The 57,671-nt window shown below is 37.0% G+C and carries 51 protein-coding genes, 11 tRNA genes and 2 pseudogenes (1 of these 64 running past the window's edge); 28 read left to right on the top strand and 36 right to left on the bottom strand.

The annotated features are described in order from the left end of the window. The 6 genes and pseudogenes from clpP to CVS84_RS07680 form a co-directional block, all read left to right on the top strand. Positions 1–198: the end of an ATP-dependent Clp endopeptidase proteolytic subunit ClpP gene (gene clpP / locus CVS84_RS07705; protein ID WP_054196008.1), read on the top strand. Its footprint begins 393 nt before the window's first position; the window shows 198 of its 591 coding nt (coding positions 394–591); the start codon falls outside the window, past its left edge; it ends in the stop codon at positions 196–198. 8 nt (positions 199–206) lie between these two features. Continuing rightward, the gene (locus CVS84_RS07700; protein ID WP_107691791.1) at positions 207–1,229 is read left to right on the top strand and encodes a GGDEF domain-containing protein; all 1,023 of its coding nucleotides are present in this window, start codon (positions 207–209) and stop codon (positions 1,227–1,229) included. Positions 1,230–1,243: 14 nt separating this feature from the next. Continuing rightward, positions 1,244–1,762 carry a peptide deformylase gene (gene def / locus CVS84_RS07695; RefSeq protein WP_107691790.1) on the top strand — a complete coding sequence of 173 codons (519 nt, stop codon included), beginning with the start codon at positions 1,244–1,246 and terminating at the stop codon, positions 1,760–1,762. Then, positions 1,759–2,631: pseudogene (locus CVS84_RS07690) on the top strand (magnesium chelatase domain-containing protein); the annotation flags it as partial. The gene def and the pseudogene CVS84_RS07690, both read left to right, overlap by 4 nt. 178 nt (positions 2,632–2,809) lie before the next feature. Next, positions 2,810–4,531 carry a hypothetical protein gene (locus tag CVS84_RS07685; RefSeq protein ID WP_107691789.1) on the top strand — a complete coding sequence of 574 codons (1,722 nt, stop codon included), beginning with the start codon at positions 2,810–2,812 and terminating at the stop codon, positions 4,529–4,531. 53 nt (positions 4,532–4,584) lie between these two features. Next, on the top strand, positions 4,585–5,280 hold the full coding sequence (locus tag CVS84_RS07680) for a pentapeptide repeat-containing protein (protein WP_107691788.1): 696 nt from the start codon (positions 4,585–4,587) through the stop codon (positions 5,278–5,280). Positions 5,281–5,601: 321 nt separating this feature from the next. On the opposite strand, the gene CVS84_RS07675 is transcribed toward CVS84_RS07680, so the two are convergent. From CVS84_RS07675 to CVS84_RS07630, 10 genes are all read right to left on the bottom strand, one after another. Continuing rightward, positions 5,602–6,396, bottom strand: a complete 795-nt coding sequence (locus CVS84_RS07675) for a class I SAM-dependent methyltransferase (RefSeq protein ID WP_107691787.1) — start codon at positions 6,394–6,396, stop codon at positions 5,602–5,604. After that, entirely contained in the window at positions 6,393–7,127 is a 735-nt protein-coding gene (locus CVS84_RS07670) for an ABC transporter ATP-binding protein (protein WP_103593415.1), read from the bottom strand. Before CVS84_RS07670 ends, CVS84_RS07675 begins: the two co-directional genes overlap by 4 nt. Further along, a complete protein-coding gene (locus CVS84_RS07665; protein ID WP_107691786.1) occupies positions 7,127–8,128 on the bottom strand; it encodes a FecCD family ABC transporter permease in 1,002 nt (333 codons plus the stop codon). Before CVS84_RS07665 ends, CVS84_RS07670 begins: the two co-directional genes overlap by 1 nt. Continuing rightward, positions 8,121–9,170, bottom strand: a complete 1,050-nt coding sequence (locus tag CVS84_RS07660) for an ABC transporter substrate-binding protein (protein ID WP_107691785.1) — start codon at positions 9,168–9,170, stop codon at positions 8,121–8,123. Before CVS84_RS07660 ends, CVS84_RS07665 begins: the two co-directional genes overlap by 8 nt. A 32-nt stretch (positions 9,171–9,202) precedes the next feature. Continuing rightward, entirely contained in the window at positions 9,203–10,165 is a 963-nt protein-coding gene (locus CVS84_RS07655; protein ID WP_103559946.1) for an ABC transporter substrate-binding protein, read from the bottom strand. Positions 10,166–10,197: 32 nt separating this feature from the next. Continuing rightward, positions 10,198–12,054 carry a TonB-dependent receptor domain-containing protein gene (locus CVS84_RS07650; RefSeq protein ID WP_107691784.1) on the bottom strand — a complete coding sequence of 619 codons (1,857 nt, stop codon included), beginning with the start codon at positions 12,052–12,054 and terminating at the stop codon, positions 10,198–10,200. 202 nt (positions 12,055–12,256) lie between these two features. Beyond that, positions 12,257–13,174 (bottom strand): TniQ family protein, encoded by a 918-nt coding sequence (locus tag CVS84_RS07645; RefSeq protein ID WP_159070075.1) that lies wholly within the window; start codon positions 13,172–13,174, stop codon positions 12,257–12,259. A gap of 44 nt (positions 13,175–13,218) precedes the next feature. Next, on the bottom strand, positions 13,219–14,112 hold the full coding sequence (locus CVS84_RS07640; protein WP_103559943.1) for a TniB family NTP-binding protein: 894 nt from the start codon (positions 14,110–14,112) through the stop codon (positions 13,219–13,221). 12 nt (positions 14,113–14,124) lie between these two features. Then, positions 14,125–16,023: a Mu transposase C-terminal domain-containing protein gene (locus CVS84_RS07635; protein ID WP_107691782.1), complete on the bottom strand. Its 1,899-nt coding sequence runs from the start codon at positions 16,021–16,023 to the stop codon at positions 14,125–14,127. Beyond that, positions 16,016–16,660 carry a TnsA endonuclease N-terminal domain-containing protein gene (locus CVS84_RS07630; RefSeq protein ID WP_107691781.1) on the bottom strand — a complete coding sequence of 215 codons (645 nt, stop codon included), beginning with the start codon at positions 16,658–16,660 and terminating at the stop codon, positions 16,016–16,018. The genes CVS84_RS07635 and CVS84_RS07630 overlap by 8 nt, the downstream gene beginning before the upstream one ends. Before the next feature lie 312 nt (positions 16,661–16,972). On the opposite strand from CVS84_RS07630, the pseudogene CVS84_RS07625 reads away from it, so the two are divergent. From CVS84_RS07625 to CVS84_RS07555, 15 genes and pseudogenes are all read left to right on the top strand, one after another. Beyond that, a pseudogene (locus CVS84_RS07625) lies at positions 16,973–17,608 on the top strand (ATP-binding protein); the annotation flags it as partial. A 1-nt stretch (position 17,609) separates the two neighbouring features. Then, a complete protein-coding gene (locus CVS84_RS07620) occupies positions 17,610–19,013 on the top strand; it encodes an NAD(P)H-hydrate dehydratase (protein ID WP_107691780.1) in 1,404 nt (467 codons plus the stop codon). After that, positions 18,995–19,582 (top strand): phosphoribosylglycinamide formyltransferase, encoded by a 588-nt coding sequence (gene purN, locus CVS84_RS07615; RefSeq protein WP_107691779.1) that lies wholly within the window; start codon positions 18,995–18,997, stop codon positions 19,580–19,582. The genes CVS84_RS07620 and purN overlap by 19 nt, the downstream gene beginning before the upstream one ends. Next, the gene (locus tag CVS84_RS07610) at positions 19,575–20,297 is read left to right on the top strand and encodes a TerC family protein (RefSeq protein ID WP_107691778.1); all 723 of its coding nucleotides are present in this window, start codon (positions 19,575–19,577) and stop codon (positions 20,295–20,297) included. The genes purN and CVS84_RS07610 overlap by 8 nt, the downstream gene beginning before the upstream one ends. 478 nt (positions 20,298–20,775) lie before the next feature. Further along, positions 20,776–20,853 (top strand) — tRNA-Pro (locus CVS84_RS07605). Between the two features lie 9 nt (positions 20,854–20,862). Next, positions 20,863–20,939 (top strand) — tRNA-His (locus tag CVS84_RS07600). Between the two features lie 6 nt (positions 20,940–20,945). Next, positions 20,946–21,022 (top strand) — tRNA-Arg (locus CVS84_RS07595). 15 nt (positions 21,023–21,037) lie between these two features. Beyond that, positions 21,038–21,114: transfer RNA gene (locus tag CVS84_RS07590), tRNA-Arg, on the top strand. Between the two features lie 15 nt (positions 21,115–21,129). Beyond that, positions 21,130–21,214, top strand: a tRNA-Leu gene (locus tag CVS84_RS07585). 129 nt (positions 21,215–21,343) lie between these two features. After that, positions 21,344–21,419: transfer RNA gene (locus CVS84_RS07580), tRNA-Lys, on the top strand. 13 nt (positions 21,420–21,432) lie between these two features. Next, positions 21,433–21,508 (top strand) — tRNA-Glu (locus tag CVS84_RS07575). 18 nt (positions 21,509–21,526) lie between these two features. After that, positions 21,527–21,602: transfer RNA gene (locus CVS84_RS07570), tRNA-Val, on the top strand. Between the two features lie 8 nt (positions 21,603–21,610). Beyond that, positions 21,611–21,687 (top strand) — tRNA-Asp (locus tag CVS84_RS07565). 114 nt (positions 21,688–21,801) lie between these two features. Continuing rightward, positions 21,802–21,877: transfer RNA gene (locus CVS84_RS07560), tRNA-Lys, on the top strand. An 8-nt stretch (positions 21,878–21,885) separates the two neighbouring features. After that, positions 21,886–21,960, top strand: a tRNA-Glu gene (locus CVS84_RS07555). Positions 21,961–22,510: 550 nt separating this feature from the next. On the opposite strand, the gene CVS84_RS07550 is transcribed toward CVS84_RS07555, so the two are convergent. The 26 genes from CVS84_RS07550 to rpsU form a co-directional block, all read right to left on the bottom strand. Beyond that, positions 22,511–24,886 (bottom strand): tetratricopeptide repeat protein, encoded by a 2,376-nt coding sequence (locus CVS84_RS07550; protein ID WP_107691851.1) that lies wholly within the window; start codon positions 24,884–24,886, stop codon positions 22,511–22,513. Positions 24,887–24,908: 22 nt separating this feature from the next. Next, positions 24,909–26,399, bottom strand: coding sequence for an NADH-quinone oxidoreductase subunit NuoN (nuoN, locus tag CVS84_RS07545; protein ID WP_107691777.1), 1,491 nt, complete (start codon positions 26,397–26,399; stop codon positions 24,909–24,911). Then, complete coding sequence (locus tag CVS84_RS07540; RefSeq protein WP_107691776.1) at positions 26,396–27,907, bottom strand: NADH-quinone oxidoreductase subunit M; 1,512 nt, start codon at positions 27,905–27,907, stop codon at positions 26,396–26,398. The genes nuoN and CVS84_RS07540 overlap by 4 nt, the downstream gene beginning before the upstream one ends. Then, positions 27,907–29,745 (bottom strand): NADH-quinone oxidoreductase subunit L, encoded by a 1,839-nt coding sequence (gene nuoL / locus CVS84_RS07535; RefSeq protein WP_107691775.1) that lies wholly within the window; start codon positions 29,743–29,745, stop codon positions 27,907–27,909. The genes CVS84_RS07540 and nuoL overlap by 1 nt, the downstream gene beginning before the upstream one ends. A 3-nt stretch (positions 29,746–29,748) precedes the next feature. Beyond that, a complete protein-coding gene (nuoK, locus tag CVS84_RS07530; protein WP_107691774.1) occupies positions 29,749–30,051 on the bottom strand; it encodes an NADH-quinone oxidoreductase subunit NuoK in 303 nt (100 codons plus the stop codon). After that, positions 30,048–30,584 carry an NADH-quinone oxidoreductase subunit J gene (locus CVS84_RS07525; RefSeq protein WP_107691773.1) on the bottom strand — a complete coding sequence of 179 codons (537 nt, stop codon included), beginning with the start codon at positions 30,582–30,584 and terminating at the stop codon, positions 30,048–30,050. The genes nuoK and CVS84_RS07525 overlap by 4 nt, the downstream gene beginning before the upstream one ends. 23 nt (positions 30,585–30,607) lie before the next feature. Then, positions 30,608–31,225 carry an NADH-quinone oxidoreductase subunit NuoI gene (gene nuoI, locus CVS84_RS07520; protein WP_107691772.1) on the bottom strand — a complete coding sequence of 206 codons (618 nt, stop codon included), beginning with the start codon at positions 31,223–31,225 and terminating at the stop codon, positions 30,608–30,610. A gap of 8 nt (positions 31,226–31,233) precedes the next feature. Then, positions 31,234–32,229: an NADH-quinone oxidoreductase subunit NuoH gene (gene nuoH, locus CVS84_RS07515; RefSeq protein WP_107691771.1), complete on the bottom strand. Its 996-nt coding sequence runs from the start codon at positions 32,227–32,229 to the stop codon at positions 31,234–31,236. Further along, positions 32,222–34,522, bottom strand: coding sequence for an NADH-quinone oxidoreductase subunit G (locus tag CVS84_RS07510; RefSeq protein ID WP_107691770.1), 2,301 nt, complete (start codon positions 34,520–34,522; stop codon positions 32,222–32,224). Before CVS84_RS07510 ends, nuoH begins: the two co-directional genes overlap by 8 nt. Further along, positions 34,519–35,229, bottom strand: coding sequence for a hypothetical protein (locus CVS84_RS07505; protein ID WP_107691769.1), 711 nt, complete (start codon positions 35,227–35,229; stop codon positions 34,519–34,521). Before CVS84_RS07505 ends, CVS84_RS07510 begins: the two co-directional genes overlap by 4 nt. Further along, positions 35,226–35,456: an NADH-ubiquinone oxidoreductase subunit E family protein gene (locus CVS84_RS07500; RefSeq protein WP_087578224.1), complete on the bottom strand. Its 231-nt coding sequence runs from the start codon at positions 35,454–35,456 to the stop codon at positions 35,226–35,228. Before CVS84_RS07500 ends, CVS84_RS07505 begins: the two co-directional genes overlap by 4 nt. Continuing rightward, complete coding sequence (gene nuoD / locus CVS84_RS07495; RefSeq protein WP_087578225.1) at positions 35,453–36,682, bottom strand: NADH dehydrogenase (quinone) subunit D; 1,230 nt, start codon at positions 36,680–36,682, stop codon at positions 35,453–35,455. The genes CVS84_RS07500 and nuoD overlap by 4 nt, the downstream gene beginning before the upstream one ends. Further along, on the bottom strand, positions 36,679–37,437 hold the full coding sequence (locus CVS84_RS07490) for an NADH-quinone oxidoreductase subunit C (protein WP_087578226.1): 759 nt from the start codon (positions 37,435–37,437) through the stop codon (positions 36,679–36,681). The genes nuoD and CVS84_RS07490 overlap by 4 nt, the downstream gene beginning before the upstream one ends. Next, the gene (locus tag CVS84_RS07485; protein ID WP_087578227.1) at positions 37,434–37,946 is read right to left on the bottom strand and encodes a NuoB/complex I 20 kDa subunit family protein; all 513 of its coding nucleotides are present in this window, start codon (positions 37,944–37,946) and stop codon (positions 37,434–37,436) included. Before CVS84_RS07485 ends, CVS84_RS07490 begins: the two co-directional genes overlap by 4 nt. Continuing rightward, entirely contained in the window at positions 37,928–38,317 is a 390-nt protein-coding gene (locus tag CVS84_RS07480; protein ID WP_087579455.1) for an NAD(P)H-quinone oxidoreductase subunit 3, read from the bottom strand. Before CVS84_RS07480 ends, CVS84_RS07485 begins: the two co-directional genes overlap by 19 nt. 105 nt (positions 38,318–38,422) lie before the next feature. After that, a complete protein-coding gene (locus CVS84_RS07475) occupies positions 38,423–40,057 on the bottom strand; it encodes a multidrug ABC transporter permease/ATP-binding protein (RefSeq protein ID WP_107691768.1) in 1,635 nt (544 codons plus the stop codon). Next, positions 40,057–41,421 carry a coproporphyrinogen III oxidase family protein gene (locus tag CVS84_RS07470; protein ID WP_107691767.1) on the bottom strand — a complete coding sequence of 455 codons (1,365 nt, stop codon included), beginning with the start codon at positions 41,419–41,421 and terminating at the stop codon, positions 40,057–40,059. The genes CVS84_RS07475 and CVS84_RS07470 overlap by 1 nt, the downstream gene beginning before the upstream one ends. Before the next feature lie 184 nt (positions 41,422–41,605). Next, positions 41,606–43,297 (bottom strand): hypothetical protein, encoded by a 1,692-nt coding sequence (locus CVS84_RS07465; protein ID WP_107691766.1) that lies wholly within the window; start codon positions 43,295–43,297, stop codon positions 41,606–41,608. 23 nt (positions 43,298–43,320) lie between these two features. Continuing rightward, positions 43,321–44,112, bottom strand: a complete 792-nt coding sequence (locus CVS84_RS07460; RefSeq protein ID WP_107691765.1) for a DUF2314 domain-containing protein — start codon at positions 44,110–44,112, stop codon at positions 43,321–43,323. Between the two features lie 271 nt (positions 44,113–44,383). Then, complete coding sequence (locus CVS84_RS07455) at positions 44,384–44,881, bottom strand: YajQ family cyclic di-GMP-binding protein (RefSeq protein WP_021090433.1); 498 nt, start codon at positions 44,879–44,881, stop codon at positions 44,384–44,386. Positions 44,882–44,897: 16 nt separating this feature from the next. After that, positions 44,898–45,656, bottom strand: coding sequence for a hypothetical protein (locus CVS84_RS07450; RefSeq protein WP_107691764.1), 759 nt, complete (start codon positions 45,654–45,656; stop codon positions 44,898–44,900). Continuing rightward, complete coding sequence (locus CVS84_RS07445) at positions 45,656–46,591, bottom strand: D-2-hydroxyacid dehydrogenase (protein ID WP_107691763.1); 936 nt, start codon at positions 46,589–46,591, stop codon at positions 45,656–45,658. The genes CVS84_RS07450 and CVS84_RS07445 overlap by 1 nt, the downstream gene beginning before the upstream one ends. A gap of 2 nt (positions 46,592–46,593) precedes the next feature. Then, positions 46,594–47,775, bottom strand: coding sequence for a glutathionylspermidine synthase family protein (locus CVS84_RS07440; RefSeq protein ID WP_107691762.1), 1,182 nt, complete (start codon positions 47,773–47,775; stop codon positions 46,594–46,596). Positions 47,776–47,777: 2 nt separating this feature from the next. Beyond that, positions 47,778–48,398, bottom strand: coding sequence for a UPF0323 family lipoprotein (locus CVS84_RS07435; RefSeq protein WP_107691761.1), 621 nt, complete (start codon positions 48,396–48,398; stop codon positions 47,778–47,780). Next, on the bottom strand, positions 48,395–49,027 hold the full coding sequence (locus CVS84_RS07430) for a DNA-binding protein (protein WP_107691760.1): 633 nt from the start codon (positions 49,025–49,027) through the stop codon (positions 48,395–48,397). Before CVS84_RS07430 ends, CVS84_RS07435 begins: the two co-directional genes overlap by 4 nt. A 103-nt stretch (positions 49,028–49,130) precedes the next feature. Further along, a complete protein-coding gene (rpsU, locus tag CVS84_RS07425) occupies positions 49,131–49,343 on the bottom strand; it encodes a 30S ribosomal protein S21 (protein WP_009294994.1) in 213 nt (70 codons plus the stop codon). A 138-nt stretch (positions 49,344–49,481) separates the two neighbouring features. On the opposite strand from rpsU, the gene ccoG reads away from it, so the two are divergent. The 7 genes from ccoG to CVS84_RS07395 all read left to right on the top strand — a co-directional run bounded on the left by ccoG (position 49,482) and on the right by CVS84_RS07395 (position 57,486). Further along, complete coding sequence (gene ccoG, locus CVS84_RS07420) at positions 49,482–50,807, top strand: cytochrome c oxidase accessory protein CcoG (protein ID WP_107691759.1); 1,326 nt, start codon at positions 49,482–49,484, stop codon at positions 50,805–50,807. 30 nt (positions 50,808–50,837) lie between these two features. Then, positions 50,838–51,038, top strand: coding sequence for a TetR/AcrR family transcriptional regulator (locus tag CVS84_RS09665; protein ID WP_234411922.1), 201 nt, complete (start codon positions 50,838–50,840; stop codon positions 51,036–51,038). Beyond that, a complete protein-coding gene (locus tag CVS84_RS07415) occupies positions 51,019–51,465 on the top strand; it encodes a TetR/AcrR family transcriptional regulator C-terminal domain-containing protein (protein WP_234411921.1) in 447 nt (148 codons plus the stop codon). The genes CVS84_RS09665 and CVS84_RS07415 overlap by 20 nt, the downstream gene beginning before the upstream one ends. Before the next feature lie 108 nt (positions 51,466–51,573). Further along, a complete protein-coding gene (locus tag CVS84_RS07410; protein WP_107691758.1) occupies positions 51,574–52,734 on the top strand; it encodes an efflux RND transporter periplasmic adaptor subunit in 1,161 nt (386 codons plus the stop codon). A gap of 10 nt (positions 52,735–52,744) precedes the next feature. Beyond that, entirely contained in the window at positions 52,745–55,870 is a 3,126-nt protein-coding gene (locus CVS84_RS07405) for an efflux RND transporter permease subunit (RefSeq protein WP_107691757.1), read from the top strand. Continuing rightward, positions 55,860–57,242 carry an efflux transporter outer membrane subunit gene (locus CVS84_RS07400; protein ID WP_107691756.1) on the top strand — a complete coding sequence of 461 codons (1,383 nt, stop codon included), beginning with the start codon at positions 55,860–55,862 and terminating at the stop codon, positions 57,240–57,242. The genes CVS84_RS07405 and CVS84_RS07400 overlap by 11 nt, the downstream gene beginning before the upstream one ends. Before the next feature lie 16 nt (positions 57,243–57,258). Next, positions 57,259–57,486, top strand: a complete 228-nt coding sequence (locus tag CVS84_RS07395; RefSeq protein ID WP_107691755.1) for an ATP-binding protein — start codon at positions 57,259–57,261, stop codon at positions 57,484–57,486. The last annotated feature ends 185 nt before the right edge of the window (positions 57,487–57,671 follow it).

Below are 57,671 nucleotides of genomic sequence, written 5' to 3'. Positions count from 1 at the left end.
GGACAAGCGACTGATATCGAGATACAAGCTCGTGAAATTTTGCGTATGAAAGAGATTTTGAATGGAATTTTGGCCAAAAATACAGGTCAAAAGCTAAGTAAGATCGTAAAAGATACTGAGCGTGACTTCTTTATGAGCTCAGCTGAAGCCAAAGAGTACGGACTTGTTGATAAAATTTTGGAGAAAAGTTTTAAATAAGGCCCAAAGTGATAAAGATAGATAATGCACCAGACCCTAAGAAAAAAGCGGTTGAGTTAAAACATATTCTAGAAAAAGAAAAGGTAGATATATACAAATTTTCAGAAAATGTTTTGCATGAATTAAGTGACGATAATGTTCCATCTACGCCAAACAATTACTCTATTTATTTTGAGAAAATGCTTGATGGACAGCCTGATGAATTTAGAAAAGAGATCGGTGATATGATAGTTATAAATTCCGAGATCTCAGTACCATCAGGCAGTAATATCTCTATTGAAAAAGAGATAAAGCAAGGATTTATCCAGATAAAAAGTATGCTTCAAGCCGTGGTGCTAATCTATAAAAATTTAGGCATCATGAGAGGCCTAGTGCAAAAGCGTATGGATGCACTCAAAAACAATACAAATATCCTAGCTCTTCAAAATGTTTTAAGCGCATTTAATCATGACCTAATAAAATTAAACAGCCTTATGGATAAACATCTTGATGTCATTAAAGTAAGCTATGACGAAGTAGCCAAGATGCTTAAATCTATTGAAGAGCAGTCGATTTATGATACGACATATGACGTTTATAATAAAAAATTTCTAGTAGCCACAGTGCAAAGTGAAGTAGAAGCCGTTAAAAGATATGGCTATAACGCATCGTTTTTACTAGTAAGAGCAAAAGATAGATTTACAAATCGTGTTAAAAATTTAAAAGAGCGAAACAATATGTATAAAGCTATATCACAGCTTCTTTTAAGAACTTCTAGAAGAAGTGATATAGTAGCTCATTACGGTGATGGCTGTTTTGCTATGGTTATGAAATATACTGATGAAAATGGCACAAAACAAGCCGGTAGCAGAATTTTAAATATGCTTTCATCTATACCTTGGAAGATAGATGGTGAAGAGTGCAAGCTTGATATCCAAGTGGTTTCAAGCATGATAACAAAAACAAGAAGTGCTGAAGAATTAATCTCTTACTCGTTAGATCAACTAATACTAACACAAGATGATGAGCAGCCTATATTTTTGGGTGAATAAGTAGGAGTTTGGGCTTGATCTTAGAGGTTTTATCTTATCCAAATAAAAAACTTTATGAAGTCTCAAAAGAGGTTAAAATTTTTGATGAGGAACTTCACAAACTACTTGATGATATGTATGATACGATGATTGCAAAAGAGGGCATTGGCCTTGCAGCTATTCAGATAGGTGTTGCAAAAAGAATTTTTATTATAAATCTAGCCAATGATGAGGGCGTACAAGATAAAGAAAATTTAATCGAGATCATAAATCCAAAGTTTGAACTACGTGAAGGAGAATGCGTATATCAAGAGGGTTGCCTTAGTGTGCCCGGATATTATGAAGATGTAAAAAGAAATGAGATTGTGGCTATCAAATATCAAGACCGCTTTGGCAAAGAGCAAAGCTTAAAGGCTGATGGGCTTTTAGCTATCGCTATCCAGCATGAAAATGATCATTTAGATGGACATCTTTTTATAGAAAAGATCGGCTTTAATAAACGCAAAAAATTTGATAAGGAATACAAAAAGCAAAAAAAAGAAAAAGCTTCATGAAGTCTTTAAGATGTGCTACTTACGGCGATGGGCTAAAGATAATTGACGTTGAGTCTATCTTCTCTCGCGGGCTTCCTGGTTTTAGCATCGTTGGGCTTGCAAGCACAAGTATCAAAGAGAGTACAGAGCGCGTAAAAGCAGCACTTCTAGCACTTGATTTTTCTTTTCCAGCACAAAAGATTACCATAAATTTATCCCCTTCAGATTTGCCAAAGAGCGGCTCACATTTTGACTTAGCTATCGCTCTTCTTATAGCTCTTCAAAAGGCAAAAAGTTTAGAGAAAATTTTTGTCTTTGGCGAGCTTGGACTTGATGGAAGCGTAAAAAGCACAGCAAATTTATTTTCTATCTTACTTTTTTTAAGCACACAGGTCAAAAATACAAAAATTCTAGTACCAAAAGAGATAGCTCAAAAAGCCTCCATGATCCCAAATTTAGAGATTTATGCTGTTAGTACTTTGGAAGAGGCGATCAGATTTTTTAGCGATGAAGAATTTGCAAAAAGCATACGTTTTAACGCTACGCATGAGCTATTTTCAAACGTGATAGAAATTTCTGGCAAAAGATATGTTCCAAATTTAAGCTTCGAGCTTGATTTTAAGGACGTTTTGGGCCAAGAAAGAGCCAAAAGAGCCTGTGTCATCGCAGCCGTTGGCATGCACAATATCTTATTTGAAGGTAGCCCAGGCAGTGGCAAGAGCATGTGCGCAAAACGCCTAGTTTATATCATGGCACCACAAAGCCTAGAAGAGGTGCTAAAGTCCGCCGCCTACCGCTCGCTAAACCTGCAAGATAGTGAATTTACAAGCACTAGAGCCTTTCGCTCACCACACCACACTTCAACAAAAAGCTCGATCTTTGGCGGAGGTTGTGAAATTCAATAAAAGTTGCGAATAGTTCAATAAAAGTTGCGAACATATGTTGTTTTTTATAATTTATAAAAATACTTTATTTTAAAAGGATTATTTAATGATCTTTTATATATAAATTTTTAAGCTTAGAATAGAACAAAATAGATTCTAAGGAGTGCTCAGAGGGCTTTGGGTAATGAATGAAAGTGTGATTTTACAAGATTTGATATTGACAAAATTACCAAAAAATAAAAAGTTGATTGTCTTTTCATATGGAGATATTTATCAAAACGAAACGAATTTTAGTATCCCAATCATTTTAAAAGAGATATTCAAAGAAAAACCCGAATATTTTCTATCTTTTTTCAATTTAAAAGAAATTTGTGCTTTTCCGCTTGGTACCGTTGTTGAAAACCAGCAAAAAATTGGAACTAGCGCAGGAGATATTCGCAATTTTCAAATAAGTGTCGGCGATGGATTGCTGGTGACCAAAAATCTTAAGAACATACCTATTTTAGATGAGTTTATGAGTGAGCTGCCTGAAAAAATAGGTAAATATAATGTTGGCTGGCATAAAAATCAGCAAAAATATTCAACCTTTAAAGATAATTTATCTGGAAGAATGGTTATTTTTCCACATTATGAAATCGCAAGATATTTTTACTTTACATCAGCATCGATGACTAGACAAATTATGTCGGAGACTCAGGGGCAAAATAGTTCATTGGATGGTCTTTATAAAAGAGCAACATTAGATAATGGGATTGGTGAGATATACTTAAAATTCAATGCGAATAATATTGATGCAGAAAATATATATAGATTTGTTATAGACAAAAGAGCTAATAATATGTGGCTGCAAATAAGAAGAGATATGGTTGCTAGCAAAATATTATCTGAGCATAGGAAACAAAGTGCTAACTTTGTAGGCTCGCCAAATACGATGACTATTCAAGCAAATTTTCCAGTACCTGGAAAAATAAATTTTAAGGCAAGAGCTAAGGTATTAAGTGATGGATCATTGCTTGTTTTAAAAATCTTGCAAGAAAATTCGTTTTATCCATTTGAACAGCTTAAAGTTATTAGAGAGCTTCCTGGAGGAAAAAAAGATATAATAGGTGTGATAAAAAGCACAAAGCTGTCCAAGAAAGATTTAACGAATCAACTCAATGAAAAAACCCCCAATATTTTACATAGTTCAGTAAGTATAGTAGATAAAGATGAGGATGCTAATTTAGAGGCAAAGTTAGATCTGCTCAATAAAACTATTGAATTTGAAACGATTACAGAAGAAGACCAAAGTAGAGAAATAGTGCGAGGAAGTGATAAATTGCAGGAGGACAAATTAGATCTAAGCTCAAACGACGCGGAAGTGCAGGGCGATCTAAATACTACAGAGGGGCACTTGAAAAAAGAAGACGAGGATAGTGAGCAAGAAACCGGAAGTTATATAACTATTGAAGACATAAAAGCCATGTTGATGTATTGCTCTGATATTTATTGCGATTTTTCATACAAAATTTTACAATGCGAGGACTTGCCTCAAAAACCAAAAAATTATCGAGGAAGGCATGCGTGGAAGAGGGCTACAATGTTGGATGGAGTGACTCCTAGAAAGTATATAGTGGTTGAGATATGCTACAAAAATTGTAGGTACATTATTCTTGAGATACAAAAAGACAAATTGTTAGAAACGCTTAGTACGCTTTTAATTAGGGATTATTATAATAGTATAGATGAGGCTATCGTGCAAGAAATAGTCACAAACATTGCAAAAACGAGTAATAGTTGGTTGCAGGATTTAAAATTTAAAATGACCAAATATTATTTATACCATCCATATGATGCACACGAGAAAAAGATACAAGATTGGGGCAAGAGGTTAAAATGCGTACTGGAGAGATATCAAGAAAAATGACTCATTATAATATAATCTATAAATACGAATAAAAATTAATAGATAGAGGTTGCATGCCCGTAAACGACAAAAATAAAAAAGCTTTTAGTTATAGTTGCGTGGATAGGAGTGGTAGGAAATTTATATATAAAAATTTTAATAAATCATGCAGCTATAAAACCAATTTTTCCGGCACTATATTTGACGGAACCTCTTTTGTTGGAACAAAATTTAAATTTTGCAGTTTTTATGAAGCCCAAATAAGATCTTGTTTATTAAATGGAGCGCTTTTTAGAAAATGTAATTTAACGGATGCACTTTTTGAAGATTCAATTATTTCATCTTCGGTTTTCAAGGAGTGTAAAATTAAAAATTGCAAATTTTATAATTGTAAAATAGTATGCACAAGCGGCTTATCAAAAATTATTAGTAAAAGAAATTTAAAAAATACCGAAATATTAACAGCTTTTCCTAGTAGCAATAATTATAGCAAAGAGCTATTAAAGGCTTTTGATAAACTTCGCAATAACCGCTTTATAAAAAATTCTAGCGTATTATTTCAAAAAAGAGATGCAATAAATACACTATCGGTCGATATATTGGTATCAGAATTTGGCGAAAATTTTCTAGTAAATAATTTATCAAGCCTTAATCATATATCTTGTGATTTTCATACATTGAGCTATATTAAAAAAATATTGTATAAAAAACAAAAAAATGATACAATAAATGAACTCGGTTCTATTGCCACACAGGGCTCTATAAGCTAATCAAACACTCGTCTACGGACTGATGCGAGTTAAAGGTGTTTGTAATACAAAAATTAGCGGAGGTGCTACCTATGGTATCAGATGTTTTGACGGTTGCTTCTTTTTTTATATTAATGTGCTATAAAACCTTGCATTACATTGGCTCTGTGTTTAGCAATAGGATGTATTTTTTAATAATGCGTAAAAATCTAGCATTAATATATCAGGCATCTTAAAGAATTGCCATCGTATCCCGTATGCTCAAATATCACTAACTATAAATATATGATATTTTTAAGACCAATCCAAATTTATTGACCATAACAGTTAATTATAAAATTATCATTTATCTACTCTTATGAAAGCCCAGTTCATATGTTCTTGTTTTCGCTCAAAGCGGTTGCTGTTAAAGTACTTATTGAGATTATAAACTTCCGGCTCCGTAAGCTCTCTCGAAAGTCCCCATTGTATTTTTTTAACAAGATCGTCGATAGTTTCAGGTATTCCATCACCGCATGAAGTTTGTATATACTCTAGCTTTGGAAGATATCCCATTTGGAATAAAATATTTATTAAATATATAAAGTCTGGTCTTTTTTCAATATTGCTTCCAAGAGCATTTAAAACGTCTTCGTTAATGAAACTACCGACTTTAAAAGTAATATAAAGGGCTTTTTTCGTCTTTGAAAGTAATTTCTCTAGGGCTTGTTTTAAGTCATCTACGTCAAGGCAACGAGATGCAAACGTAATATCGCACTCAGGTACGTCGCTAAAGTCGTCTTCGAATGCTTTTTGCGCGAATTCAATATTTTTACAATTAAAATCCCGAGAGTTTTGTTCTGCGAATTCTAGCATTTTCGACGAAAAATCATAACCGTAAATTTTATCTACCTTATTTGTTGCAGCTATGCTTAATGCTCCGGCACCGCATGCGAAATCAAGAAGCGTTCTTGCGCCATCAAAATCGACTCTTGAGATAAAGTCTTTAACATAGTCGCTCTTAAGTACGCTCTCACTAAAGCTTGCTGCCTTAACATCCCATTTGGCTACTGATTTCCTAATAAAAGAACTATTTGTTCTTTGCTCCTTATAAAGCTTATTAAAATCCAGCCTATCGTAATTAGAAGGTAATATCATAATTTGTCCTCATATTTTTGATAATCTATTCCGTAAATCTTATCTATATTTGATGGATTTATCAATTCATCGCACTTTCCAAAATCTAGTATCTTGCCGTCCTTTAAAAACAATACTAGATTTGAAACAAATTTAGCGTGACGAGGGTAATGAGTGGTTTGTACGAAAGTATACCCCTCGTCTTTTAGCGTCTTTATCATTTCAAGTAGTTTGATTTGATTGCCGAAGTCAAGCCCGGTCGTAGGTTCGTCCATAAAAATAACTTTGGCGCCTTGTACTAAGGTTCTAGCGATATATGCCAGCTGCCTTTGTCCGCCGCTTATTCTAGTATAAAGTTCATCTTTTAGCTCTAAAATACCCATTCTTTCCAATGCATACTCGGCAAGTTTTTTATCGGCAAGGCTAAAGTTAGAAAATAAAGACGTTCTGCACAATGCGCCCATTAGTACTATATCAAATACGCTATATTCATATGACGGGGCATGCGTTTGAGGAACGTAGGCTATAAGCCTTGCAAGTTCTTTTTTTTCGTAATTCCTTACGCTTTTACCGCATATATTTACCGTACCCTCGAATTTTAAAAATCCAAGCATAATACGCAGGAGGGTGCTTTTACCGCTACCGTTTGCGCCCAGAATACTAAGCGTATCGCCTTTTTTGATACTAAAACTTATACCGTTTAGTATATTCTTATCTTTGTATCCGAATTTTAGATTTCTGATTTCTATCATTAAAAACTCTTTTTAGCTCTACGAAGTACTAGAATAAATATAGGTATTCCAAACAGTGAAGTTACTATACCTATCGGGACTTCAAAAGTAAACATAAGTCTCGAAAAGTTATCGCAAAAAAGTAAAAATATAGCACCTATCATAGCTGAACTAGACAATACGGCGCGATTATCCGCTCCAAATATAAAACGTGCCATATGTGGAACTATAAGACCTATCCAACCGATAATACCGGCTATCGTTACGCTTAAGGCGCTAATAAAAGTAGCAACCAAAATAACGAAATTTTTAACCCTAGCAACATTTATACCCAGACTTTTAGCCTCTTCTTCTCCCAAACTCAGCGCATTTAAATATTTGCCGCTAAAGGCTAACAATAGTATTCCTACAAACATCGGTAGAATCGAAATTTGAATAAAATTCTTCGAAGCAAACCCTAGGCTACCCATTAAAAAATAAGTAATAGCCGGCAATGAGTCATTTGGATCGGCTGCGTATTTTAATGCTGATAGCAAAGATGTAAAAAGAGAGCCGCTAATAACGCCACCAAGAACCAATACTATAATACTGCCAGAGCGTGAATAAAAGGCCGATATACTTAAGGCCGTTAGTACCGCTATAAAACCAAACGCAAAGGTACTAAGCTGAATGAGATATTCGTTTAATCCGAAAAACATTCCTATGGCGGCGCCGAATCCGGCACCGCTTAAAACCCCAAGTATTGATGGACTTACTAGAGGATTTACAAACATGGCTTGGTATGCTGAGCCAGAAATAGCCAAACTAGCGCCTATTATAATGCAGGCCATTATTCTAGGAAGGCGAATTTCCGTTATCAAAGTATGCATAACTTGATAATTTTTTAAGTCTTCGCCTTTTATAACGGCTTTAAAATATGTTAGATAATCTTCCGCATTAAAGCCGTATTTTCCTATTAGTACCGAAAGTAACATAAACCCTAGCAATAAGATACTTAAAAACGTAAAGGCTTTTTTACTCACCTATAAGCTCTTTTACTTGGTTATCGCTTATGTCAACCTCTAGGAATAATTTATAAAAGTCCTTAACTTCCTTATTCATATTGAATTTAAATACATCAGGGTGAGTTAAATTTATAAGCCATTTAAGCCCTATGAATCTCATAAATGAAGGCGGACGATCAAACCAAGAAAATGGTTCGCGAGGTAAGTAATAAGCTCTTTTATTTTTTACGGCTTTTAGTATTTGCCATTTAGGATCGTCATAGATTTTATCATAAAAGCTCTTCTCGAAAATTAATATAATATCAGGATCGTATTCGGCTATTTGTTCAAAGCTAATTTTGATGTGCCCATAAGCCGTAGCATCCGGGTTTCCGCTGCATTTATGCACATTTTCGGCACCGCTTAGCTCTATAAGCCTAGTGTGCCATGAGCCCTCGCATTCGGTAGCTAGTCCGTCGGGATCTTCGGCATAGTATATTTTAGGCTTAACAACCGAGTTTTTTACTATATATTCATTAAGCTCTTTTGAAATATCCATGGTTTTTTTAGAATACTCTATTAGCTTTTTTACTCTATCTTGCTTATCTAAAATTTTGCCCAAAACCTCAAGAGAGTCAATGTAATCTTCTAGTTCATAGCCTTTTAAGTACAGCATAGGTTTATTTATGCCACCCAGGGTTTCTTTGAATTTCTTTTGAGTATTTTTAGAGTCAGAATTTACTAATATCAAATCAGGATCTAGCTTTAAAAGCATTTCCATATTTGGAATTTTGCCTTGCCCGAAAAATCCTCCTACTACCGGCTGGTTAATCATGCTCTCTTTTAGATACGGCTTTTCTCTTTTACCGAAACTAGAATTTATACCGCTGACTTTCTCGGGAGCAACGGCATATAGCAAAAATAGTAACGGCGGATTACTGGCGTAAACTTTATTTGGAACTCCATTTAAAGTCTGAATATCTACGCTATTTTTTGATATAAATTCATCAATCTGTTCGTTTGTCATAGCAAACGAAATATTTAGAGAAATAAATAATAAACACAAAATATGTTTTAACATAACATTATCCTTTTTTATAAATTTATCTTTAATTATAGAAACAAACTCTTGTCGGGCATCTTACCGCCCAAAAGCTTTGGATTAAACTCAAAAATAGTTTCAAAAAATGACATTATCTCATCTTGCATATCGCGAGCTTTTGTTACCGTCAAATTTGCCCTATCAAATGCATTAACCAGTGCCGGCTCTGGAACCGGTAGATATTCGGCTCCTATTTTGGCAGCACTTTGCTTATTATCTTTGATCCAAGATAGAGCGTTAGTTAAGTCGCTATGAAGTGTATCAAATAGAGGCAAATTTGCTTTATAAAAATCTACATCGACTATAATGCCCGCCATCGGAATGTACGGCTTGGTATTAAAGCTTTCTCCCCAGACCTTAGGAATATCTACTCCGTAATGTACCGCTATCCCCATTTTCTTCCCGCGCAGTATGGTTGCTGCCGGAAGAGGTTGAGGGGCGATTAAAATATCATAATCTTTTTGTAAAAATAATCCTGCAGCTTCCGGCGGCGTCTGCGTATACGTAATGTCTATTTTGGAAATATCTATTCCTCGTTTTTTACAAAGCGCTCGCAGAACCAAATCAGGCATATCACCCTTAAAAGGAATTATTAATTTTTTGCCGATAAAATCTTCAAAAGTTTTTATATTCTCATCTTTTACCATGGCTTGTATCGTACCAAGGCTAAGCAAATTTAGCATAGCTAAATTTAAGCCGTGATTTCGCATGTTTGCTCCCACGTTTGATGGCGCCATAGTGATTTTTATTTCCCCATTAGCTACGCCTGCTCGGAGTTGATCCGTACTATTCCAAATGCGTAACCTCACGTCATGAGTCTTTGCTAGCTCGCCTTGTAGGCTTGCTACGGCCATTATAACGCTAGGGATTGCCGGCGCGCCCCACATCGTGAAATTTTCCTTCGCAAAAAGGCTCGGCGCAAGAGCTGTAGCACCAATCGCCGCACCAAATCCTAAAAAACCTCGTCTATTCATATTGTATCTCCTTGCTATACAGATAGTTGTCTTTAAAAGCTAGAGTGGAAGCTGACAAACACCGCCCTCCCCGGCGCGCGCACCACAGGATCAGGATCTAGCGCTCCTACGTGCTCGCCGCTGATAAACTCGGCGTAATCTTTATCAAAGATATTCGTCACGCCAAGCCTCACGCCCCAGCTGTTTTTAAACTCAAATCCGCCGTAAACGTCCATCGTCGTAAAGCTCTTAGCCGCTTCACGCTTGTCGATGCCAAAGCCGGTGGCTTTATCGAAATCTCCTCTATTTTGCTTTGCTACGTAGCGCACCGCCGTGCCGATATTGTAGCTGCCAAAGCTCGCGTAGTCCTTGTAATCAAAGGCCAAATTTGCCTCAAACGGGCGGATCTGATAGAGCGGTCTGCCGTCGGTTTTGTTTTGTCCGTAGTTGTAAAATAACGAAGTTTTTAGCCCGAAATTTCGCGCGAAATTATACTCCCCGCGCAAATTTACGCTGTAAATCCTAGCATCAACGTTGCGCGTGATGACGGCGTTTTTATTCATCGGCGCGGCAGCGGCCGAGTGGCGACGATCGTAGATAACTAGATCCTGCGCGTCGTCTGCGATAAAGTACCCGCCCAGACTAAAGCTATCCTCGCCCTGACGCGAGCTCATGTATTCTTTATAAAATTCGCTCTTATAGGTAAAGCCCAAATTTACGCGGTTGTGGCGCTCGGGCTTAATAAACGGATTGCTGATCCAGCCTCTAGTAGTCGGCCCATAGAGACTGCTAAAGCGTTCCATATTGCTCGGCATACGATAAAGACTTTCTATAGCCACATAGTAATTATCTTGCTTATTGGGCGTGAAGTCGTATTTTAGGCTAGCGCTTAAGCCATTCTGTTTTATGTTGCCGTCAAAGTCTTTGCCGTAAATTTGTTTAATAAGCTTAGCGACGGTATTTATCGCGCTTGCTCCGTTATAAACCGTATTTAAATCATTTAAATTCGACTTCATCCAGTCGTAGTTTAGAGCTAGGCTGAGCTTGTGCGCGTCAGTAAATTTATAGCTTAGCGTATCAAAAACTCTCGTTTTTTTATTCGTTACGTCTGCAAACCTAAAGCCGTTTAAAACCCAATCATTGCCTATTTTACGATATCTTTTGCCCTCATGATTATCGTGCTGATATCCTGTACCGACCACATTGTGCCAGTTTGAAAAATCAACATCGTATTTTAGCTCCGTATCTATAATCTTTCTATCTACTTCTACCTTTACCATATTAGAAGGGTCTGCGCGGCGCAAATGATAATTGTCGTTTCTTCTGCTCACGTCGCGTAATGCTATTTCAAAATTTAACGTATTAGATAAATCCTCTTTACCTAGCCTGGCGTTAAACTTACCGATATATCGTTGCGTCTTTATCGAGTCGGCAGTATGGTGAGGCTGCTTGTCGTCGTCAATATTATCGTGTACTAGCGTAAATCTAAACTCACTTAGCTCACTAGGCACGAAACCCACGACCGCGCTTTGCCCCTGCCTGGCATAGCCGTAGTTCCATTCCCTGCCGCCACCGTCTTTGTAGCGATTGGCTTTAGAAAAGTTCGCGTTTAAAATCGTATAGAAATTTGCACCGCGGTATTTAAAAAGTCCCGAACTATAAAACGTCCTGCCGTAAAATCCGCCCGCGACGTGAAATTTGTCCATCGAATTATCGAGCAAATCCGTCACAAAAAAATAATCATCCCTTGGCACGCGGTTGAATTGATTTTCGGGGAACGCGCTTTGAGCGATGTTTGGCGTATAAGGCGGCGGAGGCGTAAAATCCTTTATCGGCTTTATAACGTCGGGATTTGCACCGTTTGCAAATAGTACCATCGTAGCCGCAGCCAGACTGATAGCTAATCTCATTAGAAATCCTTTTAGATATAATTATGATTTTTTATATCAAAATATCAAAAAGAATTGTAGTACAATAATTTTTAAATAAACTTGATGTGGAATAATAATTAAATATCTATGTAAAGAAGTTAATATTAAGCAGGGGGCGGATTACTGTGGCCTTTTAAATAGGTTTAATGGTAATTATATCTTTATATTCAAATACCTATTTTTATCTAAAATCTTTATATATATGGCACTGCAATATGTGATTATTTTGAATAAAATCTTTAAAATTTGAATCTGATTGAATCAAAAAACAAGAGCCGGAATACAGTAGATACTGTTCTTCTATGGTTATAAAGTCCTCATAGCATTTATTTTTAGTTGTAGTATTAAATTTTATGACATCTCCTAATATTTCGTGCTCAAATACGCCATCTGTTTTTCTCCATAAATAAATCATTTTATTAATCTGTTTTAAAAAATGAAAAAAATCGATTGACGCTACTTTTTTTCCGAATTTTATACCGTAGCCCTCACTTAGTATTTGTAGCAAACATTCTACTGCTTTAAGCCCGTAAGAAAGTTTATTTATAGTATGAGCAGGTGCCGTTTTAAGATCGGTACCACATTTATAACAAAAAGTAAAGTCTCTTTCGTTGTAATGCTTATAAATTACTAGTGGAGAGCCACATGTAGGACATCTGCTGTGCAGAAAACAGTCGTGCTTGATGCATGCTGTATAAAAAGAAAGTCTCCATGTCTTTCTAAAGTAGGGTACTATATCCTCCTTTAGGCATTTGGGACAAAATCTTAATCCGCCATTTCTTTTTATATGGCAATAGTTCCCAAGGGGCTGTACAAAGCGAGTTCTGGTTCTACCATTAATATGTTCTTGTAGTTTTCCTTCATAGCTTTTTAATGTCATATCTAGAATTTGCTCCTTTGATAAATGACTTTTTCCCGAGAGTCGCTTCATAAGATCTTGAGGACACCATATATCCAAATCTCTTTGCCAGATAATATTTCTTGCATATTCTCTAAAATGCATGTTAGTAAAAGATGTAGCTGCTGCATCGTTTGCTAGAGCTACTCTTACTAGCCATGACGATAGTAATTCGTCGTCTTGAGGCTTTGGATGAATCACAAAGTCCCTATCGTTTAAATTTATAAATCTAGTAACATGGCTTATCATATTTCTATAAAATCAGTAATATTTTTTCTCATAGAAGGGCGCACAAAATTAGATTTTTTAAGTGTTTCCATGGTAATGCTTTCAATTTTTTGTTCTATGGCATATTGAGCAGCTAAGTTTATTAAATCTATAATTTCTCCTATATACCCTTCAGAGTAGTCTAAAATATAATTTGATATCTCTTTTGAGGTGGCCATATTTGATTGTTTTCTTAGAGGGAGAGTTTTTTCTATGCTTGCCAGTAAGGATAAAAAAGATCTATCGTATTTCCATTTTGGTACAACCAGTGGCGGAAATCGATTACTTATTTGCGAATCTGTATTTATAGCATGTAGTGCATCGGCAGTGCCTACCAATATGATGGGTATCATTAACTCGTTGCTAAGATTTTTTAATGCCACCATAAAGGCTTTTTGTTTTTGTACGGGTGCCACTATAATATTGTGTATTTCATCGATTATAAGCATATTAGTGCGACATAGTAAAAATATTCCCTCAACCTTTTCTTTCTTTTTTGTAGCTCTGTCTGTGTTTTTATATGGGACCCCTAGCTTGTGTAAAATACTTCCATATAGGTCTGATGGATTGGAGCTTTCGGGCGCACTCACCGCTACTACTGGCGTTATTTTGACATTTTCATCATCATATGGCATATGGCTTCTAATAAATTTATTTACGATAGACGTTTTTCCGTTGTTGGTTCCGCCAACAATAAGCCTGCCTTTCATTCTATTTTTTTTGGGATGCTTAAGATGAAATTCTAATTCTTTTAGAATTTCTTTGGCAATTGGGTATAAAAACCACTTCTCGTTTAACATAAAAGCAATTCTTTCTTCATCTGTAAGCAATAATGCATCTTGTGCTTGTTGAATTAAATGTTGGTTTTCCATAGGTTGTTGCCTTTATAAAATCTCTATATCATCGAAAGGCTCAACATCTTTATATAAATCAGATAAAGATATGTCATTTTCAGCATCAGATGAGGCATTTGACTTAGATTTGGTCTTTGGTATATTATCAAATTTCCTTTTCGTATCTCTATGTTTTTGTGCGGAGTGCTTCCTTCTTATACTTTTTACTTTTTGCGCAGAATCTTTTTCGATTTGTTTCATTTTTTCATATGCCGAAAAGATAGTCACTTCATCGTATCCAGTTACATTGTTGTCGTCAAGATATTTTTTGATAGCCCTTAAATCCCAGACTGATATTGGAGGATAGGATATATTCCTAAAAGGAATTGGATAATACTCCTTTATTTCAGGATCATAAAACCAAATTGTACTTATATCTCTTAGGTCTCTTTTGAAAATAAATTTTCTAGCTTTCTTGTCTTTATCTTTGGCTCTAATCCATCTTCTTAAAGCATCTGCATAGTATTGAATGCTATCTATTTTAATTCCAGATTGCTGGATTGTGCGTTCAATAGTAGGTAGTAGCGAAATTTTAAATTTATCTTCATCAGCAATTCTTTCAGGCAGGCCTCTACCCAAGGATGTTTTGCCATCGCCGAATATTCCTATCTCGTATTTATGCTCTGGAGTACAATTTATGCCGCTATGTATCTGTTTGTGGTAAACATTTATGATGTATTCGGTAAGCCATTTTTCAAGAGACTTGAGCGTCATAGTGGCATATTTTTCGGATTTATATTCTCCTCTTTGCTGAATATTTGAAAAAGTGGTGCCAGGCAGAGTGTGTACTTCTCTCATAGCGGTACCTATAATCCTTTCTATGTGACCACCAAACTGCGGTCTTGCAACAGGTCTCCAATTTAACTCTATGCCGTAGTGCTCACAAACCCTTTGCAAATCCTTTCCTCTAAATTCTGCCGCATTATCGAGTCCTATTGTTTTAGGAATCCCCCAAATATTCCATTCGCCATCGACTTCTAGGCTTCTTAAATATTTCTCTTTTGATAGCATTGCTTGTGTAAGGCATTGTGAGACTGAAAAATAACTAGGTTCATCTAGGCTTATAAAAAACCCCATGACCATTCTACTATAAATATCCATCGCTATGGTCAAATATGGTCTTCCTATAGGCTGTCCGTACACTTCATCTACAACAATAATATCCATTGGGGTATGGTCGATTTGTATAAAATCAAGCGGATATTTTCCTGCTGGAAACATACCATCTGTATTTCTATATTTTCTGTCGGCCATTCTAGCGCTTTCTCTTCGTTTAAGAACTTCCTTGTCCGACAGCGACTGGATTCTGGAGCGTACCGTGTTTTCGCTAGGCGGCTTAATTTTTGCATTTTTACATCTTTGGACTATCGCCATATATGTCTTTTTTGATGAATATTTCTGTTTCGAGAGATATAGCTCCTCAATTGTTTTTTTAATTATCAATTCCACCTCTTCAACTGTTCTAAGACGTCCTCTGCCTCCCTTGGCTTGATTTTTTGGGGCTATAGAAGCTAGAAGATTGCCTGAGTTTTTGTATGCTTCAAGCCACCTATAAATTGTACTTGGGTGCAAGTTATATTCAGCAGCCCTTTGCTTGATGGCCCTAATTCTATTGGTGACTACACCCAAGATAGGCTTTATAATTTCTAGTCTTTTGTTGGCTTCGTCCCAGTCATTTGAACTTAGTTCTAAGGGGTTGATGTCTTGTTGATTATCTTCTTGATTGGAAATTTGAGACTCTTTTGTCATTTCTTGAATAGGGAGAATAGCTTTTTCTCCAGTTGAAATATTCTGTGCCATGATTTCTTGAAAGTTAATTTGTCTAACAACTATATATTCTACATTGTTATAAAAAATATGCATGCCTATAGCATATTGCACCTTATTCATCGCAGATCCTTATTGGAGTATTAAAATTTATAGGCTTATACATATCTATTTTGAGCTTTGAAGAAAAAACTAAATACCAAATATAGGGAATGAATTCTGCTTGTCTTAGTCTATTGTCGCTAATTTGGTTTAAAATATATGCAAGTGTTTTTCCTGAATATTTTTTACACAAGTTAAATGTGTCTTTGACCGCATTGGTGCTCTGAAGATTAGCATATGTGTAGATTAGTTTTGCATTCTCAAGATATATTGGATCTATATCGAGTTCTGTAAATATTTTAAAATTCATATCATTTTCATACAGATATTGTTCAATTTGAAAGAATTTTGCATCTAGAAAAACTTTCTTTTCTTTAAGTTCTTCGCTAAATTTGATTTCAAATACGCATGGAAGCTTATTAAAATTTGGATAGTATTGTACTAGACAATCAGGGGTATATCTGTAAATTGAATTTCTATAGGCATATTGTGTTGTAAGCGGTTGTTCTTCATAGGATTGAACTTCATGATTAAATTCTAAAAGTAAGTAAAAGTCTCTTTCGAGCAAAGATTCATAGGAGATAGGCGACTTGTTTTTCAAACTCTGAAATATTCCGGTGGATGAGCGATAGTTTTTTGGAATTTTTCGTACTGACATAGCTACCTTTTTATTAATTTACTTTGGATCTAGTGAAATTAATTGTTTTCTATATCTCAATTATATTTTTTAAAATACTATACATGTATTATACCGCCTTTAAAACTTTTTAGCAACTTTTATTGAATTTTTATAATATTTTAGCAACTTTTATTGAACTATTCGCAACTTTTATTGAATTTCTAGTAGCTTGTTTTTAATTTTAAAAAATAGTAAAATAGTATTAATTTAACTGAAAATAGGGCAATGATTTTACATAATGCATTTCTCAATCGCTTTTATTCATTCGCAACTTTTATTGAATCTTACAGAGGTTCAAACGTCGCAAAGATTGGTGAGATCGCACTTGCAAATGGTGGAGTGCTATTTTTTGATGAGTTCCCTCACTTTTCAAAGCAAGTCATCGAAAGCCTTAGAGAGCCGCTTGAAGACAATCAAATCCATATCGCAAGGGTAAATTCAAAAGTGACTTATGAGACTAAATTTATCTTCGTAGCCGCGCAAAATCCATGCCCTTGTGGAAATTTATTCTCCCGCAATCTAAACTGTAAATGCAGCGAAAACGAGATAAAAAATTACAAAGCCAAAATTTCAGCCCCAGTGCTTGACCGCATCGATCTAAAGGTCGCCATGGACGAGAGCTCGCCAGATGATAAGGCGAGTTTAAGCTCGCATCAGATGAGCGAGATGGTTTTAAAAGCCTTTATCTTTCAAAAAAAGCGTGCTCAAGATGAGCTAAATGGTAAGCTTAGTGACGCACAGGTAGCTAAATTTTGCACTCTAAATGCCGAGGCAAGTGAAATTTTACAAAAGGCCGCCACGAAATACAACCTCTCTCAAAGAGGCATAAAAAGGACGCTTAGAGTGGCTAGAAGTATCGCCGATCTTGATGAGAGCGAGCAAATTTTAAAGCCTCATATCCTAGAGGCGCTTAGTTTTAGGGCATAAAATGAAAAATTTATATTTAGACACGAGAGTTTTGGACGAGCGAGCAAGCGAGAAATTTGGCCTTAGCGAAGAGCTTTTAATGGAAAACGCTGCCGCTGGCATAGCAAATTTTATCCGTAAGAAATTTAAAAAAGGCGAGAGGGTGATTGGCGTTTGCGGCAGTGGAAATAATGGCGCAGACGTGCTTTGTGCGTTAAGAATGCTTGAGGGTGAGTTTGAATGTGAATTTATATTAGCTAGTCAGAATTTAAAGCCACTAACCATTAAGCAGCTTGAGCGAGCTAAATCTGCTGGCGTGCGTGAGTGTAAAGATGTAGAAAATGGCTTAAATGGTGCAAAATGCGTCATAGACGGACTTTTTGGCTCTGGCTTAAATAGAAATTTAGATGAAAATCACATAGGGCTTATCTCAAAGATAAATAAAAGCTCTGTCTATACCATTGCTTGTGATATGCCAAGTGGGCTAAGTAGCGAGGGCAAAGTGCTTGGTGCTTGCGTAAAAGCGGACATCACGATCACGATGGGAGCTAGAAAGCTTGGGCTTTATAGCGACACGGCAAAAGACTTTGTTGGCAAGACAAAGGTCGCCACTCTTGGCATAAGCGCTCAAAACTACGAGTGCGAGAGTGGCTATCACTTGCTTGAAAAACGCGACCTTGTACTTCCAAATAGAAAAAATCAGTGCGTAAATAAGGGCGACTTTGGTCACGCATTTATCATATCTGGCGAGCACATAGGAGCTAGTAAGCTTTGTGCAAAGGCGGCATTTGCCTTTGGGGCTGGGCTAGTTAGTGTGATAAGTAGTGAGAGTCTAAATTTACCAACGCAGATCATGCAAGCAAGCAAGATAAGTAAAAAAATGAATGCCGGAGCCATTGGTATGGGACTTGGCGAAAATGGTATAGAAGAGCTTGATGCACAAATTTTAAAGGGCAAAAAGCTAGTGCTTGACGCTGATATCTTTTACAGCGCAAAAGTGCTTGATCTGCTAAATGAAAACTGTGTTTTGACACCCCACCCAAAGGAATTTTGCTCACTTTTAAAGCTTTGTAATATAGCAGATATCGACGTAAAAACATTACAAGAAAATAGATACGCTTATGCGAGGGCTTGGAGCGAGAAATTTAAGGCTGTACTTGTGCTAAAAGGTGCAAACACCATAATTGCCAAAGATGGGCAAATTTACGTCATGCCCTATGGTAAAAATATACTTGCAAAAGGTGGCAGTGGTGACGTACTAAGCGGACTCGTACTTGCTCTTTTAGCTCAAGGTTACGAGCCACTGGATGCTGCCATCTCGGCTACACTAGCTCATGCGCTTAGCCTTAGAAATTTTGGCAAAAACAGCTACGCGCTCGAGCCAACAGACATTATAAAAGGAGTAAAATGCTTACGAAAAAAATAGCCGTACTTTTTAGCGGTAGTGGCTCAAATTTAGAAGCGATACTTAAAAAAGTTCATAATCAAATTTTTAATGGCATAAAAATTGAAGTTTGCCTTTGTATCTGCAACAAGCCAGGTGCATACGGTATAGAGCGTGCTAAGAAATTTGGGCTTGATACGACGATAATAGAGAGTGCCAAATTTGCAAATAGAGAAGAATTTGACACTGCGGTTGTAGAGCAAATTTTAAAAAGCGGCGCTGAACTAACGGTGCTTGCTGGATTTATGAGGATATTAACTCCTGTTTTTACATCACAGATAAAAGCCATAAATTTACATCCTTCCATATTGCCACTTTTTAAGGGCGCTCATGCGATAAAAGATAGCTTTGAGAGTGACATGATGCTTGGCGGAGTTAGCGTGCACTACGTGAGCGAGGAGCTTGATGGAGGTAAACTCATCGCTCAAAGAGCGTTTGAAAGAGAAGATGGTATGAGCTTAGAGGATTGGGAGAGCAAAATCCATGCGATAGAGCATGAAATTTTGCCTGAGAGCATAATAAAAATTTTAACAAAGGAAGCAAATGTTTGAATGGTTTAGTTCGCCAGAAGCGTGGATATCACTACTTACGTTAACTGGCTTAGAGATAGTTTTAGGCATAGATAACATTATATTTATCGCTATTTTGGTAGGTAAACTACCTCAAGAGCAGCGCGGTAGTGGTAGGATTGTTGGCTTAGGGCTAGCTATGGTGACTAGAATTTTACTTTTACTTTCATTGTTTTGGATCATGAAGCTAACAAAGCCACTCTTTACTATCGCAGAATTTAGCATAAGTGGCCGAGATTTGGTGCTTATATTAGGCGGTCTATTTTTACTTGTAAAATCAACCCTTGAAATACATTCTAGTGTTTCTGGCGAAAGTGAAGAGCATAAAAATAGCAAAAAATCACATGCAAATTTCTTGATTATCGTAAGCGAGATAGCTGTTTTGGATATTGTTTTTTCTCTTGATAGTGTTATCACGGCTGTTGGAATGGCTGAGCATATAGAGATAATGATCATAGCTGTTATTTTAGCGGTTGGTGTAATGATGATAGCGTCAAAAGGTATTTCTAATTTTGTGGATAATAATCCTACTATAAAAATTTTAGCACTTGCATTTTTGGTGCTTGTGGGCATGACACTAGTTGCTGAAGGATTAGGATTTCATATTCCAAAGGGATATATCTATTTTGCGATGGCGTTTTCATTGGCAGTAGAAAGTATAAATATCTATGCTAAAAAGAAAATGTTAGCTAAATAATATTTTTACGCCGATGAAAAGCTAATGATATGATGGATAAAATGTTAATCATATTATTAGCCTATCAAGTGATTTTTGTTTGTGGAATTTTAAGTAAGCAATTTTATAAAAATTCTAGCCCAAAAAGATAAATCTGTATAAATTTTAATGCAAAATTTGCTAAGTATAAAATGCATAATATATAGATTGATATTTATTCTGTTGTAATATCAGTGTAAAATATTCGTGTTAAGCTACTTAAAAATCCGTGAAATAAAGGTTAAAATTTGTAGTAGATAGCAAAATAGAGAAGCATAGAAAGCTAGCTCTTTTAAAAGATTATGTATTTAGTAAAGTACTAATTAATATTTTTGATTGAATTATTTTTATATATAATTTCTATTAATTTAAGTGTTTTTTAATTGACTTTATAAAAAAAACAAGTTAAAATGCGACTTTTTAATGAGGTAGTGGCATAAACTTACAAACACGACTCAGGCGGGGTGTAGCGCAGTCTGGTTAGCGCATCTGGTTTGGGACCAGAGGGCCGAAGGTTCGAATCCTTTCACCCCGACCATGTTAAATGGTGAGTGTAGCTCAGTCGGTTAGAGCATCAGATTGTGGTCCTGAGGGTCGTGGGTTCGATTCCCATCACTCACCCCATTTTGGGCGCTCGTAGCTCAATTGGATAGAGCGACAGACTTCGGATCTGTAGGTTATGGGTTCGACTCCTATCGGGCGCGCCACTTAAAATACTTTATGCGCTCATAGCTCAGCTGGATAGAGCAACGGCCTTCTAAGCCGTAGGCCTCAGGTTCGAATCCTGATGGGCGTACCACTTTATTATTGTTGTGCGGATGTGGTGAAATTGGCAGACACGCCAGACTTAGGATCTGGTGCCCCACGGCGTGAAGGTTCAAGTCCTTTCATCCGCACCATTCTTTTTTTATAATTTGAGATAAACTTATATTATTAAAAATTAATATTGTAAAGCACTAGATACTTTTTCTTGTTTCTTGACATGTAATAATGTTTTTTGTATAATCTCAATTCTTTTTTAAATAAATGTCTTGCTAGCTCAGTCGGTAGAGCATCTCACTTTTAATGAGGGGGCCGTTGGTTCGAATCCAACGCAGGACACCATTTTTGGGTTTATGACCCTTTCGTCTAGTGGCTCAGGACTCTACTTTCTCTGTGTAGAAACAGAGGTTCAAATCCTCTAAGGGTCGCCAGATATTTTTTAAATTTTAGGTCGCTTAGCTCAGTTGGTAGAGCGCCACCCTTACAAGGTGGATGTCATAAGTTCGAGTCTTATAGCGACCACCATTTTAGGTGCAGCGGTAGTTCAGTTGGTTAGAATGCCGCCCTGTCACGGCGGAGGTCGCGGGTTCGAGCCCCGTCCGCTGCGCCATCTCTAAACCTTAGTTTAAGGTTATTATAAATTTTCTTATTATTGAGTGATAAAATTTAGATTTTAAGATTATTAGTTCTAAAATTAGGCTTTATAGTTTGTATTATGTTTTTTGCCTCGTTAGCTCAGTTGGTAGAGCATATCACTCTTAATGATGGGGTCGTAGGTTCGAGGCCTACACGGGGCACCATCCATTCTGGCCCATTCGTCTAGCGGTTAGGACACCAGCCTCTCACGTTGGTAACACGAGTTCGAGTCTCGTATGGGTCACCATTTTTCTAATCCTTGTTACTTTTCAATTTGTTACATAGAAATTTTTATAGAAAATTTATTAAAAATGTATACTTTTTTGCTTAGTAAATTGCTACTAAAAACGTAAAAATTAATTTTTATATTGTTGTTTAATTAGCGTGTAGTATATGATAAATTTTAGAAGTTAATTTACAATAAGCTAAAAATTTCTATAAATACAATAAAACACATCATATAAATATAATTAAAAGCGTTACAAGTTGTTTTTGCTTTGATCTATTGGCAAAAAAGCTTATTAAGCATTTTTATTTTTAAACTTATAAATCGTAAAACATCCTATATTTGTTAATAAAGAAAGGTGCCTAAAATTTTTAAGATCATACCAGGTCTCGTGCGTTAAAAATCATTAAGGCTTACGATAAAATATAGTTCTTTTTATAATATAAAGAGCATTTGATGGCAATATAAAAAATTAAATACATAATTAAAGAAAGCTTAACTTAAATAGCAAAAATAAAGGTTAAAATTTAAGCTCAAATATAAAACTATCAAACAAGCTATTTCTTTGTATTTAGTTTTTGCCTATCATATCAAGCTTAGCTTTGCAAGCATCTTTATATGGGCTTACAAAATTTGAGTCAGAGCACTCGTTTAAATAAGGACTAGCCAACTTAAACTGCTTTTGTCTTATATAAATTTCACTTATCAAATTTAAAGCATGTAAGCGGTCTTCTGGCTCAAGCTTCATGTTCAGTATAAATTTCGCCTCATCAAGTGCCTCACCTAGGTTATCTGTCTTTAGTAATGCTTCTGAGTAGTTAAAATTTATCTTTGGCGAAAATGTATTTATTTTGGCTTTTGTTTGTAGCTCAAGAGCTTTTTTAGCATACGTTGTAGCGATAGCGTAGTCATTACTTTTCATCGCATAGTCACTTATGGCTGTATATGCTTCGATAATCTTAAAGTCTTGGCCTCTTAGCTGCTCAATAGCGCTAATGGTTGAGATCGCCTCCGTAAAGCGTTTTAATGCAAGCAATGAGTAAAACCTGTCAAAAAGAGATGGCGTTGGATCTGAGTATTCGACTGATGAGCCAAGTGAAAGCGCGTCATTTGCGGCAATGATCGCATGCTCGTAGTCTTTATTTTTATATAAAATTTTGCTCAAATTTACCAGCCACTCAACTCTGTCTTCTAAATTTTCATCTTTTGCATGAGCTTTTGCTAACTCAAGTGCATCGTTGTAGCGGGCCGTTCTGTAATAGCAATTAAAGAGCTTAAATTGCGGTAATGAGATTTTATTTATATCGTAGTTTTCAAGCAAATTTATAACAGCCGTGCAATCATCTTTCATAAAATACTCTTTTGTAAGCTCTAGCGCAGCCTCATTTATCAGTTCCATTGCCTTACTCAAATTTCCATCTTTTGCCATGGTTTTGTAAGATAGTGCATCGGAGAATTTACGCTCTTTAATATCCAGCTCAAGCTCGCTTATTAGAGCCTTTTGGCTAATATTTGTTCCAGCATATTTTTCAATTAGCTCTTTATATCTTGCATGAAGTGCAGTTGCATTTTTATCCTCTTCTTCAAAGAATAATCCATCTTTTGCTTTAGTCACCTCATCGATATAATCACCATATTTAAACTCTGTCTCATATCTATTTAAGTATTCGTATGCTTTTTTCTCATCTTTTGTTTTGGCTAGATTGAGTGCTAAATTTTTTAAAGCAACTTCATAAAAATCTTTCGTTCTATCGCTATTATTTATCAAGATTTCATAAATTTTAGCAGCCACATCAGGCATATCTTTACTTGCAAATGTAGTTGCAAGATTCATCGACTTCGTTGGGTTATTCATAAAAAATTTTTCATTCGCATTTGCGATTTTTAGTATAAATTTCTTTGCTTCATCAAATTTTTCTTTATCAATATTTGCATCAGCTAGGCTTAGTGCTGCTCTACTTGCAAGGTCGATGTCGTTTGTGGAGTAAAGCACTTTTTCATAGTCTTTTAGCGCCTCTTTTTGTCTGCCTATTTTATAGAGATAATCAGCATAATCAAGCGCTGCAAGTTTTGTAAATTTTGAGTTTGCGTGCTCTTCGTTTAAGATATCAAGCATATATTTTGCATCACTTGCGATGCTATCTTTTAGGTAGGCTCTAGCGATTAGATATAGCACTTCTGGATAGTTTTCATCAGATGGAAATTTTCTGATCCAAGCCCTACCTTCGCTTACGATATCTTTTGGCTCGATCTCTTCAAACTCATTTTTTGTCTCAAAAATTTTATCAAGAGCCCTTAGACGAAATAGTAAAAATTCACTTGAAAAAAGGCTATTTGGATGCCTTTTTATAGCTGTTTGAGTATCTTTTACTACATTTTCATAAGCGCCCTTTTCATAAGCTCGTTTTATGCTTATATAGATATCAATGTCATTACTATCAAGCCCAGCAATAGGAGCTTTGTTAAGATCAAGCGCTCCGATACTAGGATTTAGCATATCTTTAAAATCAGGTTTAAAATTTAGCCCAGACTTTCTCTTGCTATTTTCACTGAGCGAAGTATCTATAATGATGCTAAAGTGTTTTGAAATGGTTGTTTTTGGGCTATCTTGCACGTTTTGGCTGTTATAAAGCTCAGTTTTTATATTTAGCAGTTTTGACGGTGCTTTTGGCATTATGACGATAAAAAGCTTGCCATCTTGCTTTTTATATTTTATATCCATTAATGGCAGTGTCGTATCTTCAATTTTTGGCAAAATTTCATCATCAAGCATGCAGACATAGCGTTTGGTGTCGTAAGCTAAAATTTGCTCCACGCATTCAAATTCTTGCTCATCGCTTAGCTGAAGAACGCTATAAGGTTTATCACCATTTGCGCCGCTATTTAGGCTAAGATTAAAAGCAGTTAGATAAAGCGGAAAAAATAAAATAATTAAGAGCTTTTTCATGCCGCAATTATAGTTAAATTTTCTAAAATCCTGAAGCAAAGACAAAATGCTCAATAAATTCCAAAATCGCTCCAGAAAATAAAAACGAAAAGGCCGTTCCAGCTACCGCAATGCCAACAATTACTTTTAGCGCCATCGAGATATTTGCGGTGTAGAGATTTTTATCTTTTACGATCGGCTCTTTTAAAAACATAAAGACGATTAGCTTTAAATAGTAATAAATCGCAATGGCAGAATTTATCATGATTATAACGCCAAGCACGACGTAATCAGACTTTATGAGTGATGAGATAAGCACCATCTTGCCCCAAAAGACGCTAAAAGGCGGAATGCCAGCAAGGGCGATCATAAAAATTCCCATTATCACAGCATAGCTTGGCAAAATTTTAATAAGCCCTGAAAATTTCTCAAATGGGTGCTTAAAGCGCTTGTCCCAGCAGACTGCATCGTCGCACCTTGCCACCCAGAGCATAGAAAATGCGCCCAAATTTGCAAACAAAAACATGATCCAGTAAAAAAACAAGGCGACATTTGCCTCGTGAGAATTTGCCACAAGCGCACAGAGTACGACACCAGCGTGAGCTATGGAGCTAAAAGCAAGCATCCTTTTTACGTCTTTTTGTACTAGAGCCATGATGTTTGCAAGGCTCATCGTAAGCACGGCGATGATGTAAAGCAGGTCTTTTATCCACGAAATTTGCGAGGCTTCAAGCATGGCAAAAATTCTTAACGCGACGATAAAAGCTGCCACCTTTGGCACGATCGACATATAGCCAGCAAGTGGGGCATTTGAGCCCTCATAAACGTCTGGTATCCATGTGTGAAATGGTATGAGTGAGAGCTTAAAGCCAATGGCCGAGGCAATGAAAACGCAGCCAAGAAGAATGATTAAATTTTGATTTAGGCTAAGATCTTTTATGGCAACGCCTATACGAGCGATGTCTATTGAGTTTGTCGCTAGATAAAACATTGCTATTGCCATCGCAAAAAAGCCAGCCGAGAGCGAGCCCATAGCAAAGTATTTTATCGCAGCTTCTACGCTTTTTGCCTTGTTGTGAAGGGCGATTAGGGTGTAGAGGCAAAGCGAGCTGATCTCAAGGCCTAAAAAGATGATGAGTAGGTTATTTGAGCTCACCATAAATAAAAATCCAGCAATCATAAACAAAAATAGAGCGTAATACTCATAAATTTTGTACTCAAAATACTCTTTTGTACTAAGTGCGAGTGGAATAAAAAGGGCTGAGGCGATTAGGATAATGACTTGAGAAATGACCGAAATGCCATCGACTAAAAGCATATCCCAAAAGCTAAGGCTAAGACCGTTAAAATCAAGTATTAGGCCCAAATTTACAAATATTGCGATGATACAAAATACGCAGTAAAAATTTCTTGAAAGGTCTTTTTTTATGGTGCCAACGATCAAGATAAAAAGCGCAAAGATTATCATACTAAGCATCGGAGCAACCGAAGATAAAGAAATTTCTTTAAGGTCTAAAAAGGCTATTTCGTTCATAGTTTGCTCCCGCCATTTAAAGATAAAATTTTATCCTTTGTGTCGCTATCTACCGCTCTAGTTTGCATTTTATTTATTATATTTTGCACGCTTGGCTCAAGTGGTTTTAGGATTAAATTTGGAGCGACACCAAGAGCAATTATAAGTAAGCAAAGTGGCACAAGAGAGACTAACTCTTTAAAATTTAGATCTTTTAGGCTTAAATTTTTCTCCTTGCACTCGCCAAAAAATACCCTTTTATAAAGCACTAGCATATAAACAGCGCCCACGATGATACTAAAGCCACCAAGTAGCGCAAGGAGCTTGTTTAGCTTAAAGACGCCAAGTAGGCTCAAAAACTCGCCTACAAAGCCGATCGTTAATGGCAAACCGATACTTGCAAGAGTTGCTATAAAAAATACAAGCGCATACTTTGGCATAACCTTAGCAAGGCCGCCAAATTCGCAAATTTCTTTTGTGTGAGCCCTCTCGTAGATGACGCCAACTAGTAAAAATAGTGTGCCACTAACTATGCCGTGGCTTATCATCAAAAATATTGATCCTCCAACACCTATCAAATTTAGTGAAAATATACCAAGCATGATGACGCCCATGTGTGAAATGGAGCTATAAGCGATTACTTGTTTCATGTCACTTTGCGCGTAGGCAACAAGGGCTGCGTAGATGATCATTATGATAGCTATGACGCAGATAAAGCCACTTAAAAGTAGGCTTGCATCTGGGAAAAGTGGGAGCGAAAATCTCACAAAGCCGTAAGTACCCATCTTTAAAAGCACGCTAGCAAGCAGCACCGAGCCGATGGTCGGAGCCTGGCCATGTGCATAAGGTAGCCACGTGTGAAATGGAAATAATGGAGTTTTCACACCAAAGGCAAAGAAAAACGCTAAAAATAGCCAAATTTGAGCATTTTGCCCGATATCAAGCTTGTGCCAGTCAAGCAAGTTAAAGCTAAAGACGCCGCTTTTTTGATAGCACAAATAGCCGATAAAGATGATCGCTACTAGCATAAAGACAGAGCCTAAAAATGTATAGATGAAAAATTTAATCGCAGCATAAATTCTATTTTTACTACCAAATGCACCGATGATGTAAAGTAGCGGTATGAGGCTAAGCTCCCAAAAGCTGTAAAACAAGATCATATCAAGTGCGCTAAAGACGCCCATCATCGTGGTCTCTAAAAAGAGCACGCTAATAATTAGATGCTTTAAATTTCCATCATCACTAAGTGCCACGATAGAGATGAAGCTCATAAACGCACTAAGTACGATAAGTGCTAGCGAAATGGTGTCAATGCCTACAAAATAGCTGATATTTAGGCCTCGTATGAGTGGGACTTGATGCGTTAAAACAAAGTCATAACCCTGAAAATCGACATTGACGCAGATAAAAATGGCTAGCAAAAGCTCGATCAGTGCGATGCTTGCTCCATAAAATTTTATGCTTTTATTTTCTATTAAAAAGCCAAGTATTGCGCTTATTGCAGGGAAAAATATGATTACACTTAGCATTATTTGGCTCCGTTTAATAAAAATATAAAGCTTAAAAGCAAGGCAAATCCTACGACCATAAATCTAAGCATAATGCTTAAGTCGCCACTTTGCATTTTGTTTGCTAAAAATGCAAATTTGTTTAGTGCTATTGCGACTAGATCGACACTACGATCGATTATCATCTCGTCAATCTTTTTACAAATTTGTGAGATCAATGCGTAGCCATTTATGAAAAATTTCTCATAAAATTTTGGTATAAAGTAGGCATTTTGTAAAATTTTATAAATTCTGCTCTCACAAACACTCTCTTTAAAAATTTCTTTTTTATAGGCAAATACTGCAAAACCAGTGCTTGCTAGCACTAGGCTAAGTGTTAAAACGAGCAAGAAAATTTCGCTACCGTGAGATAAATTTAGTGAAAAATCTTTTAAGCTTTTTTCTAAAAACTCACTAAAGTTGTTCCAAAAAAAGCCACTTATGACTGAGAGAATTCCAAGTATGCCCATGCCAGCTAGCATATAGTTTTTAGCTTCATGCACGTGTTTCTTACTCTTTGGCTTTGTAAAAAAGACGAGCATAACGAGCCTAAAGCTATAAAAAGCCGTAAGTACCGCACCAAAGAGCAAAATGATCCATAAAAATTTATTCTCACTAAAAGCAACCTCTAAAATTTTATCTTTAGAGAAAAAGCCAGCAAATGGATAAAATCCAGCTAGCGCACAGCTTGCGATGATAGAAAGGAGTGTAGTTGGTTTCATAAATTTATAAAGTCCGCCCATTTTTTTGATATTTAGCTCATCATTCATCGCGTGCATGACGTTGCCAGCACATAAAAAGAGAAGTGACTTAAAAAATGCGTGCGTGACAAGGTGAAAAAGTGCGATCTTATAAGCGCCAAGGCCAGCAGCTACGAACATATAACCAAGCTGCGAAAGCGTCGAGTAGGCGATGATTTTTTTAAGGTCGTTATGCACAAGCGCGATGCTAGCCGCAAAAATCGCTACAAATGTGCCAAGGTAAGCGATAAAGTGCGATACTTCAGGCGCGTTTATAAAGATAAAATTTGCACGTATGACTAGATAGACGCCAGCTGTTACCATGGTCGCTGCGTGGATGAGCGCAGAAACTGGAGTTGGCCCCTCCATGGCGTTTGCAAGCCAGGTGTGAAATGGAAACTGTGCACTTTTACCCATGGCGCCTATAAAAAGAAGTGTTGCAATGATGTCTAAATTTAGCCCAGAAAGGTCGCTTCTAGCGTTAAAAACCTCACTAAATTTAAGTGAGCCAAAGCTATAAAATATATAAAAAATGCCAACAAGCATCGCAAGGTCAGCCACTCTGTTCATCACAAAAGCTTCGTTTGCAGCGACGTTTGCACTAGGCCTTTTATACCAAAAGCCAATGAGTAGCCAAGAGCAAAGTCCAACACCCTCCCAGCCAATAAATAACCCTATAAAGTTATCGCTTGAGACAAGGACGTTCATACAAAAGACAAAGAGCCCCAAGTAGCTAAAAAAGCGGTTAAAGCTTGCATCGTCTTTCATATAGCCAACTGAGTAGATATGCACGATACTTGCGACCACGCCAACAGTGCTAAGCATAACAAGGCTAATGGCGTCAAGATAGAAGCCAAAATTTAAATCTAGACTGCCAAAATTTATAAATTCTTTTAGTGATAAATTTAATGGTTCATCTATGCCAAGGCTAGCTGTTAGCATGAGCGAGGCGGTTGTGCTAATTATCATTAAAAGTGAGCAAAAGATACCAAGTAAAAAATTTTTACTACTATGTGAAAAAAGTCCAGAAACGATAAAGCTAAGAAGTGGGAAAAATAGTGAAATGCAAAATAAAGTCATCTCTTAGCCTTTCATATTTGTCATCGAATCTAGGCTAATGTTGCCAGTCTTTTTATACCAAAGCACCAGTAAGCCAAGCCCCACGGCGACTTCACTAGCCGCGATAGCTACTATGAAAAATGCAACTATTTGTCCAGTTAGATCAAAGTGGTATTTTGAAATGGCAGCAAGTGCGATATTTGCCGAGTTTAGTAAAATTTCACTTGAGAAAAATAGCATGATCAAATTTCTTCTTCGCATTATACCAATTAGCCCTATGACAAAGACCAGACTTGCAAGGATGAGGTAGTGAGTAAGCCCTATCATAGCATCTCCTCTAGGCTGCTTTGGCTATTCATGTCTTTGTGTATCAAGATGATACCAGCAACCATCGCAACAAGAAGCATTACGGCACACATCTCAAAAGCGATCAAATACCTACTAAAAAGCAAAATTCCAATAGCCTCGATATTGCCAAGCTCATTAACCACTGGATTTAAATTCTCAAGCTTAACGCTATAAATAGGCGCTAAAAATATAAATATCAAAAGCAGTGCTACAAAGCCACTTAAAAGATAGACAATAATCTTTGCCCTTTTGCTACTTTTTGGTTCACACTCTTTACTGCTATCAAAAAACATCATCGCAAATGCATATAAAACGACCACAGCACCTGTGTATACGATGATCTGCACTACGCCTAAAAATTCCGCTCCAAGTAAGAAAAATATAGCCGAGATAAATACCATGCCAGCAGCTAGCGCAGAGACTGCATTTAGTGCGTTTTTACAAAATACACTAAAAGAAAAGCTAACTAAAACCAAGGCGCTAAAAAGATAAAATGCAAAACTCTCATACATCTTTTGCCCTTTTAAAATTTATACTACTCATCACTTTTTGTCTCATTTTCATTTTCGCCTATAAATGCATTTGGCGTCTTTTTAATTAAGCTGTCAGAATTTTTAGGAAGCGCTCCGTATCCTTCAAACTCGCTTTGATCTTTTAAAAATTTATCCTTTGTCAAAAATTCATCTTTTGTGCCAAATATAATCCTGCTCTCGCTTGCGACTTCGTACTCTTGTCCGCAAACTATCGCAAGCTCAGGGCAAACATCAGCGCAAAATCCACAATATACGCATCTACTTAAATTTATCGAGTAACTTGCGACCTTTTTGCGGCCATCTTCGCCAAGTGAAGTTTTCATCGAAATGCAGTTGCTAACGCAAATTTTCTCACATAATCCGCACCCAATGCAACGTTCATTTTCACTTTCAACAAATTTTAAAAGCTTGTGAATACCCCTATATCTAGCATTTAGCTCCATCTTTTGCATAGGGTATTTTAAAGTATGCGACTTACTAAAGAGCATCTGCTTTATCGTTACTTTTAGTCCGATCAAAAGATCAGGCTTAAATGTGGCAGCGATGAAGTGCTTAAATTTATCAAACGCGCTCTTTGGCTTTAACTTTTCATCTATTAAAATATATTTTTTCTCACTCATTTTTCGCCTTAGATTAGTAGCATAAAGCCAGTGATTACGATATTTAAAATTCCAAGCGGAAGCAAAATTTTCCAGCAAAATGTACTTAACTGATCAACTCTTAAATGTGCCCATGAAGCCCTTACCCAAATAAAAAAGAAAAAGACAATGCTTGATTTTAAGATGATCATCAAAGCACCTGGGATAAATAAAAATTCGTTAAATCCACCTAAAAATAAAATCGTAATGATGATGCTAGCAGCGATCATATTTGTGTACTCGCCGATGAAAAACATCGCCCATCTCATGCCGCTATACTCGGTGCCATAGCCTGCTACTATCTCTGTTTCGTTTTCTGTTAAGCAAAATGGCGTTCTGTTGCACTCCACGAAGCTTGCTATTAAAAAGAGTAAAAAGGCAAGGGGCTGCTTGAATATAAGCCAGCCAAAAATTCCTTTTTGATAGTTGTTTATATCCACAAGTGAGAGTGAGCTAGTTACCATTACGACGCTTAAAAGAGCCATGCCAGCTACTATTTCGAAACTAAGAAGTGAGACTACTGCGCGAGCTGCGCTAATTAGTGCAAATTTATTATAGCTAGCAAGACCTGCTGCAAGTGGAGAGAAAACGCAAACTGAAGCAACACCAGCGATGTATAAAATACCAACATTAATATCTGAGAGAATTGGACGTAATGTATGTCCAAAAATTTCAAACTCAGGCAAAAATGGCACAGGTGCAAGCGCTGCAAAGGCGGCAATGGCTGATATTAGCGGAGCTATTAAAAAGATAAATTTATTCGTATTTTCTGGCACGATGTCCTCTTTTGTAAAGAGTTTTATCATGTCAGCTACTATCTGTAAAATTCCAGCAGGTCCCACCATATCAGGTCCAACGCGGCGCTGCATGTAGGCTAGTACCTTTCTCTCAGCATAAGTTGCTAGTCCTGCAAGGCTTGCCATGACGGCTAAGATGACCACGGCTTTAATGATAGTGCTTAGCACAAAAAATAGTGTTTCACTCATCTTTTGCCTTTATGATTTTAACTGCGGCGTAGCTTTTGCCATTAAATATAACCCCCACATCAAGATTGTCGTCATAATCACCTAAATACGCACCAACTCCGCCAAGCTCGCTATCAAGCTCCATGCAAATGGCAAGCTTATGCCCATCTTTTTCTAAAATAATTGCTTCATTTTGTGAAATTCTAAATTTAGCCATAAATTCGCTACTTGCATAAAGCTTCGCTCTTTTGGCTGTTTGTGTCGCATAGTTTGCAAAAAATGATGGCAAATTTATAGGATTTGCAAGACTTATAAGTGCCTCATCGTCTTTTAAATTTATACTCTTGCTATCTTTTAAAAGTGGCTCTATATCATCATTTGGTGTAAAATTTGAAATTTCAAGCTTGTAGCCTCTGTGACTTGTGCCGTCGTTTGTGTAAAAATTTTCTAAATCATCAAATTTAATGCCTTTGTAACCCTTTTCTTTTGGTAAATTTGGCGTGTAATCAATCGTATTTTTAGCCATTAGTCCAAGTGTATTTGCAATATCGTTTAGAAAATAACCTTTGTGCGGTATCGCCACATTTGTTGGCACTAGGGCGTTATTTATGCTTGTAAATGTGCCTTCTTGCTGATTTAGTGCGCTAGCATCGATGTTACCTTCAAAAATACTAAATTTAAATTCACCATTTTCGTTATAGCCAAGCGTCTTGCCAGGTTGTTTCTCGCTTGCAAGAGTGCAAATTTTAGCAACGCCAAGTGAATTTGTGCGAGGAGGTATGAGCATCACACGAAACGGCGTAGCTCTTGCGATCACTCCAGTAAGTGCGGCTAGTAAATTCGCATTTTCATCCGTATAAAAATCGCTTCCTAAAATGAGCGTAAATTTGCTTTTGCCCTCACTTAAAGCTGGTACATCTAAGCTAAAATTTTCATCAAAATTTTCAAGCTTTGATGTAAGTGCACTAGGTAAATTTTCACCCCAGTTTTTAAGTATAAAAAGTAAAATTTGCTCTAATTTTCCAGCTTCATGCGTTACATAGATAAAATTTTTAGAATATTTTTTAACGATCTCATCGACTATGTGATGAAAGTAAATTCCAGCTGCCTTATTCATTTTTAAAGCGTTATTTAACTTAAAGCTTGTCACTGGGCTTTCGTGTCTTAAGAAACTGCCAGCAGTGATGATAAAATCGCTATTTTTAATATCTTCATAGTCTGCGTTATACGAGCTAAGCCCACTAATTTCGCTAAATTTATTTAAAAATTTTTGATAATTTAGCGCTTCATTATTTATTAAATTTAGATCAAATTTTTCTCTTAAACGCTCTAAAATAAGGGCCTCTTCGTTTGTGATGAAGCTATTAAATTTTATATTTTTGATCGCACCATTTTTAATATTTAAAACAATCTCTTCAAATTTCTCTTCATTCTTACAGGCAAGCTCGTTGTGAAAGTCATAACCAAACCTAGCTGCTCCACTTATCTCGCCAAATGTAAAATCATTGCTGACGCGGTAAATTTGCTTACTTCTATCGCTAGTGCTCTTTTCTTTTACGTCATAGTAAATTAGCTCGCAGTCGCTTTGATGTGGATTTGCTGCTGGGATAGGGTTTAGCTCCCAGATATTTGTGCTATATTGAAAATGCGAACTAATAAGCGCTCCAGTAGGGCAAACGCTGATACACTCGCCACAAAATGAGCAGTCAAGACTCTCGCCCACGCTTGGACCTATTAAGCTTTTTTGCATCTTACTAAAAGCTGCGTAGGCATCTTTTGGCATACTCTCTTTTAGCTCTTTTGGTACCTCAACGCCCCTTGGTACGGTCTTTAGTGCACTCTCACCGATCCTGTCTTTGCAAACAGTGACACATCTTTCGCAGACTATGCAAAGAGCTGGATCGTAGTTGATTAGCCCCCATTTTTTATGTGGTTTGTGTGTGTCAGCGATAGCAAATTTTTGTTCATTTACCTTTAGATGTGTGGTTAAATTTTGTAGTTCACATTCGCCACTCTTGTCACAAACACCACATTGAATCGGATGATTTACGCAGTAAGTCTGCATGATCGCATTTCGCTCGGCAGCGATTTCTGGCGTGTTTGTATAAATTTGCATATCCTCTTTTGCTTTGGCATTGCAGCTATAAACTACTTTGCCATTTGCCTCGACCATGCAAAGCCTACAAGCAAGAGTTGGTGAGCAGCCGCTAAGATAGCAAAGAGCTGGGATATAAATTCCATTTGCTCTTGCGATATTTAGGATGCTCTCGCCCTCATCTGCTTCTAAAATTTGATCGTTTATGCTTATTTTCATTTACTAACTACTACTTGCTTAAACGCGTATCCATCAAACTCTTTTGCACCAAATATCGCAACTGTGCCTTTTAGCGAATGGTCTAGTTTAAATTTTGCCCTCGCGCTAAAATCTTTTGCTTTAAGCTCTAACATATCGCCATCTTTTGCCTTTGCTACGATACCAAACTGCACGCCGCCCACGATCTCATCGCTTGCATTTTTGTTTAGATAAACGACTGCTCCGTCAAAATTTTCAAGCTCTTTTAGCTCGTCTATTTTGTGATAATCATTAAATTCTTTCCTGCAATCACCAGCCAAAACGATATTTTTGCCTAAAATTTCAAGTAGCCAAAAGATCGCATCTTTATCTGGATGAGTAAAAAATGAATCATCAACAACGATGTTTTTAACGTCCTTTATCCACTCGCCAAGTTCCTCAAACTCTTCCTCGCCCACGTTGCACTCGCCACTTATGAGCCCATCATCGAGCTCGTCAAAAAACTCATCTTGCACTAAATTTGCGTATTTGCAAAGAAGTGCTAAGACGTAGCTTATTGAGCCTATTTCGCAGCGGATTAAATTTTCGCTGCCAAGCTCGCTATCTTCGATGCAAGAGATGTATTTAAACTCATGCTCTTTTATCTTTTTTGCTAAATTTTTATCGCTCAAGCTTAGTAAATTTGCGATGCTTAAGCTTTTGCCTGCTATTAAATCATTAAATTTCATATCTTGCCCTTTTTTATGGTTAATACCCAATCAACTTGGTTAAATTTAAGCGAGTTCATCACTTCGCAGTTTAGATTATAGGCTAAATTTACAGCCTTTGTCACGCCGCTAAAATCACCTATCTCAAATAAAAATATAATCACTTCGCCAGACTCGCTAGCCTTTATCTGCTGTCCAAGAGCGCTCAAAAACTCACTCTTTAAGTGCCTAAGATCGACCCTTCTCATCTATCGACCTCGCCTAAGATGATATTTGTGCTACCAATTATCGTAGCGACGTCAGCAACGTACTGGCCTACCAATAAATCTTCATAAATAGCGCAGTGCCAAAAGCTTGGTGTGCGAATTTTTAGGCGGTATGGGCTTGCACTGCCGTCTGAGTTTATATAAATTCCAAGCTCTCCCTTTGGCGACTCGCTAGCGAAGTAAATTTCACCCTTTGGAGGCTTTAGTCCCTGAGTTATTAGCACAAAATGCTGCATTAATGAGTAGTTTTGGCTCATTATCTGCTCTTTTGAAGCGCTTACGTAATATGGCGCGTCGGCGATGATGGCGGGGCTGCTTGTCTGATACTTGCTAACGCACTGCTTTAAAATTTTCACGCACTCGCGCATCTCTTTCATGTAAAGCAGATACCTTGCGTAGCAGTCGCCATGTGTCGCATAAGGCACGTCAAATTCTAGCTCATCATAGATGAGATATGGCTCTTCTTTTCTTATATCACGCGCCACACCGCTTGCTCTTAGCATGACGCCAGAGCAGCCAGTACTAAGGGCTAGCTCTTTGCTAATTACGCCCACATCTACAAGCCTTGCTTGCCAAATTCTATTTTCGCTTAGCAGATCTTCGTAAAGCGTGATGTCGCTTGGAAATTTCTCACAAAATTTAAGCAGCTCTTCGCACCAGCCATCAGGCAGATCAAGCGGCACGCCACCGATCCTTATGGAGCTATGAGTTAGTCTTGCGCCGCAGTATTTTTCTATAAGATCAAGGACGTATTCGCGCTCTCTAAATGCGTATAAAAAGACGCTCATAGCGCCCACATCAAGGGCATGCGTAGCTAAAAATAAAAGATGCGAGCTGATGCGGTTTAGCTCTAAAAGCATCACTCTAATAATCTGCGCACGTCTAGGCACTTCGATAGCGCAAAGCTTCTCCACAGCCGCACAAAATGCGTAGTTATTAGCACTCGATGCTATGTAATCAACCCTGTCAGTCACTGGGATAAATTCCTGATAGGTCATATTTTCAGCCATCTTTTCAACGCCTCGGTGCATGAAGCCAACCTCTGGCATGGCACGCACGACTTTTTCGCCATCAAGTTCAAGCACTAGTTTTAGCTGTCCATGTGCGCTTGGGTGCTGCGGGCCAAAATTTAGTATCATCTTGCCATCATTTTGCTCAAATTCTAAATTTTCAAAAAATGGTTTTAAGCGGTTTGGTGCCTGGCTCAAGGTCTTTCCTTTACTATCTGGCTTTGGTTAAATTTAGCCTTTTTGACAAATTTTACGCCACCATCTTCTTGATACTCGTATTCTTCGCTAAACACCCTTGAAAAGCCAAAGGTATCTTTCTCATCAACAAATGCTGGATCGCGGTTTTCTTCGCCGATCTGCTCTCTAAATTCGCTTCCAAAAATTTTATCCACCTCGTACCATTTGGCAGCCTCGTCGCCAGTTAGCGGATAGCTCTTTAAGAGCGGGTATGAGTGCCAGTCATCAGGCATGATGAGGCGTTTTAAATTTGGATGATCTTTAATGAGAACGCCACTTAGATCATACATCTCGCGCTCAGCCCAGTTCGCGCTTTTATAAAGCTCGCAAACGCTTTTTAGCATTTCATCTTTTTTTACAAAGCATTTTACACGAGCGCGTCTATTTTTACTCATGCTAAGAAGCTGATAAAAGACTTCGTATCCACCTTTTTGATTTATGAAATCAAGCGCTGCGAGCTCGCTAAGCTGTTCGTAACCAAAAGATTTTAATACTTCAAGAGCTTTAAAATTTTCACTAGAATTTACATAAATTACAAGCTGATCAAACTCCACATAGCTAGATAAAATTTCTACTCCACTTTGCTCTAAAATAGCGAGTTCTTCATCAAATTTAGAATCTTTTACTTCATCTTTTGGTGTCTGCTTTTCTATGTAAAATTTCTCTTTGTAATACTGTTTTTTTTGCAGATCATTCTTTGGCTTATACTCTCTCATATCTCAAGCTTTCTTGGCTTTTGCGCTCTAAATGCACTTTGCTTTCTTATCTTTTTTTGAAGCATCATAAGTGCGTATTGAAGCGTCTCTGGACGCGGGGCACAGCCTGGGATGTAGATATCAACTGGTATTATGCGGTCTACACCTTGAACGGTAGAGTAGGTGTTAAACATGCCGCCAGTATTTGCACAGCTACCCATCGAGATGACCCACTTTGGCTCAGGCATCTGATCATAAAGACGCCTTGTAAACTCAGCGTGTTTTTTAGTTAGCGTGCCAGCTATGATCATTACTTCTGAGTGTCTTGGGCTAGCCCTAAAAATGGTGCCAAATCTATCAAAGTCATATCTGCTAGCGCCACTTGCCATCATCTCGATCGCACAGCAAGCAAGTCCATAACTAAGCGCCCAAAGCGAGTTGCTCCTGCCCCATTGAACTAGCTTATCAACGGTTGTTAAAACGACTGGTAAGCCACTATTTGCAGCGTAGTTTATCTGATGCTTTGCCATTTAAAGACTCCTTTTTGCCAAGCATAAGCAAAGCCGATAAGTAAAATCGCCACAAAAAGCAACATTTCGATTAGTCCAAAAATTCCAAGTAGCCTAAAATCCACCGCCCACGGATACATAAAGATGACTTCAACATCAAACAAAATAAATAAAATTCCATAAAAAAAATAGTGGATATTTATCTTATTTGGTTGTTTTACGGTGGTTGGACCACACTCATAAAAGCCAAGTTTTAGACGCTGGGTATTGCGGTTGGCTAGTTTTTTGCTTATTTTTGAAGATAAGAATGTTATTAAACAAAATGAACAAGTTGTTAGTAAAAGTATGATAAATGCACCAAAATAGGTGCTTTCAAGCTCTGAATGTGACATACTTTGCCTTTTTTAATTTTTAAGATTCTACTAAATTTAAATTTATTTGAGCTTGAAACAGCTTAAGAGTAGGGTGAGTATTGTGCTTTTGTGTAAAAATTACTCCTATTTTATCTTCTCAACTGCATCTTTTGCAGCACTTATTCGCTCGCTCTCGTCTAGCTCACGCACAAAGCCATCTTTTACTAAGATGATCCTAGTTGCTACATCAAAGTAGCTATCATCGTGGCTAACAGCGATTATGCTTATGCCCTTACTTTGTAAAAATGGCAAAATTTCTTTATAAAATTTACGCTTAAAAAGTGGATCTTGATCGGCTGCCCACTCATCAAGGATAAGGATAGAGCGGCGTTCTAAAATGGCTATTAGTAGGCTTAGACGCTTTCTCTGGCCGGTTGAGAGCTGCGTAGTGCTAAGCTTATTATCCACCACGCTTACCTTTTTGTCGATCTCAAGCAGAGCCAAGAGCCCCTCTATATCGCTTTGGTTGGCAAAGCCATCATGAGAGAGTGTTTGTGAAAATAGATAAAAATCAGCAAAAATAGCACTTATCTTTGCTTGATAGCTTTGTAAATTTGCTTCATCTATCTTTGTACTATCAAGGTAAATTTCGCCACTACTTGGTTGAATGAGGCCACAAAGTAAATTTATAAGCGTACTTTTGCCGCTACCATTTTTACCGATGATAAACGTTATCTCACCGCGTTTGATCTCTAAATTTACGTCTTTTAGGCTAAATTTGCCGTGAGTGTAGTTGAAATTTATATCTTTTAGCTTTATGTTTTGCCAATTATCGCTTAGGCTATCGTCAAATTTAAAGCCTTCCTTAAATTTATTTAGATTTAAACTCATGATCTTTTCTAAACTTACTTTTGCGCTAAGTGCGGCTGGTATGGAGCCAACCATGCTCATAAATGAGCCTCTTAAAAATAGTATCGTTAGGCTAATGCTTAGTGCCGTTTGCAGGCTCGCCCAGTCAAATGCCACGCACAAAAAAACACAAAGTCCTACTGAGCCAAGAAGCATAATGTTTGTGAAATTATCGCTTAATGCGTGATAAATATCGGCTTTTACCATATTTTGACGTTTTTTATCGCCTGTAAAATTTAACTCATCAAAGCAGACACTTGCCCTTGCTCTATTTAAACTAAGCTCTCTATGCCCCTCTACGATATCGTCGTAGTGCTTTTGCAATGCGTCATCTTGAACTCTAGAATACTTAAAATAAAGATGAATTTTTTTCATAAAAAGCGTATTTATAAAAAGAGTCGCACCGATCCAAACGGATAAAAAGATAAAAATTTTTGGAGCGATTACACAAAGATAGATGCTGGCACAGACGATAAAAACTAGGCTTTGTATAAAACCAGTAGCACTCATAAAAGCAAATGTGATTGTTTTTATGTCATTGTTTAGACTAGCTATGATCTTTGCCTTACCGATCTCGTTTATCACGCTATTTGGCGTATCTAAAATTTGCTTTACACTTTGATATCTTAGCTCGTAGATAAATTTATGTCCAAAATTTGTAAGCGATATATTTGCGGCGATGGCGCTTATAAAAAATAAAAGTAAGACTGCTATAAATTTAATTGCAAGAATCGGATCAAATTCTTTTAAACTTACAAGCTCATTATTTATAAATGAAAGGGTCCAGACACCAAGTCCACTAAATACGAGTGTTAATAACACTATTTTAAAAATTTGATAGATATTTTTTTTGATTAAATTTGCTAGCATTACATCGCAGCTCGCGGCTGAATGATATTTGGCTCATACTTTTGTTCAGTATTTTCGCTCATTATGCGAAGCACCTTGCTTCTTTTTATCTTAGCATCATCTTTAAATATCGCACGCACTTTGTCCATGCCAGCGTAAAAATCACGCATAAGCACGATGCAGATATATTTGCCAAAAAATGTTGGCTTAATAATGCCATTTTCTTCATATATTGCATTTACAAGCTTAAGCAAGCTAAGCTCCATAAATAAGGCTTTGTTAATGTTTGTGCTATTTTCATCGTTGTATCTTTTAATATCAACTCCGCCATCAAAAAGCCTTGTTAAAAACGTGTATTTAAGTCGCTCTTTCTTGCTAAAACCACATTTTGCGATGACTGGGCTTTGCCTATCCTTGATCTTTCTGCCGTAGTCAAGTAGGTTAAAGGCGTTTATAACAAGCTCGCCGTCAAGGAAGCTAAATGCGCCGCTACCCACGCCCACGTACTCTAAATTTGAGCCCACGTATTCGTCGCGAAGGTCAGCACTTTTTTCGTTTGAAAATGCCCAAGCATTACTTTGTTTGTAGTTGCTTTTGCTAAATTCTTCAGTGATTATCTCATAGAATTCACGCTCGTTATCGATGTTTGAGACGCCAAGCGAGCGAGCTATATTCTCTCTTGTTAGCTCTGATTTCATAAGCGGATAGAAGGTGATTTGCTGCGGAGAGATCGATTTTGCAGTATTTATGTCGTTTATGAGCTGCTCTTTTGTTTGATTTGGCAGGTTAAAGATGAGATCAAGGCTAATAACTGGGATCTTACCAAGAGCGAGCTCAAGCTTTCTTTTTACCTCCTTGGCTGAACCGAATTTTTCGTATCTGCCAACTCTTTTTAATGTTTCATCATCAAAGCTTTGTACACCCACGCTTAAGCGATCAATTAACCCATCAAATCTGGCTAAACTCTCGGGTGAGATGTGATTTGGATCGCTTTCTGCTGAAATTTCATCTATACTAAAAAGCTCTTTTGCAAGCTTAAGTGTCTTCTCAAGCTCTGGCTCATTTATAAGCGTCGTACCACCGCCAACATAAAGTGAATCAAAGTCAAATCCAGCCTCTTTAACCTGCCTCATCTCCTCACGTAAATTTTCAAAGTAAATTTTTGCAAGCTCTTGTTCATAGTGGTACTTATGAAACGAGCAATATGGGCAGAATGTGTGACAAAATGGTACATGTGCATAGAGCATATACTTTTTGCCTTTTTTTGGAGTTTTGGTGTAGGTTGTGGTTAAAATGTCTATGTTAAATTCGTTGTATAGCGATTTTTGTATAGAATTATGAGCGTAATTTACAGCAAAACTCTCAACAATATTTTTAAAAATCATAACTAATCGCCTTAAATAAGTTTGGTTTTAAATTGATATGTTAGGATAGCTAACTTTTAATAAATTTAGCCTTGTGCTAAAGAAATTTTTAGCTTAGCCAGATAAATTTGGCCTATAGATTTTAATTTTTTAAATCTGCAAATTTCACGTATCGATCAAATTTTAGCCCCAAAGCTTAAGGAAATTACTCTTTGGCTCTTGAGATAATTTTGCTTGAGTCTAGCTCAAATCTTATTTTCTCTTTTTTTTCACAACCTATTGCTTCTAAATAATAAAATTTACCAAGAGTTGATAATGCTTTGATGTTATAAAGCATTACAACATTACTTATATCGTTTGCATCATAATAAGTTCTTATTGAATCTTTTTCTGTTTTTTCGCAAATTCCTTTTGGCAAAGCCCCTAATACACTTTTTTCAATAGATAAATACTTATATTCAACATTTGCCATCCCAAGCCAATGTAAAATTGCACCTGAGGATAACTGATATAAAATTACTAGTACTACAGTTGATACAGTCACTAAGAGTGGTTTGTAAGCTTTTTTTTCATAAAAATGTTCCAAACCTTCAAAGAAGCAAAGCGTTATAATATGAACTGCAACTATTAAAAAAATGAATAAAAAGTCATCATCTAACGATACTTTTAAAAAATAAATTTTATAAATGTACTTAAAAATCGCAATTATTGCTATGATTGTTACTATGTTTTTTATGCATTTAAATATACATTTAAATAAAGTAGCCTTTATTTGTTCTATAACAAATACAATGTATAAGTAAATACCTAATACGATTAAAGAACACGGAAGCAATTCGTAAAGTGATTTACTTATAGTAATAGTATTTAATATTGCCATGCAAACCAATATAAGAAAAGGAAGCAAGGAAAACCCAAAATAAAACATCCAAGTTTTATTTTTTTTATTTTCATAGTAGCCTGGATAAACTAGACATGGAAATATAATAAAAAATGAAATAAAGGATGATACAAAAAATAATGATACACCAACATATGCTACATCTGCTCCACCTAAATCAGGAAAATATTTCAACTCAAGCCCAAAATATGCAAAATAATAGATCATGCCAACTAAGCTAATGCCAGATAGTATCAATGGATGAAATTTTAAAAGAGCATTAAAATAGTCTTTTACACTTCTTTCTTCAAAAGATTTTGTTAAATAATATTCAAAATATTCACTGGCAAGTTTTGATATCTCTTTTGTCTTCTTGTTAATATCTTTAATATAGTGCTCATTAAAATTTGCTTTAGTTTTAAAATCTTTTTCTTTAGAGATCTCAGTTATTTGTTTCTTTATTTTTGATATATTTTTTTTGAATCCCTCTTGTTTTGTGTCGCTATTGTCTTCACTGTCTATTAAATTTAAAATTTCTTTATGTGGAGAACCATCGTTTGTGCAAATAAAAAATTCATCCAATAATTTTTTAATTTCATCGGAATTTTTATTTATATTCTTAACTGAGATTTTGTCAAGTTTTTTACATATTTTATTTTTTATATTATCTATAAATTTTTCAATTAATAATTTGTCTAAATATTGCCCGCATAATTTTGTCATTATTTTAAGTTTAAATTTTTTCTTTTCGAATGTATCTAATAGCTCATATTTAATTTCTGAAATTTTAAAACCTATTTGACGTTTTATTTCCCTTAATTTATTATAAAAAACATCAGGGTCGCTTTTATCCAAATTACTATACAACCTCTTCTCTTTATTTAAAAGAACTATTAACTGGCTATATTTACTATCATATTTGTCCAAGCTATCAAAATTTTCTCTTAAAAATTTTATGATTTCATCTATCCTAGTAATATTATTTTCTTTCTGTTTTAAAATATCTTGATAATTCAAAGTTATCTCCTATAAAAATTTAACTAGCTAAGCACCTTTGCGATTTCGCTCCAGCCCAATTTTTCAGCAAATTCAGCCGCTGTTTTGCCACTTTTTGTGCGAGCATTTTTATCAGCGCCGTATTTTAGCAAGAGATTTACAAGGTTTAAATTCCCAGCGATCGCCTCGTGGTGAAGCTGCGTATAGCCAAATTCATCGGCATCCGTGACCATATTTGGGTGCTCTTTTATATATTGCTTTACTTGCTCATATGTATTTTTGCTCATTGGATGCTCTATCAAATTTTCAGGATGCTCTTTTTGCTCATAAACTACCAAAATGTCGTTAAAATCGCTAAAATCAAGCCCCCACGCTTTATCGTGCTCTTTTAGCTCTTTCTTTTGCATTCGTGAGCGCATTGCCTGCACACTAAAACCGCCGTATGCGCGCCCGCAAATGGCAAATAGCCAGTCGCTCATCTCATCTATCTTCGCGCTTACTTGATCGCCAACTTTCACGTTTTGCACTGCATCAGGCTCATTTACAAGCGTGCCATATATCGTTTCGCCATCAAATTCCACATCGTCTATCCACATGTGCTCGCCGACTTCTTCGCCATTTACGACATCTAAGAAGCAAATTTTTACCATCGCATAGTCAAGTGCTGGTACGATCCTGTGGCGTTCCCAGTAAACCTCACGCCAAAAATATCTAAAGCTCTCACGAGCTTGCTCAAATGCACGCTGCATATAGTCTTCGTCGCTACTTACAAAATAGATCGGCATTTGCTTGCCAAGATCGATTTGTTTACCGAGAATTTTCTTAAAAAAGCTCATTTTTTGTCCTTCTTTTTTAGATAGATCAAAATTGAATGCAAAATGATAAGGTAAAATTCACCCATAAATTCGACAAATTTTAAATACAAAAATTATGCGAAATTTCGCATGATTTAGCCCAAAATCCTATAAAATTTTTAAATATAAAAATCACGCAGCTATTTCGCAAAATTAGGCTAGGCGATTTAAATTTTTGTGATGGAAGTTACCGAGCGGGTAATGACCGAGCAAAAATTTGAATCAACAACGCATAATGAAGCGAAAATGTGCACTATTTTAGGTTTTTAAAACTGATCGGAAGTTCTAAATTTAACCCCCTCACCAGCTTTATGCACTCTTGCAAGTCATCTATGCTTTTACTTGTCACTCTGATCTCTTCGCCCCTGATCTGCGCGCTCACCTTGATCTTTGAGTCTTTTATAGCCTTAGTGATCTTTTTTGAGTTTTCAGCGTCAAGCGTGTCGTTTAGCTTTAGCGTCGCTTTTAAATTTCCACCACTCGCTGGCTCTCTTTTTGTCTCTGTGATCGCAACTGGTGGGATGTTGCGCTTGATGAGCTTTGAGATCACGATGTCTTTTAGCGCATCGATCTTGTTGTCGCTTGAGCTAAGAAGCGTGATAAATTTCTCCTTTTCATTTAGCTCGACCTCGGCCGCAAGCCCTTTAAAATCATATCTCGCCGCGATCTCTTTTTTCGCCGTCTCAAGAGCGTTTTTAACCTCCATCATATCGACCTCAGCACTTATATCAAAGCTATGTTCGGTTGCCATTTTTATCCTTTCAAATTTATTTAAATAGCCCTTTGATCTTCTCAAAAATCGACTTTTTGCCAGTCTCTTCTTGCTCTACTGCCTCTCCAATCTGCTGCACTGCGGTCTGTGCGTAGATGATAGCCCCATTTGGATCGCAGTTAAAGAGATTTGAATATGAGCTTGATTTGTTTAGATCAAGTGGATTTGGCTCCACGACCTCAGTGGCCTCGAGCAGGCCTATTTCTAGCTCGCATGCGTAGTTTAGCGCATCTAAAAATGCAGGTAAATTTTGAGCGTAAAAGCCATCAATCGCATCTTTTATCTCACCACCTGCTTCATAGTCAGCCTTTAGTTTAGCTACGTTTTTGGCGTTTACATAAGCGCCACAACAGTAGTTTTCGGTGATCTCATTATAAATTTCACCACTAAATTTATCCAAAAACTTGCTTGGTAAAATTTCTCGCCAGTTGCTAATATAGTTTTTAAATTTCTCATTTTGCCGCGCCAAAGAGCTTAGCGATGTGCCACGAGTGTAGAAATACTTTCTAAAAAATCCTTGCGTGACGGCGATACAAAAGCCGTGAGTTTTGTTAAAAATTTCATCGTCTTTATACTGTAACGCAGCGCTTAGTGTATCTTTGTACTTTTGGGCGTAAAATTCCTCTACGCCAGCCTTGCTAGCAAGTTCTAAAACCTCGTCAAATTTACTAGACCTTGTGAGCTCAAGTGCCTCAAAATACCACTTTGAAATTTCATCTTCGCTAATGGCGTGATAGCTTATATCATAGCCCATTATCTGCTCTCATTGATGAAATTTTCGATGTTTGCGACGATCTTTGCGATGAGCGTCTTTCTAGCCTCCAAGCTACCCCATGCTACGTGCGGAGTGATGAGTAGATTTGACTTCTTTTTTACATTTAAAAATGGGCTATTTTCACTCATCGGCTCACGCTCCAAAACGTCGGTACCAAAGCGTAAATTTCTCTCATCTATCGCCCTTGCCATCGCCGCTTCATCCACTATGCCGCCACGTCCTAAATTTAGTACTATTGCATCATCTTTTAGCAAATTTATCTCGTTTGCGCCTAGTAAATTTCTAGTCTTTTCATTTAGCGGTGCGTGGATGCTGATGATGTCGCTGCTTCTTAATAGCTCATCTAGGCTTTTTTGTTTAAATTCGCTATTTTTATTTGTTCCACTTGTCGAGTAGTAGCTCACATTTGCGCCAAATGCACGCGCCACTGCCGCCACGCTGCGTCCTATCTCGCCAAGTCCGATGATGCCAAATTCTTTGCCAGCGATCTCGCTGATGTCTGCGCCAAGATAGGTGAAAATTTCACTCTTCACCCACTCGCCGTTTTTTACATACTCATCATAAAATTTTATGCGATTTGTTAGCTCAAAAAGCAAGGCGAATGTGTGCTGCACGACGCTTGCAGTTGAGTAGCCAGCGACGTTTTTTACAGCTATATTTTTAGCTTTTGCATGCTCTAGATCTACGTTGTTCATACCAGTTGCACTTATGCAGATAAGCTTTAAATTTGTCGCGTCCATCACGGCTTTGTCGATGACGACCTTGTTTGTGATGACGACATCAACGCCCTTTAGACGTGGCACGACCTCATCGCTTTTGGTTTTTTGGTAGCTGATAAACTCGCCAAATTTCTTAAAAACACTAAGATCAACGTTTTCGCCAAGTGTTGCCGCGTCTAAACAAACGATCTTCATCCTTAGTCCTTAATGAAATGTCCCACAAATTTAGAGTAGTTATCTAAAATTTTGCCGCCCTTTCTATATCCAAGCGCGCACGCCTCATAAGCGTAAAATACGCCAGCTTGGTAGCTCTCGCCTCTCTCATCTTGATTAAACTCGTAAAATTCTTGATAGATGGCTTTGTTTGAGTCGTATTCGCCGTCATTACTTGCTATTTGTGCGCCGTTTTCATCGTATATCGAGACGTTTGCGCCCTCTCTACCAAATACCGGCTTTTTCACATATTTTTTGCCCTTTAGCGGCTCGTTTGAGGTCTCAAGCAAGAGTGGATGATTCGGATAAAGATCCCAAAGAATTTTTAAAATTCCCTTGCTTTGGAAAAGTAGCGTGTAGGCGGGATTTATGATGATGGCTTTTTGGTTTTTGATGATATTTGAAAGTATAAGTGCTAGCTCGCCTTCATCGATCGCTATGCTCTCCCAAGGCACAAGCTTAAACCAGTACTCAAAATTTTCATCGCCCTTAAAAATGCCCTCGTCATCGTTAAAAACGACCTCATCAACGTAAGCAAAGTCGGTTTTAAAGCCAGCTTCTTTTGCGATGTATTGCAGTAATTTCACGGTTTGCTCGTCCTCGATACTACCAGCGATAGAGCTAAAGAGTATCCCCCAGCCCTCGTAAACATCCTCGAAATTTACATTATCGTCGCCAAGCGTGATAAGGCGTTTAAAATTTTGCTTTAGAGCTTCGTAAAGGTTATTAAATTGCTCTGCTTCGTCCATATGATTTAGTTTTAGCATCGCCCACTGAATGATCGCTGTCTCAAAAACTGCCGTTGGCGTGTCTGCGTTAAATTCGATCAGTTTTATCGGCTTGCCATCAAGCCCACCAGCAAGATCAAATCTGCCATAAAGGTGCCAGTGAATGTCATTTTCCCAGCTTTTTTTGATGCTATCAACGAGATTAAATGGTATGCCTATCTCGTGAAAAAGGTTGTTGTCAATGACGTACTGAGCGGCATTTACATACATATCGTATAGCTCATTTGCCGCCTCATAATAAGCATCCGCCTCGCTTGCTTTTACCTGCACGATCTCATCAGCGATATATGAGCTGTTGTCGTTATCTGTATGCCATGCAAAGCCGATTTTCTCCATGAATTCGTTGTTTAATGGGGTGATTTTTCTTAAATTTATCATTTTCAGCCTCCAAAGCTTGATGAGCTAGAGCTTGACGACTTCGAGCCACCACCGAAAAATCCACTCTTTCCGCCACTGCTTCTTGCAGCAGAATTTGCCGCCTTTTGCTTGTTAAAGCTATCCACACTTCTTGTGTAGGCACTTGGATTTTTATATGTGCTTTGGCGATTTGCTTGGAAATTTTGATTGCCAAAGAGCTTGCTGCCTATCCAGCTACCAAGTATCGCGCCAGCTGCTGAAGCAAGGATCGTCTCGCCAAGACTTAGTCCGCCGCTACTTAGCTGTGCGTCACTAGTTCTTGTCAAATTTGAAGTGCCATTGTCGATATTTGCGTTTGCTTGCGCCAAAAGTTTATCGATCTCATCTTTACTTAGCACGCGCTCAGTGCCGTTCATATCTTTTAGCACGACCCTAGTTTCGGTGCTTGGATACTCTTCTAAAATTTTATAAACGCCAGGTGCACTCTCCTCGATGATGACAAAGGCGCCATTTTTTTGCGCAACTTCGTTTAGTGCGTTTTCATCACCGCCATTGTCACTGCCACAACCAGCAAGGCCAGCCATAACGATCGCACCAAATCCGCCTACCGCAGCATAAGTAGCTATCTTTTTAATGTGTTTCATATCTCTCCTATCAACTCTTTTAAATTTTTATGTCTTCTAACAAGTATCACGCCTCGTTTAAATTTTATAAATTTTGAGTGGTGTATCGCTTTTATTATCTTTTCACTGGCTTTTTTCGTTGCCTTTGGCTTTAGATTTAGCTCCTTTAAAAATTCACTTAAATTTATCCATTTTGACTCATTTTCTATCTCGGCCTCTATCGCTTCATTATTTGGCATATCGTCGTTTTTTTGTGTTAAAAGCGGCCTTTGCATAGCATTTAGAAACTGCATGAGCTTTTCATCTCTGTCCTTATAAATTTGCAAAATTTCATTTTTTCGCTCGATTAGCATCTGCTCTTTTTCTTTAAAGAGCCTATCTTTGTCAGCTTGCAAGTTTAAATTTAAGCTCTTTAACTCGCTTAACTCATTTAGCAAATAATTTATAAACTCATCATTTTGGGATTTGATTTTTGTACTTTTTGGAGCGGGTTTTGTGGCTTTTTCGCTACTTGGTTTCTCATCAAGGATGACAAATTTTGTGCCATTTTCAATGACTGTATTGATCGAACCACGGCGGATTCTATTATAGACTGCTTCTTTTGTTATGCCTAAAATTTCTGCAGCTTCGTTTATAGCTAGCTTTTGCATCGAATTTCCGTTTAAAATAAAATAAAAAATTTGCTTTGATTATAAAAAAATAAGGCTAAAAGAAGAGTTAAACAAAGAGAGCAAAGCCCTCTTTGTCTTGGTTTTAGAGTCTTGACTCGTAGCGTCTAAGCATATAAAGGCGTTTAAGCATTTTCTTGCGAGCAGCAATTTTTTGTTTCTTGCGGATCTCAGTTTTAGGCTCAAAGAAGCGTCTAGCTCTTGCTTCAGTTACTACTAAGTTACGGTCAGTTTGTTTCTTAAACTTTCTGTAACCCTCGTCAAATGACTCGTTAGGATGTACCTTAATACCAGGCAACGTCCTCACCACCTTTCAGATTAAAATAAGCCGTGAGTATAGTTTAATTTTCATAAATTTAAGCTTTTAACTATTTTTTTTTAAAACTCTTTTAATGCCATAAGCTTTATAATCATAAAATTTCAAAAAAGGCTTATTATGTCAAAGAATTTTCATCTTAGCTACGCCAAGAAGCGTTACATTTTTTTCGCCTGTATCACGCTATTTGTCTTTGTTTTACCATTTATCAGAGTAAATGATGCGCAGCTATTTTTGCTAAGTTTTGATAAAAGTAGAGTTGATCTCTTTTTTACAAAATTTGATATGCAAGAGCTTTATTTGTTGCCATTTTTGTTTATCATTTTGTTCTTAAGTATATTTTTTCTAACGACACTTGCAGGGCGTGTTTGGTGTGGCTGGAGCTGTCCGCAAACTATTTTTAGAACGATATTTCGTGACCTTTTGCAAACTAAAATTTTAAAGATCAGAAAAAATATACAAAATAAGCAGAATGAGCCAAAAGGACAAATTTTAAAGCGTGCTTTAGCAGTTGGAATTTGGTGTATTTTAGCTCTTATTATTTCGGCAAATTTTTTATGGTATTTTGTGCCACCGCTTGATTTTTTCGCTTATTTAAAAGAGCCAAGCGAACATGGAGTTTTGTTTGCATTTTGGCTTGTTGTCGCTATTTGGTTAGTTTATGATGTCATTATTTTAAAAGAAAATTTTTGCATTTATGTTTGTCCTTACGCTAGGGTGCAATCAGTGATGTTTGATAACGACACTATCCAAGTTATTTACAATCAAAAAAGAGGCGGCATAATCTATAACGGAAAAGAGAAATTTAAAAAACCGAAAGAAGAGGGCGCGCTGTGCACGGGATGTGAAGCATGCGTGAGAATATGTCCGACGCACATTGATATAAGAAAAGGTATGCAGCTTGAATGTATAAATTGTCTAGAGTGTAGCGATGCTTGCGCTAAAGTGATGAAGCATTTTGATGAAAGTTCGCTTATTGAGTGGAGAAGTATAAATTCTATAAAAGAGCAAAAAAGAGTCAAAATTTTACGCTTTAGAACGGTTGCTTATCTTGTCATTTTGGGCATTGTCTTAACAGCTGGGGTATTGATGAGTGGCAAAAAAGAAAGTATGCTTTTAAACATAAATAGAACAAGCGAGCTTTATAAAATTTTAGGCGAAAATGAAGTCGAAAATTCTTACGTATTTTTGGTGCAAAACACACAAAATAAAGAGCACGCCTTTTACTTTGAAGTAGATGATAAGAATATAGAAATTTCTCGTCCAAATAAGCCATTTATATTAAAAGCTGGTGCAAAGCAACGAGTAATCGTCACGCTAAAATCAAAAAATGAAAATTTAAGCGATAAAGATCTTTTAAAACATATAAATATCAAAGCCTATGCCACTGATGAGCCAGCTGTCAGCGTGCAAAGGCAAAGTACTTTTATCTATCCTAAAAGATGATAAAATGGCAAAAATTTAATAGGAAGCAAGATGGCGATCTCAGAAAAGGGTAAAAAAAGATACGAACTTATCGTAAAAACAGCACTTGAGCTATTTTTAGAAAAAGGATACGAAAAGACAAGCTTAAGTGACATCGTAGCGATAAGTGGCGGATCGCTTTCTAGCATTTATACATTTTTTGAGAACAAAGAGGGGCTTTTTGAGGCGATCATTGAACAAGAGTATAGATAGCCTTATAAAAGAGATCGATGAGAAGATAGATCTTAAAATTTCTCACAGCTTGGAGGAATTTTTAACCAAATTTGCAACCATAATATTTTCTATTACTTGCAGCAAAAGGCATATCTCTCTTGGTAGGATAATGATGAGTGAGGGTTCTAAAAATGGTGGCAAACTTGGTAAGACGTTTTTGGATCAAATTTTAAAAAAGATCGATCTTGTGCTTATAAATTTCTTTGAAAGAGATGAGGTAAAAGCCAAACTTGATCCAAAATTTTCAGCCAAATTTGCTGCGAAGTACTTTATACAAAGTGTGATTGGGGCTTATTACTACGATTCGCTTTTGATAAATGAAGAACCAAAGCTTAGTGAAAAAAAACGTAAAAAGCATGTTGGCTTGTGTGTTGAGTTGTTTTTGAATGGAATTAGTAAAAAATAAAATTGACTTTTTATTTGTTTTCTAATAGAATCGAGAACTTTAAATTTTTGTAACAATTATTACAAAAACTAAATATGATATTAAAATTTAAAATTAAGAGAGGTTTTTATGGCAAATTTTAAAAGTGCTCTTGTGCTTTCGGTTACAGTTTTATTTCTAAGTGGTTGTTTTGAAAATAAAGAGAATAAAGCGGCAGCAGGTCACCAGATGCCACTATCTCATGTGGATATTTTTACCGCACAAAAAACAGACATACCTATTAGTTTTGATTACACCGCAACAGTTACAAGTAGTCAAGATGTCATCATCTATCCAAAAGTTGGCGGAACTATCATAAAGCAGTTTTTCAAGCCGGGAAGCAAAGTAAAAGCGGGCGATAAGTTATTTTTGATAGATCCAGAAAAATATCAAGCTAGCTTTGACTCACTTGATGCCTCTGTTGGCGTAGCAAATGCAAATTTGAAAAATGCTGAGACTGAGTTTAAAAGAATTTCTGCCCTTTATAAGAAAAATGCAGTTTCTCAAAAAGACTACGACGCAGCCGTTGCAGCTTACGACATCGCAAATGCAAATTTAGTAAGCGCAAAAGCAAATTTAAAAAATGCAAAAATAGATCTAGGATACACGACTATTACAGCGCCATTTGACGGCGTAGTGGGTGATAATCAAGTAGATGTTGGTTCGCTTGTCATAGCAAACCAAACAAAACTTGTAAGACTTACAAAAATAAATCCTATTGAAGCAGAATTTTATATCGCTGATGTGGATAATCTAACTAGAAAGACAAATTTGGATAACGGCTCATGGCAACAGCTAAATAGTGACACTGTGTTAAGTGTCAATGGCGAAAATTTTAATGGTAAAGTAAATTTTATAGATAATGTCGTAAATACTGCAACTGGCAGCGTTTTAGCAAAGGCTAGCTTTGATAACAGTGAGGGTAAAATTTTACCAGGTGCGTTTGGTCATATAAAGATGAGTGGATTTGTGCAAAAAAATGCCTTTAACATCCCACAAGTTGCTCTTCAACAAAGTGCTACAAACTCTTATGTTTTAGTCGTAAAAGATGGCAAAGTAAGCCAAAAAAATGTAAAAACAGGATATCAAACAAAAAATATGGTAGCAGTCACTGAAGGTCTTGAAGATGGCGATAAGATAATCGTTAATAACTTCCTTAAAATCGGAGTTGGTGCACCAGTTGAAACTGATAAAGACCTAAGTGCGGAATTTATAAACGGCAAAGATGCAAACGCTACAAGTAGCAAGTAAAGGCAGATAGATGTTTTCAAGATTTTTTATAAACCGCCCGATATTTGCAACTGTTATATCTATCATCATAGTTATAGCAGGTTTTATGGGTATCAAGGGGCTTCCTATAGAGGAGTATCCAAGTCTTACTCCACCTACTGTCTCTGTAAGTGCGACATATAGCGGTGCTGATGCACAGACTATCGCCGACTCAGTCGCAAGTGCGATTGAAGACCAGATAAATGGCGTTGAAAATATGTTATATATGCAAAGTACCTCAAGCTCAGCAGGTACTATGAATATAAGCGTATATTTTAAGATCGGCTCATCGTCAAAACAAGCTACAATCGACGTAAATAACCGCGTGCAAGCTGCTCTTTCAAGGCTGCCTCAAGAAGTGCAAAATATGGGCGTAACGGTTCGCGAAAGAAGTGGCTCGATCCTTCAAGCTGTTGGCTTTACAAATCCAAATATGGATTTGATCGAACTATATAACTATGTAAATTTAAATATTGCTGATGAGATAAAAAGGGTTAGTGGTATCGGTGATACAGTATTGATAGGTACTAAAGAGTATTCTATGAGAATTTGGCTAAAGCCAGATAGACTAGCTCATTTTAAACTAACTCCAAGCGACGTCATTTCTCAAGTAAAAATTCAAAACTCACAATATGCCGCTGGCAAGATAGGCGAACAGCCATCGGATGGTGGTAATCCTTATGTTTATTCTGTTCGTACCGATGGTCGTCTTAAAAATGCAGCCCAGTTTGGCGATATAATAATTAAAAGTTCCGATGGATCAGTGTTGAAGCTAAAAGATGTAGCTACCATAGAGCTTGGAGCAGCTAGCTATGCTAACGATGCGATGTTAAACGGCAAACCGGCTATTCCTCTTTTGCTATTTTTACAAAACGACGCAAACGCACTTGCAACTGCTGAAGCTGTCAAAGCAAAGCTTGAAGAGCTAAAGAAAACTTATCCTGTTGGCCTAGAGCACACCATAGCTTACAATCCAACAGAATTTATAGATGTTTCAATTGATGAGGTTATAAAAACTTTTATTGAAGCGATGGTACTCGTCTTAATCGTAATGTACTTTTTCTTAAAAAGTTTTCGGGCGACTATCATTCCGATGCTTGCCGTGCCAGTATCTATCATAGGTACATTTGGCGGACTTTATGTGATGGGCTTTAGTATAAATTTGATCACACTTTTTGCCCTGATCCTAGCCATAGGTATCGTCGTAGATGACGCTATTATCGTCATAGAAAATGTCGAGAGAATTTTGCATGAAGATAAAGAGATAAGCGTAAAAGACGCGACATTTAAGGCGATGGAGGAGGTGCAAACTCCGGTTATCTCTATCGTACTCGTGCTTTGCGCGGTTTTCGTGCCAGTTTCATTTATGGAGGGCTTTGTTGGCGTCATACAAAAGCAGTTTGCGTTGACACTTGTTGTTTCTGTTTGTATCTCAGGCTTTGTCGCTCTTACTCTTACGCCAGCACTTTGTGCGGTTATGCTTAAGAAGCAAGAGAGCAAGCCATTTTGGATAGTTCAGAAATTTAACGACTTCTTTGACTTTAGCACCAGACTCTTTACGGCTGGAGTGGCTAAAATTTTAAGGCATATTATTATTAGCTTTATTGTAATTGGTATTTTAGGATTTGCCACTTATAAGCTATTTGATGCTGTGCCAAAAGGACTTGTGCCTTCAGAAGACAAGGGTGCTTTAATGGTTATCACCTCACTTCCGCCTTCAACAAATATGCTAAAGACAAAAGAAGAAGTAGTCTCGATTAGCAACGCCATTTTAAGCAATCCAAATGTTGAGTTCACTATGGCTTTTGCAGGTTATGACATACTAGCTAGCTCGCTTAGGGAAAATTCAGCCGTTAGCTTTATAAAGCTAAAAGATTGGAGTGAGAGAAAAGGCGCTAACAATGGAGCTGATACATTAGCTGGCCAGTTTAATGGTATGCTTTGGGGCTCAAAAAACTCAATGACATTCGTTGTAAATTTACCACCTATCATGGGTCTTTCAATGACTGGTGGCTTTGAGATGTATCTACAAAATAAAAGCGGCAAGAGTTACAACGAGATAGAAGTAGACGCTAGAAAAGTATCAGCAATAGCCAATGCAAGGCCTGAACTAACAAATGTGAGAACCACGCTTGAGACAAATTATCGTCAGTTTAAGATAACAGTTGATAAAGAAAAAGCTAAATTATTTGGCGTAAGTGAGAGCGAAATTTTTAGCACGGTAGCAGCTACTTTTGGCTCTTACTATATAAATGACTTCAATCTTGCTGGTAAATCTTACCGAGTATATGCAAGAGCTGAGGAAAGTTTTAGAAATAATCCTGAGGATCTAAGAAAAATTTTCGTCCGCTCATATGATGGCGGCATGGTGCCACTAAATTCAGTAGCAACACTTACAAGAACGATCGGACCTGACATTGTTGATAGATTTAACCTCTTTCCATCGGCTAAGATCATGGGCGATCCAAAAACTGGCTATACATCAGGTGATGCGATAAGGGCGATCCAAGAGGTCGTAAATGACACGCTAAGCAGCGAGGACTACGCTATAAGCTGGGCAGGAACTGCGTATCAAGAGGTAAATTCTCAAGGAACAGGCACGGTTGCTTTTATCTTTGGTATGATCTTTGTATTTCTCATCCTTGCTGCTCAGTACGAGAGATGGCTCATTCCACTTGCGGTCATCACTGCCGTACCATTTGCGGTATTTGGCTCATTGCTAGCAGTTTGGATAAGAGGGCTAACAAATGACATCTACTTTGAGATCGGACTCTTGTTGCTTATTGGTCTAGCGGCTAAAAATGCCATTTTGATCGTAGAGTTTGCAATGCAAGAGCGTGATAGTGGTAAGAGTATATTTGACTCAGCGATAAATGCAGCCAAACTTCGCTTTAGACCAATTGTAATGACATCAATCGCATTTACTCTAGGCGTCTTCCCGATGGTTATAAGCACAGGCGCAGGCGCTGCATCTCGCCACTCATTAGGAACTGGCGTGGTTGGTGGTATGATCGCTTCTACGACGATAGCTATATTTTTTGTGCCAATGTTTTACTATTTGCTTGAAAATTTAAATGAGAAATACTGGAAAAAGGGAGCAAAAAAAGATGAAAAATAAGGCGTTTATACTTATAACGGCGGCGTTTTTGGCTGGTTGCTCATTTCGTCCAGATATGCCAAATGTAGATACAAATTTCACATCTACTTACACTTATGAGACAAGTGATATAAGGGATCTTTGGTGGAGAGAATTTAACGATGAAAATTTAAATTCTCTAGTAGAAAATGCACTTGAGAGAAATACAAATTTACGTGTTGCTTATTTAAATTTAGAGAAAGCAAAGGCAAGTCTTGGCGTAGCTGAGGCAGATTTGCTTCCTAGTATAAATTTAAATGTAGGCTACGAAAAAGCAAAAAGTAGCGGTGAAACATATACTAAACAACCACAAACTCGTTATAGAAAATCAGATATAAATTTAGGATTAAACTACGAGATTGATCTTTGGGGTAGAGTAAGAAATAATGTAGCAGCAGCCGAAGAAAGCCTAAATGCAACCAAATTTGACTACGATAGCGCGAGACTAAGTATCAGCTCAAGTGTTGCAAAAAGCTACTTTGCGTTAGTTTCATTAAATATGCAAGAAGCTGTGCTAAGAGAGACTTTAAAAACTTATGAAGACACGCTAGCGCTTCGCAAAACACAGCTTGATCTTGGAAGCATAAATGAGATGACTTATTTGCAAAGTAAGGCAGCAGTAGAAAGCGCTAAGACCAATCTTACTTCTATATTAAATGCAAAGTCAAAAGCTATCACCTCACTAGCCATCTTGACTGGTAAAGGTAATAATGAAATTTTAAATGGAGCTGTTGCTAGCTCACAAAATTTACCAGCTTCTCCCGAGATAAGTGCTGGCATTAGCTCTGAAATTTTGCTAAGAAGAAGCGACGTGGCAAAGGCACTGGCTGATTTAAAAGCTACAAATGCTCTTGTTGGTGTTGCAAGGGCTGAGTATTTTCCAAGCATTTCACTGACTGGACTTTTTGGCTTTTCAAGTATTGATTTTGAAAATATCTTTGTTGGAAATGCCAATACATGGAGCATAGGGGGCTCTTTAGCACAGAAAATTTTTGATTTTGGTAGGACAAAAAATAATGTAGCAGTGGCTAAAACAAATAAACAAATTGCCGCTGTTAATTATGAAGCAGCGGTAAAATCGGCTCTTGGCGAAGTAAGAGATGCGCTTGTTTCAAGGCAAAATGCAAAAATTTCTTTGGAACAAGTGAAAAATTTGCTAAAATCCCAACAAAGAATTTACTCGCTTGCTAAAGAGCAATATGATGCTGGCTATATTGGACATTTAGAGCTTCTTGATGCGGAGAGAAATTTGCTTCAGGCAAAATTACAAGACGTCTCAGCAAAGCTTGATGAGGTCGATAGCGCAGTCGAAGTTTATAGAGCTTTTGGTGGCGGCTTTAAGTTAGAAAAGTAATTAAAAAGGAGAGAAATTGGGAACTAAGATATTAAATTTCTTGTTTTCTTGGGGTTTTTTCGTTTTTGCTATCGCTCTTGGCGTAGCATTATGGTTTGCGATAAATTACGTGGATACATTTAGGCTTGAGTCAAGCTTTTATGATATCGGTGAGATATTTATGATGGCGGCTGTTTTTTGTATTGCCTTTTATGTGATCGCAGCAATATTTGTTATTCCTGTTAGAGCGATCAAAAAATCTTAATCTTTCATCTAAGGACAAAATCCTTAGATGAACTCCTTGACTTCATTATGTAAAATTCTATCCGCGCGCATTTAAAATGAGAGTATTTTACATTTAAAATGAGAGCGGGACAAGGATAAAATTTGCTTCACTATCATTTTAAATGTAAAAAATATATTTTTAAATAGCCTTTTACGACCTTTTAA

The sequence above is a fragment of the Campylobacter concisus genome (assembly GCF_003048575.1).
Taxonomy (GTDB): domain Bacteria; phylum Campylobacterota; class Campylobacteria; order Campylobacterales; family Campylobacteraceae; genus Campylobacter_A; species Campylobacter_A concisus_U.
The sequence above is the reverse complement of the archived record's forward strand: the minus strand, read 5'-3'. Positions and strand labels throughout refer to the sequence as shown.

Bases quoted from the DNA above. Each gene is read 5' to 3' on its own strand.
- CVS84_RS07685 (WP_107691789.1), top strand. From the start codon at position 2,810: ATGAATGAAAGTGTGATTTTACAAGATTTGATATTGACAAAATTACCA.
- CVS84_RS07680 (WP_107691788.1), top strand. From the start codon at position 4,585: ATGCCCGTAAACGACAAAAATAAAAAAGCTTTTAGTTATAGTTGCGTG.
- CVS84_RS07675 (WP_107691787.1), bottom strand. From the start codon at position 6,396: ATGATATTACCTTCTAATTACGATAGGCTGGATTTTAATAAGCTTTAT.
- CVS84_RS07670 (WP_103593415.1), bottom strand. From the start codon at position 7,127: ATGATAGAAATCAGAAATCTAAAATTCGGATACAAAGATAAGAATATA.
- CVS84_RS07660 (WP_107691785.1), bottom strand. From the start codon at position 9,170: ATGTTAAAACATATTTTGTGTTTATTATTTATTTCTCTAAATATTTCG.
- CVS84_RS07655 (WP_103559946.1), bottom strand. From the start codon at position 10,165: ATGAATAGACGAGGTTTTTTAGGATTTGGTGCGGCGATTGGTGCTACA.
- CVS84_RS07650 (WP_107691784.1), bottom strand. From the start codon at position 12,054: ATGAGATTAGCTATCAGTCTGGCTGCGGCTACGATGGTACTATTTGCA.
- CVS84_RS07640 (WP_103559943.1), bottom strand. From the start codon at position 14,112: ATGGAAAACCAACATTTAATTCAACAAGCACAAGATGCATTATTGCTT.
- CVS84_RS07635 (WP_107691782.1), bottom strand. From the start codon at position 16,023: ATGAATAAGGTGCAATATGCTATAGGCATGCATATTTTTTATAACAAT.
- CVS84_RS07630 (WP_107691781.1), bottom strand. From the start codon at position 16,660: ATGTCAGTACGAAAAATTCCAAAAAACTATCGCTCATCCACCGGAATA.
- CVS84_RS07620 (WP_107691780.1), top strand. From the start codon at position 17,610: ATGAAAAATTTATATTTAGACACGAGAGTTTTGGACGAGCGAGCAAGC.
- purN (WP_107691779.1), top strand. From the start codon at position 18,995: ATGCTTACGAAAAAAATAGCCGTACTTTTTAGCGGTAGTGGCTCAAAT.
- CVS84_RS07610 (WP_107691778.1), top strand. From the start codon at position 19,575: ATGTTTGAATGGTTTAGTTCGCCAGAAGCGTGGATATCACTACTTACG.
- CVS84_RS07550 (WP_107691851.1), bottom strand. From the start codon at position 24,886: ATGAAAAAGCTCTTAATTATTTTATTTTTTCCGCTTTATCTAACTGCT.
- nuoN (WP_107691777.1), bottom strand. From the start codon at position 26,399: ATGAACGAAATAGCCTTTTTAGACCTTAAAGAAATTTCTTTATCTTCG.
- CVS84_RS07540 (WP_107691776.1), bottom strand. From the start codon at position 27,907: ATGCTAAGTGTAATCATATTTTTCCCTGCAATAAGCGCAATACTTGGC.
- nuoL (WP_107691775.1), bottom strand. From the start codon at position 29,745: ATGACTTTATTTTGCATTTCACTATTTTTCCCACTTCTTAGCTTTATC.
- nuoK (WP_107691774.1), bottom strand. From the start codon at position 30,051: ATGATAGGGCTTACTCACTACCTCATCCTTGCAAGTCTGGTCTTTGTC.
- CVS84_RS07525 (WP_107691773.1), bottom strand. From the start codon at position 30,584: ATGTATGAGAGTTTTGCATTTTATCTTTTTAGCGCCTTGGTTTTAGTT.
- nuoI (WP_107691772.1), bottom strand. From the start codon at position 31,225: ATGAGTGAGAAAAAATATATTTTAATAGATGAAAAGTTAAAGCCAAAG.
- nuoH (WP_107691771.1), bottom strand. From the start codon at position 32,229: ATGAGTGAAACACTATTTTTTGTGCTAAGCACTATCATTAAAGCCGTG.
- CVS84_RS07510 (WP_107691770.1), bottom strand. From the start codon at position 34,522: ATGAAAATAAGCATAAACGATCAAATTTTAGAAGCAGATGAGGGCGAG.
- CVS84_RS07505 (WP_107691769.1), bottom strand. From the start codon at position 35,229: ATGAAATTTAATGATTTAATAGCAGGCAAAAGCTTAAGCATCGCAAAT.
- CVS84_RS07500 (WP_087578224.1), bottom strand. From the start codon at position 35,456: ATGAGAAGGGTCGATCTTAGGCACTTAAAGAGTGAGTTTTTGAGCGCT.
- CVS84_RS07490 (WP_087578226.1), bottom strand. From the start codon at position 37,437: ATGAGAGAGTATAAGCCAAAGAATGATCTGCAAAAAAAACAGTATTAC.
- CVS84_RS07485 (WP_087578227.1), bottom strand. From the start codon at position 37,946: ATGGCAAAGCATCAGATAAACTACGCTGCAAATAGTGGCTTACCAGTC.
- CVS84_RS07480 (WP_087579455.1), bottom strand. From the start codon at position 38,317: ATGTCACATTCAGAGCTTGAAAGCACCTATTTTGGTGCATTTATCATA.
- CVS84_RS07475 (WP_107691768.1), bottom strand. From the start codon at position 40,057: ATGCTAGCAAATTTAATCAAAAAAAATATCTATCAAATTTTTAAAATA.
- CVS84_RS07470 (WP_107691767.1), bottom strand. From the start codon at position 41,421: ATGATTTTTAAAAATATTGTTGAGAGTTTTGCTGTAAATTACGCTCAT.
- CVS84_RS07460 (WP_107691765.1), bottom strand. From the start codon at position 44,112: ATGAGCTTTTTTAAGAAAATTCTCGGTAAACAAATCGATCTTGGCAAG.
- CVS84_RS07455 (WP_021090433.1), bottom strand. From the start codon at position 44,881: ATGGCAACCGAACATAGCTTTGATATAAGTGCTGAGGTCGATATGATG.
- CVS84_RS07450 (WP_107691764.1), bottom strand. From the start codon at position 45,656: ATGGGCTATGATATAAGCTATCACGCCATTAGCGAAGATGAAATTTCA.
- CVS84_RS07445 (WP_107691763.1), bottom strand. From the start codon at position 46,591: ATGAAGATCGTTTGTTTAGACGCGGCAACACTTGGCGAAAACGTTGAT.
- CVS84_RS07440 (WP_107691762.1), bottom strand. From the start codon at position 47,775: ATGATAAATTTAAGAAAAATCACCCCATTAAACAACGAATTCATGGAG.
- CVS84_RS07435 (WP_107691761.1), bottom strand. From the start codon at position 48,398: ATGAAACACATTAAAAAGATAGCTACTTATGCTGCGGTAGGCGGATTT.
- CVS84_RS07430 (WP_107691760.1), bottom strand. From the start codon at position 49,027: ATGCAAAAGCTAGCTATAAACGAAGCTGCAGAAATTTTAGGCATAACA.
- ccoG (WP_107691759.1), top strand. From the start codon at position 49,482: ATGTCAAAGAATTTTCATCTTAGCTACGCCAAGAAGCGTTACATTTTT.
- CVS84_RS09665 (WP_234411922.1), top strand. From the start codon at position 50,838: ATGGCGATCTCAGAAAAGGGTAAAAAAAGATACGAACTTATCGTAAAA.
- CVS84_RS07410 (WP_107691758.1), top strand. From the start codon at position 51,574: ATGGCAAATTTTAAAAGTGCTCTTGTGCTTTCGGTTACAGTTTTATTT.
- CVS84_RS07405 (WP_107691757.1), top strand. From the start codon at position 52,745: ATGTTTTCAAGATTTTTTATAAACCGCCCGATATTTGCAACTGTTATA.
- CVS84_RS07400 (WP_107691756.1), top strand. From the start codon at position 55,860: ATGAAAAATAAGGCGTTTATACTTATAACGGCGGCGTTTTTGGCTGGT.